This is a genomic window from Cobetia sp. cqz5-12, assembly GCF_016495405.1.
Taxonomy (GTDB): Bacteria; Pseudomonadota; Gammaproteobacteria; order Pseudomonadales; family Halomonadaceae; genus Cobetia.
In genome coordinates this window covers 57,672-113,906 of record NZ_CP044522.1, presented here as the reverse complement: position 1 = coordinate 113,906, position 56,235 = coordinate 57,672, and the positions used below count along the sequence as shown (strand labels likewise).

54 protein-coding genes (2 of these 54 running past the window's edge) are annotated in these 56,235 nt (G+C 63.5%); 25 read left to right on the top strand and 29 right to left on the bottom strand.

What is annotated here, in order from left to right:
* On the bottom strand, window positions 1-349 hold the 5' portion of the coding sequence (gene yihA, locus F8A90_RS00520) for a ribosome biogenesis GTP-binding protein YihA/YsxC (protein ID WP_200018404.1). Its footprint begins 341 nt before the window's first position; only the first 349 of its 690 coding nucleotides appear in the window; the start codon lies at window positions 347-349; its stop codon lies beyond the left edge, outside the window.
* A 430-nt stretch (window positions 350-779) separates the two neighbouring features.
* Between yihA and F8A90_RS00515 the strand changes: the two genes are divergently transcribed.
* The 6 genes from F8A90_RS00515 (at window position 780) to F8A90_RS00490 (ending at window position 6,989) form a co-directional block, all read left to right on the top strand.
* Window positions 780-1,406, top strand: a complete 627-nt coding sequence (locus F8A90_RS00515) for a c-type cytochrome (protein ID WP_325096932.1) — start codon at window positions 780-782, stop codon at window positions 1,404-1,406.
* A 250-nt stretch (window positions 1,407-1,656) separates the two neighbouring features.
* Window positions 1,657-2,301, top strand: a complete 645-nt coding sequence (locus F8A90_RS00510) for a thiol:disulfide interchange protein DsbA/DsbL (protein ID WP_200018402.1) — start codon at window positions 1,657-1,659, stop codon at window positions 2,299-2,301.
* On the top strand, window positions 2,301-3,131 hold the full coding sequence (locus F8A90_RS00505) for an endonuclease/exonuclease/phosphatase family protein (protein WP_166019045.1): 831 nt from the start codon (window positions 2,301-2,303) through the stop codon (window positions 3,129-3,131). Before F8A90_RS00510 ends, F8A90_RS00505 begins: the two co-directional genes overlap by 1 nt.
* 573 nt (window positions 3,132-3,704) lie before the next feature.
* Window positions 3,705-4,274, top strand: coding sequence for a TRAP transporter small permease subunit (locus F8A90_RS00500; protein ID WP_200018400.1), 570 nt, complete (start codon window positions 3,705-3,707; stop codon window positions 4,272-4,274).
* A complete protein-coding gene (locus tag F8A90_RS00495; protein ID WP_200018398.1) occupies window positions 4,274-5,680 on the top strand; it encodes a TRAP transporter large permease in 1,407 nt (468 codons plus the stop codon). The genes F8A90_RS00500 and F8A90_RS00495 overlap by 1 nt, the downstream gene beginning before the upstream one ends.
* Window positions 5,681-5,942: 262 nt before the next feature.
* The gene (locus tag F8A90_RS00490) at window positions 5,943-6,989 is read left to right on the top strand and encodes a TRAP transporter substrate-binding protein (RefSeq protein WP_233593617.1); all 1,047 of its coding nucleotides are present in this window, start codon (window positions 5,943-5,945) and stop codon (window positions 6,987-6,989) included.
* A gap of 99 nt (window positions 6,990-7,088) precedes the next feature.
* Here the strand turns inward: F8A90_RS00490 and dtd are convergent, their stop codons facing one another.
* From dtd to F8A90_RS00475, 3 genes are all read right to left on the bottom strand, one after another.
* Window positions 7,089-7,538, bottom strand: coding sequence for a D-aminoacyl-tRNA deacylase (gene dtd, locus F8A90_RS00485; RefSeq protein ID WP_200018396.1), 450 nt, complete (start codon window positions 7,536-7,538; stop codon window positions 7,089-7,091).
* A 126-nt stretch (window positions 7,539-7,664) separates the two neighbouring features.
* A complete protein-coding gene (locus F8A90_RS00480; RefSeq protein ID WP_166019050.1) occupies window positions 7,665-8,939 on the bottom strand; it encodes a TRAP transporter large permease in 1,275 nt (424 codons plus the stop codon).
* Between the two features lie 78 nt (window positions 8,940-9,017).
* On the bottom strand, window positions 9,018-9,680 hold the full coding sequence (locus F8A90_RS00475; RefSeq protein WP_200018394.1) for a TRAP transporter small permease: 663 nt from the start codon (window positions 9,678-9,680) through the stop codon (window positions 9,018-9,020).
* Between the two features lie 526 nt (window positions 9,681-10,206).
* On the opposite strand from F8A90_RS00475, the gene F8A90_RS00470 reads away from it, so the two are divergent.
* A complete protein-coding gene (locus tag F8A90_RS00470) occupies window positions 10,207-11,298 on the top strand; it encodes a TRAP transporter substrate-binding protein (protein WP_233593379.1) in 1,092 nt (363 codons plus the stop codon).
* Between the two features lie 251 nt (window positions 11,299-11,549).
* Here the strand turns inward: F8A90_RS00470 and F8A90_RS00465 are convergent, their stop codons facing one another.
* Both F8A90_RS00465 and thiD read right to left on the bottom strand, forming a co-directional pair.
* On the bottom strand, window positions 11,550-12,224 hold the full coding sequence (locus F8A90_RS00465) for a chalcone isomerase family protein (protein WP_200018393.1): 675 nt from the start codon (window positions 12,222-12,224) through the stop codon (window positions 11,550-11,552).
* A 138-nt stretch (window positions 12,225-12,362) separates the two neighbouring features.
* Entirely contained in the window at window positions 12,363-13,163 is an 801-nt protein-coding gene (gene thiD, locus F8A90_RS00460) for a bifunctional hydroxymethylpyrimidine kinase/phosphomethylpyrimidine kinase (protein ID WP_166019053.1), read from the bottom strand.
* Between the two features lie 110 nt (window positions 13,164-13,273).
* On the opposite strand from thiD, the gene F8A90_RS00455 reads away from it, so the two are divergent.
* On the top strand, window positions 13,274-13,738 hold the full coding sequence (locus F8A90_RS00455) for a YqaA family protein (RefSeq protein ID WP_442778879.1): 465 nt from the start codon (window positions 13,274-13,276) through the stop codon (window positions 13,736-13,738).
* Between the two features lie 323 nt (window positions 13,739-14,061).
* On the top strand, window positions 14,062-15,294 hold the full coding sequence (locus F8A90_RS00450; protein ID WP_166019054.1) for a patatin-like phospholipase family protein: 1,233 nt from the start codon (window positions 14,062-14,064) through the stop codon (window positions 15,292-15,294).
* Between the two features lie 121 nt (window positions 15,295-15,415).
* On the opposite strand, the gene F8A90_RS00445 is transcribed toward F8A90_RS00450, so the two are convergent.
* Together F8A90_RS00445 and F8A90_RS00440 are read right to left on the bottom strand one after the other, a co-directional pair.
* Entirely contained in the window at window positions 15,416-16,180 is a 765-nt protein-coding gene (locus F8A90_RS00445) for a pseudouridine synthase (protein ID WP_200018392.1), read from the bottom strand.
* Window positions 16,181-16,183: 3 nt separating this feature from the next.
* Window positions 16,184-18,118, bottom strand: coding sequence for an ATP-binding cassette domain-containing protein (locus F8A90_RS00440; RefSeq protein WP_200018391.1), 1,935 nt, complete (start codon window positions 18,116-18,118; stop codon window positions 16,184-16,186).
* A 159-nt stretch (window positions 18,119-18,277) separates the two neighbouring features.
* Between F8A90_RS00440 and F8A90_RS00435 the strand changes: the two genes are divergently transcribed.
* Window positions 18,278-18,883, top strand: coding sequence for a TIGR02444 family protein (locus tag F8A90_RS00435; RefSeq protein ID WP_166019057.1), 606 nt, complete (start codon window positions 18,278-18,280; stop codon window positions 18,881-18,883).
* A 139-nt stretch (window positions 18,884-19,022) separates the two neighbouring features.
* Window positions 19,023-19,730: an FKBP-type peptidyl-prolyl cis-trans isomerase gene (locus tag F8A90_RS00430; RefSeq protein WP_166019058.1), complete on the top strand. Its 708-nt coding sequence runs from the start codon at window positions 19,023-19,025 to the stop codon at window positions 19,728-19,730.
* 538 nt (window positions 19,731-20,268) lie between these two features.
* Here the strand turns inward: F8A90_RS00430 and F8A90_RS00425 are convergent.
* Complete coding sequence (locus tag F8A90_RS00425) at window positions 20,269-20,985, bottom strand: SCO family protein (protein WP_200018389.1); 717 nt, start codon at window positions 20,983-20,985, stop codon at window positions 20,269-20,271.
* 64 nt (window positions 20,986-21,049) lie between these two features.
* Window positions 21,050-21,643, bottom strand: a complete 594-nt coding sequence (locus tag F8A90_RS00420) for a hypothetical protein (RefSeq protein ID WP_200018388.1) — start codon at window positions 21,641-21,643, stop codon at window positions 21,050-21,052.
* 267 nt (window positions 21,644-21,910) lie between these two features.
* Between F8A90_RS00420 and F8A90_RS00415 the strand changes: the two genes are divergently transcribed.
* Window positions 21,911-22,840 (top strand): AEC family transporter, encoded by a 930-nt coding sequence (locus tag F8A90_RS00415; RefSeq protein ID WP_200018387.1) that lies wholly within the window; start codon window positions 21,911-21,913, stop codon window positions 22,838-22,840.
* Window positions 22,841-23,155: 315 nt separating this feature from the next.
* On the opposite strand, the gene F8A90_RS00410 is transcribed toward F8A90_RS00415, so the two are convergent.
* The 4 genes from F8A90_RS00410 to thiS all read right to left on the bottom strand — a co-directional run bounded on the left by F8A90_RS00410 (window position 23,156) and on the right by thiS (window position 26,206).
* The gene (locus F8A90_RS00410) at window positions 23,156-24,064 is read right to left on the bottom strand and encodes a putative RNA methyltransferase (protein WP_233593378.1); all 909 of its coding nucleotides are present in this window, start codon (window positions 24,062-24,064) and stop codon (window positions 23,156-23,158) included.
* 128 nt (window positions 24,065-24,192) lie between these two features.
* Window positions 24,193-25,032, bottom strand: a complete 840-nt coding sequence (trmB, locus tag F8A90_RS00405) for a tRNA (guanosine(46)-N7)-methyltransferase TrmB (protein WP_166019061.1) — start codon at window positions 25,030-25,032, stop codon at window positions 24,193-24,195.
* A gap of 60 nt (window positions 25,033-25,092) precedes the next feature.
* Window positions 25,093-25,926: a thiazole synthase gene (locus tag F8A90_RS00400; RefSeq protein ID WP_200018386.1), complete on the bottom strand. Its 834-nt coding sequence runs from the start codon at window positions 25,924-25,926 to the stop codon at window positions 25,093-25,095.
* Between the two features lie 79 nt (window positions 25,927-26,005).
* The gene (gene thiS, locus F8A90_RS00395) at window positions 26,006-26,206 is read right to left on the bottom strand and encodes a sulfur carrier protein ThiS (RefSeq protein WP_043336981.1); all 201 of its coding nucleotides are present in this window, start codon (window positions 26,204-26,206) and stop codon (window positions 26,006-26,008) included.
* Window positions 26,207-26,305: 99 nt separating this feature from the next.
* Between thiS and F8A90_RS00390 the strand changes: the two genes are divergently transcribed.
* Window positions 26,306-26,725: a DUF423 domain-containing protein gene (locus F8A90_RS00390; protein ID WP_043336980.1), complete on the top strand. Its 420-nt coding sequence runs from the start codon at window positions 26,306-26,308 to the stop codon at window positions 26,723-26,725.
* 26 nt (window positions 26,726-26,751) lie between these two features.
* On the opposite strand, the gene F8A90_RS00385 is transcribed toward F8A90_RS00390, so the two are convergent.
* Both F8A90_RS00385 and F8A90_RS00380 read right to left on the bottom strand, forming a co-directional pair.
* The gene (locus tag F8A90_RS00385; RefSeq protein ID WP_166019064.1) at window positions 26,752-27,168 is read right to left on the bottom strand and encodes a PaaI family thioesterase; all 417 of its coding nucleotides are present in this window, start codon (window positions 27,166-27,168) and stop codon (window positions 26,752-26,754) included.
* Between the two features lie 197 nt (window positions 27,169-27,365).
* Window positions 27,366-29,546 (bottom strand): malate synthase G, encoded by a 2,181-nt coding sequence (locus tag F8A90_RS00380; RefSeq protein ID WP_200018384.1) that lies wholly within the window; start codon window positions 29,544-29,546, stop codon window positions 27,366-27,368.
* Window positions 29,547-29,954: 408 nt separating this feature from the next.
* On the opposite strand from F8A90_RS00380, the gene F8A90_RS00375 reads away from it, so the two are divergent.
* The 4 genes from F8A90_RS00375 to F8A90_RS00360 all read left to right on the top strand — a co-directional run bounded on the left by F8A90_RS00375 (window position 29,955) and on the right by F8A90_RS00360 (window position 33,791).
* A complete protein-coding gene (locus tag F8A90_RS00375) occupies window positions 29,955-30,947 on the top strand; it encodes an alpha/beta hydrolase (RefSeq protein ID WP_200018382.1) in 993 nt (330 codons plus the stop codon).
* Window positions 30,944-31,471 (top strand): hypothetical protein, encoded by a 528-nt coding sequence (locus tag F8A90_RS00370; RefSeq protein WP_200018380.1) that lies wholly within the window; start codon window positions 30,944-30,946, stop codon window positions 31,469-31,471. The genes F8A90_RS00375 and F8A90_RS00370 overlap by 4 nt, the downstream gene beginning before the upstream one ends.
* Before the next feature lie 85 nt (window positions 31,472-31,556).
* Complete coding sequence (locus F8A90_RS00365; RefSeq protein ID WP_200018379.1) at window positions 31,557-32,708, top strand: pyridoxal phosphate-dependent aminotransferase; 1,152 nt, start codon at window positions 31,557-31,559, stop codon at window positions 32,706-32,708.
* Between the two features lie 24 nt (window positions 32,709-32,732).
* On the top strand, window positions 32,733-33,791 hold the full coding sequence (locus tag F8A90_RS00360; protein ID WP_200018371.1) for an Lnb N-terminal periplasmic domain-containing protein: 1,059 nt from the start codon (window positions 32,733-32,735) through the stop codon (window positions 33,789-33,791).
* A 36-nt stretch (window positions 33,792-33,827) separates the two neighbouring features.
* On the opposite strand, the gene F8A90_RS00355 is transcribed toward F8A90_RS00360, so the two are convergent.
* The gene (locus tag F8A90_RS00355) at window positions 33,828-35,372 is read right to left on the bottom strand and encodes a YifB family Mg chelatase-like AAA ATPase (RefSeq protein ID WP_166019070.1); all 1,545 of its coding nucleotides are present in this window, start codon (window positions 35,370-35,372) and stop codon (window positions 33,828-33,830) included.
* A 1,152-nt stretch (window positions 35,373-36,524) separates the two neighbouring features.
* Here F8A90_RS00355 and F8A90_RS00350 point away from each other — a divergent pair.
* Complete coding sequence (locus tag F8A90_RS00350) at window positions 36,525-36,803, top strand: CBU_0592 family membrane protein (RefSeq protein WP_200018369.1); 279 nt, start codon at window positions 36,525-36,527, stop codon at window positions 36,801-36,803.
* A 93-nt stretch (window positions 36,804-36,896) separates the two neighbouring features.
* On the opposite strand, the gene F8A90_RS00345 is transcribed toward F8A90_RS00350, so the two are convergent.
* Window positions 36,897-37,271, bottom strand: coding sequence for an accessory factor UbiK family protein (locus tag F8A90_RS00345; RefSeq protein WP_166019071.1), 375 nt, complete (start codon window positions 37,269-37,271; stop codon window positions 36,897-36,899).
* A gap of 437 nt (window positions 37,272-37,708) precedes the next feature.
* On the opposite strand from F8A90_RS00345, the gene F8A90_RS00340 reads away from it, so the two are divergent.
* The 3 genes from F8A90_RS00340 to glnK all read left to right on the top strand — a co-directional run bounded on the left by F8A90_RS00340 (window position 37,709) and on the right by glnK (window position 39,814).
* On the top strand, window positions 37,709-38,047 hold the full coding sequence (locus tag F8A90_RS00340; RefSeq protein ID WP_043331582.1) for a P-II family nitrogen regulator: 339 nt from the start codon (window positions 37,709-37,711) through the stop codon (window positions 38,045-38,047).
* A gap of 31 nt (window positions 38,048-38,078) precedes the next feature.
* On the top strand, window positions 38,079-39,326 hold the full coding sequence (locus F8A90_RS00335; protein WP_166019072.1) for an ammonium transporter: 1,248 nt from the start codon (window positions 38,079-38,081) through the stop codon (window positions 39,324-39,326).
* A gap of 149 nt (window positions 39,327-39,475) precedes the next feature.
* Window positions 39,476-39,814: a P-II family nitrogen regulator gene (glnK, locus tag F8A90_RS00330; RefSeq protein WP_024951507.1), complete on the top strand. Its 339-nt coding sequence runs from the start codon at window positions 39,476-39,478 to the stop codon at window positions 39,812-39,814.
* Window positions 39,815-39,959: 145 nt separating this feature from the next.
* On the opposite strand, the gene F8A90_RS00325 is transcribed toward glnK, so the two are convergent.
* Window positions 39,960-40,736 (bottom strand): ferredoxin--NADP reductase, encoded by a 777-nt coding sequence (locus F8A90_RS00325; protein ID WP_166019073.1) that lies wholly within the window; start codon window positions 40,734-40,736, stop codon window positions 39,960-39,962.
* Window positions 40,737-41,022: 286 nt separating this feature from the next.
* On the opposite strand from F8A90_RS00325, the gene F8A90_RS00320 reads away from it, so the two are divergent.
* Entirely contained in the window at window positions 41,023-41,970 is a 948-nt protein-coding gene (locus F8A90_RS00320) for a LysR family transcriptional regulator (RefSeq protein ID WP_107335730.1), read from the top strand.
* A 145-nt stretch (window positions 41,971-42,115) separates the two neighbouring features.
* Here the strand turns inward: F8A90_RS00320 and F8A90_RS00315 are convergent, their stop codons facing one another.
* Both F8A90_RS00315 and F8A90_RS00310 read right to left on the bottom strand, forming a co-directional pair.
* A complete protein-coding gene (locus tag F8A90_RS00315; protein ID WP_043331587.1) occupies window positions 42,116-42,544 on the bottom strand; it encodes a host attachment protein in 429 nt (142 codons plus the stop codon).
* Window positions 42,545-42,801: 257 nt separating this feature from the next.
* Window positions 42,802-44,745, bottom strand: a complete 1,944-nt coding sequence (locus F8A90_RS00310) for a methyl-accepting chemotaxis protein (RefSeq protein ID WP_200018367.1) — start codon at window positions 44,743-44,745, stop codon at window positions 42,802-42,804.
* Window positions 44,746-45,079: 334 nt separating this feature from the next.
* Here F8A90_RS00310 and F8A90_RS00305 point away from each other — a divergent pair, with 334 nt between their 5' ends.
* Window positions 45,080-45,628, top strand: a complete 549-nt coding sequence (locus F8A90_RS00305; RefSeq protein WP_200018365.1) for a hypothetical protein — start codon at window positions 45,080-45,082, stop codon at window positions 45,626-45,628.
* A gap of 140 nt (window positions 45,629-45,768) precedes the next feature.
* On the opposite strand, the gene F8A90_RS00300 is transcribed toward F8A90_RS00305, so the two are convergent.
* The 7 genes from F8A90_RS00300 to hemE form a co-directional block, all read right to left on the bottom strand.
* Window positions 45,769-46,497, bottom strand: coding sequence for an amino acid ABC transporter ATP-binding protein (locus tag F8A90_RS00300; protein WP_043331784.1), 729 nt, complete (start codon window positions 46,495-46,497; stop codon window positions 45,769-45,771).
* A gap of 78 nt (window positions 46,498-46,575) precedes the next feature.
* Complete coding sequence (locus F8A90_RS00295) at window positions 46,576-47,700, bottom strand: amino acid ABC transporter permease (RefSeq protein ID WP_200018358.1); 1,125 nt, start codon at window positions 47,698-47,700, stop codon at window positions 46,576-46,578.
* Between the two features lie 10 nt (window positions 47,701-47,710).
* Entirely contained in the window at window positions 47,711-48,901 is a 1,191-nt protein-coding gene (locus F8A90_RS00290; RefSeq protein WP_166019077.1) for an amino acid ABC transporter permease, read from the bottom strand.
* Between the two features lie 229 nt (window positions 48,902-49,130).
* Window positions 49,131-50,156, bottom strand: coding sequence for an amino acid ABC transporter substrate-binding protein (locus tag F8A90_RS00285; RefSeq protein ID WP_166019078.1), 1,026 nt, complete (start codon window positions 50,154-50,156; stop codon window positions 49,131-49,133).
* Between the two features lie 430 nt (window positions 50,157-50,586).
* Complete coding sequence (speE, locus tag F8A90_RS00280) at window positions 50,587-51,450, bottom strand: polyamine aminopropyltransferase (RefSeq protein WP_043331591.1); 864 nt, start codon at window positions 51,448-51,450, stop codon at window positions 50,587-50,589.
* 287 nt (window positions 51,451-51,737) lie between these two features.
* Window positions 51,738-52,124, bottom strand: coding sequence for a VanZ family protein (locus F8A90_RS00275; RefSeq protein WP_200018356.1), 387 nt, complete (start codon window positions 52,122-52,124; stop codon window positions 51,738-51,740).
* A gap of 139 nt (window positions 52,125-52,263) precedes the next feature.
* Entirely contained in the window at window positions 52,264-53,361 is a 1,098-nt protein-coding gene (gene hemE / locus F8A90_RS00270) for a uroporphyrinogen decarboxylase (RefSeq protein WP_043331592.1), read from the bottom strand.
* A gap of 325 nt (window positions 53,362-53,686) precedes the next feature.
* Between hemE and ribA the strand changes: the two genes are divergently transcribed.
* Both ribA and trhA read left to right on the top strand, forming a co-directional pair.
* Complete coding sequence (gene ribA / locus F8A90_RS00265) at window positions 53,687-54,322, top strand: GTP cyclohydrolase II (protein WP_200018354.1); 636 nt, start codon at window positions 53,687-53,689, stop codon at window positions 54,320-54,322.
* A 133-nt stretch (window positions 54,323-54,455) separates the two neighbouring features.
* Window positions 54,456-55,277: a PAQR family membrane homeostasis protein TrhA gene (trhA, locus tag F8A90_RS00260; RefSeq protein ID WP_200018353.1), complete on the top strand. Its 822-nt coding sequence runs from the start codon at window positions 54,456-54,458 to the stop codon at window positions 55,275-55,277.
* Between the two features lie 198 nt (window positions 55,278-55,475).
* Here trhA and F8A90_RS00255 read toward each other — a convergent pair whose 3' ends face one another.
* On the bottom strand, window positions 55,476-56,235 hold the 3' portion of the coding sequence (locus F8A90_RS00255) for a DUF4172 domain-containing protein (protein ID WP_267906750.1). Its footprint extends 536 nt past the window's final position; only the last 760 of its 1,296 coding nucleotides appear in the window; its start codon lies off the right edge, out of view; its stop codon occupies window positions 55,476-55,478.

Here is a 56,235-nt window from a genome sequence, read left to right as displayed (position 1 = left end):
GCGACTGGCGGTTGCGCAGGTAGTTGGACAGATGTGACTGCCACTCGCGCTTCACCTTGTCCGGCACCTTGGCATAGCCATAGCCGGGCAGATCGACCAGATGGCGGCCCGTTTCACCGATGGTGAAATAGTTGATCAGCTGGGTGCGGCCGGGAGTCTTGGAGGTCCGGGCCAACGCCTTCTGCGAGGTCAGCGCATTGATGGCGCTGGACTTGCCGGCATTGGAGCGACCCGCGAAGGCCACTTCGGCACCCACGTCCGTCGGGCACTGGGCCAGAGTCGCGGCACTGATCAGGAAGCGCGCCTGACGATAATGGAGCTTGGGGGTCGAAGGAGCTGATTCGGCCATGGGAGTTCTGAATACCTGTTGAAGGCGGACGTCTCGCCCGCGCGACATCACGAGAGAGCAGAAGAAACGACCGGTGTAACGAAAAGAGTGCCGCATGCCCTGCCATCGGCGCTGCAACTTGCCGACGACAGCGGGAAGATGCACTGGATTGCTGCGATGACGCGACTGGCGACAGGCACGCTCACGCGCCCTGAGGGGATTCGCTATACTGCCTGCAAGGTCAGCATGGCGATCATGAGGCCTAGTGTACCACCCTGCTCTCACGGGCTGCGAGAGTGGGGTGCACTTCTCACCGCGCGCAGCACGGCGCGGGCACCGGGGAAAAGACAGAGGCCACCATCCACGCCGGATGATACAAGCCCCGAACGGGCCTCTTCGTGAAACAGGGACCAGTGAAATGGATGAGCTGATGAGACCAAGGCAGACCCCCGTGCGCCCCGTGCGTCTGCTGCTGGCACTTGCGGCCACGACGTTGGCCGCCACCTTGCCGACGGGGGCCGCCGCCGAGTCACTGGTCGGCGATGCCGCGGCAGGCAAGGCCAAGGCTGCCGTCTGTGCTGCCTGTCATGGCGCCCAGGGCATCTCGCCGACGCCGGCCTTTCCCCATCTTGCTGGCCAGCAGGCCCACTACCTGCGCAAGCAGACGGCCGACATCCGGGATGGCCGCCGCTCGGTGCCGCAGATGGCCGGTATCGCCGACAACCTGAGCGATCAGGACATCGCCGATATCGCGGCCCATTATGCCGCGCAGCCTGCCAATCGCGGACAGGCCGAGCCAGAGGCCGCCCGTGCAGGCGAGGTACTGTATCGCGCCGGCTCGCTGGAGCGCGGCATCGCGGCCTGCACGGCCTGTCATGGCCCGCGCGGTGAAGGCATCGACTCGGCAGGCTATCCGGCGCTGGCCGGGCAGTTCCCCGCCTATACCGTGACGGCGCTCAAGGCCTTCCGCGATGGCACCCGCGACAACGACCCGAACGCCATCATGAGCAGCATTGCCGCGCGCATGAGTGACAGCGACATGCAGCAAGTGGCCGAATATCTCCACGGCCTGCGCTGAGGCATCTGATCAGCCGGGTGTCGCGTATGACTGACTTGATGACGACCGGCACCAGCACGCCGCCCAGGGGGCGTGATCGAACGGCGTTCATCCAGCGGTCAACCTTGTCACGCTAGGCTGGCCCGACAGTGATCCGCCGTGTCCCGCCCGGCAGTCTCGACAGCAGTGGTGGCTGACACGCATACTCGATGCATCACTAATGTTGCCGGGGATCATGCCCGGGCATGCCTCAATCCGATGGAGATGTTCCATGAAGTGGAAACCCCTACTGACTCTGGTGGCGGGCCTTGGCCTGTCAGCAAGCGTTTTCGCCGCTGAAGCTGGCAAGGACTATCAGGTACTCGACGAGCCGGTGAAGACCGACGCGCCGGCGGGCAATGTCGAAGTGGTCGAAGCGTTCTGGTACGGCTGCCCGCACTGCTACAAGCTGGAATCCAGCCTCGAGCCGTGGGTCGACGAACTGCCGAGTGACGTGACCTTCAACCGTCTGCCGGCCACCATGGGGCAGGACTGGGTCAAGCACGCCTATGCCTTCTATGCCGCCAAGGACCTGGGCATCCTCGACGAGACCCACAAGGCCTTCTTCGATGCCATCCATCAGGACCACCAGCGCCTGACCGATCCGGATGATATCGCCAAGTTCTACAGCGACTACGGCGTCAGCGAAGAAGACGCCAAGAAGTCGCTGACCTCCTTCGGCGTGAAGAGCCAGGTCAATCAGGCTCACGCCCAGATGCGCGCCTACAAGATCATGGGTGTCCCGGCACTGATCGTCGATGGCCGCTATGTCATCTCGCCGAGCACGGCAGGCTCACTGCAGAACATGCTCAAGATCACCGATGAGCTGATCGAGCAGGTGCGTGAAGAGAAAGCCGGCAGCAAGGATGCCGCTTGATGGTAGCGGCTGCTGACCCAGTGGCCGCCAGCGCCGCGGAAGGTGCCGGGCTCGACGAGACGGCACCTCCCCTGCGCCTGCTGACCTTCAACATGCAGGTCGGTATCCATACCGCGGCGTGGCATCACTATGTCACCCGCGGTTGGCAGCATGTGCTGCCACACCCGATGCGCCGCAAGCGTCTGGAGCTGATCGCCGCCGCCATCACGCCCTACGATATCGTCGGGCTGCAGGAGGTGGATGGTGGCAGTTTCCGCTCCGGCAACGTCAATCAGGTCGATTCACTGGCCGAGACGGCCGAATTCCCGCATCGCTATCAGCAGCTCAATCGCAACCTGGGCCGCCTGGCTCAGCACAGCAACGGCCTGCTGTCACGCCTGCCGATCAGCCATCTCGAAGAGCACAGCCTGCCCGGCACCCTGCCGGGACGCGGGGCCATCCATGCCCGCTTCGGCGAGGGCGAACACGCTCTGCATGTCTTCGTGACTCACCTGGCACTCGGTGCCCGCATCCAGCATCGTCAACTGCAGTACCTCGGCGAGCTGATCGCGCCCCTCAAGCATGTCATCGTGATGGGCGACCTCAATTGCACGCTGGCCCAGCTTCGTCAGCACAAGGCGTTCAGCGAGGCACTCGACTCCCGCCCCAGCAAGGCCATCAACAGCTACCCGGCCTGGCAACCACGCCGTGGACTCGACCATATCCTGGTCTCCTCGACGCTGCGTCTGAGCCATCCGACCACGCTGTCGCACCTGTTCTCCGACCATCTGCCGCTTGCGGTAGAAGTCCATCTGCCAGCCGCATGCCGCAAGGCGATCGGGCTCGCCTGACTTTCCGGCGCCTCTCTCAGTCATGCATCTCTGATGCCTGACACTTTGACATCGCTCCCCCGAATGTCGCCCCCTCTACCGCCTGGCTCTCCCGTCTGGCTCTCCCGACCCAAGCTTCCGCCAGCTTCGGCTTGATGCGCATAAAGCGACCCTTCCGCGTCCTTCCTTGAGCGTTCTCATGCATCACTTCCGGCATTTCTTCGCCTATCTCACTGTAAGCAAAGGCAAAAATATCCTGTCAGACCAATGATCCATTTGTTGTTGCGGCGCCGCTCGCTACTCTTTGTCTGCCAATGACGTGGATTAATCGTTGACTTAGCGATGACTGATGGCATGCCGCATCCGAGCGATGTCACTTACAGGGATGAAGCGTGGAATAGCGTTGTTCAAAGCGATGCCATCACGGCTTGCCGCACACCGCGACTGACCACAACATGAGCAACATCTGAATTGGCGAACTTGCCAGCAATCGCTTGCAACACAAGCGCTTGGCAAAGACACAGCAGACGCTGTCGGCAAAGCAACAACAACACCAACAATCATCACCTGCTACCCGCAGGCCAAGGGGACTCCATGTCTGCCAATGCCTCTACCCCCGGCTGGCTCACAGGGCTCGACCGCATGACCGAGGGGCTGGGACGCTGCGTGTCCTGGCTGGTCGTCATCATGATGCTGGTCGAATTCACCATCGTGATGCTGCGCTACGCTTTCAACATCAACAGCATCCCCATGCAGGAATCCGTGATGTACATGCACGCGGCCGTCTTCCTGCTCGCCGCCAGCTACACGCTCAAGCACGACGGCCATGTGCGAGTGGATATCTTCTATCAGCGCATGTCGCACCGCGGGAAGTCGTGGGTCGATCTCGGCGGCACCCTGTTCCTGCTGTTTCCGGTAATGATCTTCATCCTGCTCTCCAGCCTCGGTTACGTGGGCGATTCCTGGGGCATCAAGGAAGCCTCCCCCGAATCCGGCGGCCTGCCGGGCGTCTACCTGCTCAAGACCCTGATTCCGGCCATCGCCATCCTGATGATGCTGCAAGGCGTCGCGGAAGCCGGCCGCCACCTGCTGTTCCTGATGGGCCGCCTGCCCTCTCCGCATGCGAGCGATGACACCCCTGACCACGATGAGGAGCTGGTGTAATGCTCGAGATCATGCCACTGCTGCTGTTCGTGTGTATCTGTATCGTCCTGATGCTGGGCTATCCGGTGGCGCTGTCACTGGCCGGTACCGCGCTTGCCTTTGCCGGACTCGGCATGGGGCTGGATGCGCTGGGCATTACCCAGGGCGTATTCGATGCCAGCTTCCTGTCCGCGATGCCCAACCGCCTCTACGGCACCATGACCAACCAGACTCTGCTGGCCGTGCCATTGTTCGTGTTGATGGGCGTGCTGCTGGAGAAGTCCAAGGTCGCCGAGACGCTGCTCGACGCCATGGCGCTGATGTTCGGCTCGCTGCGTGGCGGGCTGGGGATTTCCGTGACCATCGTCGGCATGCTGCTGGCCGCCTCCACCGGCATCGTCGGCGCGACCGTCGTCACCATGGGCCTGCTGTCACTGCCGACCATGCTCAAGCGTGGCTATGACCCGTCACTCGCCACTGGCGCCATCTGTGCCACCGGCACCCTGGGGCAGATCATTCCGCCATCCATCGCGCTGGTGCTGCTGGGCGACGTGCTGTCTTCCGCCTATCAGCAGGCCCAGCTGTCGATGGGCATCTGGAGCCCGAAGACCGTCTCGGTGGGTGACCTGTTCATCGGCGCGCTGATTCCAGGCCTGATTCTGGTGCTCGCCTATATCGTCTACATCGCCATGGTCGCCTGGCTGAAGCCGGAGAAGGCGCCAGCCGTCGATCGTGATGCGCTGATGGAAGAGCTGGGCCATACCGGCAGCGTCTTCTGGCTGCTGCTGAAGGGCCTGGTGCCACCGATCGTGCTGATCGTCTGTGTACTCGGCTCGATTCTCGGCGGTCTCGCCACCCCCACCGAAGCCTCGGCCGTAGGTGCCTTCGGCGCGCTGATGCTGGCCCTCGCCAACCGCAAGCTGAGCCTGAAGACCCTCACCGAGGTGGTGCGCTCCACGACCAACGTCACCTCGATGGTGTTCCTGATCCTGATCGGTGCCGCGCTGTTCTCGCTGGTGTTCCGCGGTTTCGGCGGTGAAGAGGTCGTCACCGAGATCTTCGAGAACATGCCTGGCGGTGTCATCGGCGCCACCCTGGTGGTGATGCTGGTGATCTTCCTGCTCGGCTTCATCCTCGACTTCATCGAGATCACCTTCGTGGTGGTGCCGATCGTCGGCCCGGTGCTGCTGGCCATGGGCCTCGACCCGATCTGGCTGGGCATCATGATCGCCATCAACCTGCAGACCTCCTTCCTGACACCGCCGTTCGGTTTCGCGCTGTTCTACCTGCGCGGCGTGGCACCCAAGGAAGTCAGCACCAAGCAGATCTACAAGGGTGTCGTGCCGTTCATCCTGATCCAGCTGTGCATGCTGGGGGCCCTGGCTGCATTCCCGGGCCTGGCCACCTGGCTGCCGGCACAGTTCTAGGCCACGGCTGACGAGACAGTACGAGAACAGAACACGGACAGAGCACGGAAAGAACAAATACAGAGCAGCAACTGAATTGGCGGGGGTAGCTCCGCCAGCTGATGGGAGAGCCGCCAGTCGGCTCATGCAGATGCACGGGAGCCGTTCGCGGCCCACCTCTTGCCCAGCGCCGGTCTCTGACCGGTGCACAACAACAATCGGGCACTTCAAGGAGCATGCCATGCAACTCAACAAACTCGCCTTCGGCATCGCCGTCGGCACCATGACCGCCATGGGCACCCTGCCGGCCGTCGCCAATGCCGCCGATACCTACACCTGGAAGATGGTCACCTCGTGGCCGAAGAACTTCCCGGGGGTGGGCCAGGGGCCGGAACGCCTCGCGCGCCTGGTCGATGAGATGTCCGATGGACGCCTCAAGATCAAGGTGTACGGGGCGGGCCAGCTGGTGCCGGGCTTCGAGGTGCTCGATACCGTCTCTTCCGGTACCGCGCAGATCGGCCACTCGGCCTCCTACTACTGGAAAGGCAAGGCGCCGGAAGCCCAGTTCTTCGCCGCCGTGCCCTTCGGCATGACCGCACAGGAAATGAACGCCTGGCTGCATTACGGTGGCGGCCTGGAGCTGTGGAACGAGGTCTATGACAAGTTCGGCGTCGAAGTCATGGCGGGCGGCGCCTCAGGCGTGCAGATGGGCGGCTGGTTCAACAAGGAGATCAACTCGGTCGCCGACCTCGATGGTCTGAAGATGCGTATCCCGGGTCTGGGTGGCGATGTCATGCAGCAGATGGGCGTGGCGACGGTCAGCATGCCGGGCGGCGAGATCTTCACCTCGCTGCAGTCCGGGGCCATCGATGCCACCGAGTGGATCGGTCCGTACAACGACCTGGCCTTCGGTCTCTATCAGGCCGCCAAGTACTACTACTATCCGGGCTGGCACGAGCCGACCGTCACCTTCGAAGCCATCGTCAATGACGACGCCATGGCCGAGCTGCCCAAGGACCTGCAGGCCATCCTGCGTTCCGCGGTACGTGACGTGAACCAGGACATGCTCGACGAGTACACCGCGCGCAACAACGATGCCCTCGAGACACTCCTCAACGAGCACAAGGTCGAGCTGCGCCGCTACCCGCAGGACGTACTCGACAAGGCACGTGAGCTGTCCGGCGAAGTGGTCAAGAAGCTTGGCGACTCCAATGAGCTGGCCGGCCGCATCTACGAGTCCTACACCACCTTCGAAGGCAAGGTCGAGAAGTGGCACGAAGTCTCCGAACAGGCCTTCCTGAACGCACGCAATCCGGAAGGCGTGGAGTAAGACTGCATTACCTGTGCCGCGCTCCCGCGAGGCGGCGCAGTCCTGTCATCCAATGCTTGCAGCCGCCCCCCCGGGGGCGGCTTTTTTGGGTCTGCGCGATCAGCTCTCGAGCAGGAAGGTCACCGGCCCGTCATTGAGCAGCGAGACCTGCATGTTGGCGCCGAAGCGCCCGGTCTCAATTCCCACCCCGAGTTCCCGCCCGCGCTCACGCGCCTTGTCGACCAGATAGGAGAACAGTCGTTCGCCCTCCGCCGGTGGCGCCGCCGAGGAGAAACTGGGGCGCATGCCGCTGCCGGTATCCGCCGCCAGCGTGAACTGCGAGACCAGCAGCAGACTGCCGCCCGCCTGCTGGACGTTGAGGTTCATCTTGTCGTTCTCGTCACCGAAGACGCGGTAATGCAGCAGCTTGTGCAGCAGCTTGTCGGCACGCGCCTCATCATCGCCCTTCTCGACGCCCACCAGTACCAGCAGACCGCCCTCGATGGCGCCGACGCTCTCGTCCTCGACCACGACTTCCGCCCGTGTGACGCGCTGGATCAATGCTCGCATGCCGCTTGCTCCTTCAAGAGATGAATGATGATTCATGACATTTCGTGTTCGGGAGCATACCAGACGCGAACGCCCCGCAGACTGAGCCTGCGGGGCGCGACAGGTGCTACTTGAGTGAGCGAGCTGCTAGTTGGCGAGGCTGGGCAGGAACAGCGCGATCTGCGGGAACAGCATCAGCAGCACCGTCGCCAGCAACAGCAGGGCAATGAAGGGCGGCGTCCCCCGGATGACCTCCATGTACGGTTTTCTAAATACCGCCACCGCCGTGAAGATGTCGCAGCCGAAGGGCGGAGTCGCCGAGCCTATCGCCGCCTGCAGGGTGACCAGGGTGCCGACCAGCACCGGGTCCAGCCCGGCGGCATCGACTGCCGGCGCGAACACCGGCGCCAGAATCAGGATCACCACGATGGGGTCCACGAACATGCAGCCGACGAAGTAGGCCGCCGCGATCACTGCCAAGAGCGCCAGCGCATGCTCCGACAGGTAGGGGATATAGCCGCCGAGAATGGCATCCGGAATCTTGGCGAAGGAGATCATCCACGAGAAGCCCGCGCCCGCCGCCACCAGGATGAACACCACCGCGGTGATCAGCCCCGTGGAGAAGGCCACACTGGGCAGGTCCTTCAGGGTCACGCCACGATAGATCAGCATCTCGAGAATCAGCGCGTAGATCACCGAGACCGTGGCAGCCTCCGTCGGCGAGAACATGCCCGAGTAGATGCCGCCGATGATGATCACCGGGAAGCCCGCCGGCAGGCTGGCGCGCTTCAAGGCCTTGAGGCGTGCGGGCCAGTCCGCCTTGGGCTGCGGCGCGATGCCCAGCTTCCACGACTTCCACATGCAGTAAAGCGAGAACAGCACCAGGATCATCAGCCCCGGGCCGATACCGGCGATGAACAGGTCACCCACCGAGGTACCGGTCGCGACACCGTAGATGATCATGCCGATCGAGGGCGGAATCAGCAGCGCGATATCGGAGGCATTGATGATCAACGCGATGGTGAACTTGTCACTGTAACCGGCTTCCAGCAGCCGTGGGCGCAGCGGGCGCCCCATCGCCACCACCGTGGCCTGAGTGGAGCCGGACACCGCGCCGAACAGGGTGCAGCCCAATGCGGTGGTCACCGGCAGGCCGCCGCGCCAGTGGCCGACGAAGCGCTCGACCACATCCAGTAGGCGCTGGGCAGTGGAGCCCTTGAGCATGATATCGGCCGCCAGAATGAACATCGGCACCGCCGTCAGCACCACCGGCTGCAGGCCACCGATCATCTGCTGGATCACCAGCTCCGGCTTGAGGAAAGGAAAATCGCTGAACAACAAGAAAAAGGTGCCGACGCTCAATGGCACCATCATGGGTACCCCAAGCAACAGCAGCCCCACCATCACGAGCAGAATCCACATCGCAGCTTCCGTCCCTGGGTCAATGAAGTGTGATCAATCGTCTATCGCGGCATCGAGAAGACATGCCAGACGCAGTGGCTAGAGCGCGCCGCTGCCATCGACTTCCTCGTTCTCGTCCATCTCCGCCGTACGCCATGACAACCAGGCGCCCTGCGCCAGCAGATTGCGCAGAATCGCCATCAGGTACTGGAGAGCCCCGAGCGCCAGCCCCAGCGGGACCACGGCATAGAGCACCGCCAGCGACCAACGCAGCGACGGCGTGACACGGCCGGACCTGGCCAGGCTCTGCAGATAATCCACCGCCAGCCAGGCGAGGTAGGCCAGCAAGGCACAGGTGATGACCTGCCCGGCGATCAGCAGCACCTTGCGCAACCACGGCGGCATGAAGTCCAGCAGCGCCGTCACGCGGATGTGGCGCCCGGCGCGCGCGCCGTAACTGATACCGAGGAAGGTCAGCCACAGCTGCAGGATCTGCATCAGCTCTTCGGTGAACGGCAGGCTGTAATTGAAGACGTTGCGCCCGATGACGTTGGCGATGCTGGCCGTCGCCATGCCCAGCACGCACAGGGCGATCAACCAGCGCTCGAGATGCGCCAGGCCCTGGTCACCACGTTCGAACCAGGTGGCCAGACGGCGCAGCGGCGCAGGCAGATGTGCGAGGGGGGCCTGAGCGCCATTCGTCTCGGCCGGGGCGGGGCGGGTCTCGTCAGCGGAGGGAGACTTGGAGGGGGGCGAGTTCATGAAGCGGCTTCCTGTTGATGTGGCATCCTGCCAGATAGGCTTTCTACCAGATGTCATGAGCGCAGTGGTTTGCGCCAGATATCCTGCATTTGCCGGTACGATCCATTGAAATTTTCCGCGGCGCCGCCGTGATTTTCACTTTGGCTACTCTTGTTCTAGCTTTATTAGCGGTGCTTGAAATCAGTATCCAGCCGCTGTGCGGCATGTCGGTCTGGTGCATGGAGGCCGATTGTGAAGACCGAGCGCGAAGTTCTGGCGAGCGAAGGACAGTTCTTCGAATACCAGAGCTCGAGTACCAGAGCTCGAGTACCAGAGCTCTAGTACCAGAGCTCGAGTACCAGAGCTCGAGTACCAGAGCCTCATGCGCACAGGCTCAGCTTATTCATAATAAATTCTAATCACACTATCCATTTTGGTGATTTTTTTATTATATTAAGAATGGCAATATTATCTAAATGATGCAAGTTGCACGCCGGGTATGCCCAGAGCCGCCCGACGCTGATGGAAATCACACAAGGAGAACAAGATGACGATGCAATGGAACCCGTCACCCGAGCAGAATCGCGAGACGTCCAGGACTCCTGTTCCCCTTTCTCGTCTTGCCGCGCTCATCAAGGGAGGCGCCCTGACGGCCGGCCTGGGCATGGCGGCACTGGCCTCCGCGGGTGTGCAGGCTGACACCTGGCGCTTCGCGCTGGAGGAAGTCTCCGGCAGCGTGCAGGATGCCTACGCCCAGGAATTCAAGAAGCGTATCGAAGAGGCTTCCGGCGGTGACATCGATGTCGAGATCTATCCCTACGGCGCACTGGGTACCTCCTCGCAGCTCACCGAACTGGTGCAGAGCGATGCCATCCAGCTGACCTTTGCCTCACCGGGTCACCTGGCCTCGGTGATCCCGGAGTCGGGCGTCTTCACGCTGCACTTCCTGTTCTCCGACGACAACGCCGTCAATGAAGAGGTGCTCGGCAGCTCCAAGGCCATCGACATGCTGTCCGAGGCCTATACCGAGCAGAACCTCCAGCTGCTGGGCGTGATTCCGGAAGGCTGGATGGTGTGGACCGGCAACCGTGCCATCAAGACGCCCGAGGACATGGAAGGCTTCAAGATCCGCACCATGACCTCGCCGATTCTGGTCGAGAGCTATCGCGGCTACGGTGCCAACCCGACGCCGATGCCCTATTCCGAGGTCTACTCCGGCCTGCAGCTGGGCCAGATCGACGGCCAGGTGAACCCGGTGTTCGCCATCCAGGAGATGAGCTTCTACGAAGTTCAGGACTACATGATCCAGGCCAAGCAGGCGCAGTTCATCACCACGCTGGTGGCCTCCAGTGACTTCTATTCCGGTCTGGATGATGAGCAGCAGCAGATGCTCGACAAGGTCACCAACGAGATGCGCCCGTACATCTTCGAGAAGCAGGAGGAGTACAACGCCGACCGCCTGGAGAAGATCAAGCAAGACAGCGACATCGAGATCATCACGCTGACCGATGAGCAGCGCGAAGCCTTCCGCCCGGTCGGCGAGAAAGGCTGGGAAGTCTATCGTGAACAATCCGGTGAGCGCGGCAGCAAGATCCTCGACACGCTGCAGGCCGACATCAAGGCTGCCGAGGGCAAGTAAGCCCGAGCAAGTGCATCAGACCCGCTAGACAGATTGCGGAGATAGGTGGAGAGGCTGATAGAAAGATAGAAAGATAGAAAGATAAAAGATAGAAAGACGAGCATGAAAAACGCCCCTGCCGGGTCTCCCGGCAGGGGCGTTTTTCGTGGTGTCTCGCTTGAGGCGCGATAGAGGCGCAAGACGATAGCGATACCGCTACAGATACGCCAGATAGACTAGAGAGGGGCTAGAGGGGCCAGATGGAAAGCGCGCTACTGCCCCAGCAGCTGGGTACGGAAATCCTGCTGGGCCGGTTCATCGCCAAGCCAGATCGCGAACAGAGCATTGGCCAGTGCCAGTGAATCGCTTTCAAAGATGACCTGTCCGTTCAACACCAGCGACAGCGTACCTCTGCCCCCGCCGGCGGGCAGCCATTGCAACGCATAGCGATCCCCCGGCACGACGTCCCGATAGGCACGATTGAAGCGCGTCAGTTCAGGCTCTATCGTCGCAAGATCCGCTGCGGACAGGTTCTTGCGTACGCCCTTGGTGGTCGCCTTGGCGAAGTCCTCGGCATCGATGGCATGGAAGTACTCCAACACCAGGCGACGCGAGACATCCTTGAGCGGTGCCGGGCGCGGACGACGCGCATCCTGGTAATAGGCACCGACATAGGCGTCCCACAGCAAGTAGGTGAAGAGCCCACTGCCGATCAGCGTCAGCGGCTGGCCGGACTGCGTGGTCACCTGATCCGCGAATGTCACCCCCTTGATCTCGACGGCGAACGCCGCCGGGCTGGTGGTGGCCAGCAGCGCCCCCATCACGCCCGCGGCCAGCCAGCGCGGCGCACTCGCCACCGGCAGGCTGATGGCACGACAGGCGGCGCTCAGGCAGCAAACGGCGCCACGAATAGCTGATACGGGCAAGCGGTACAGCGATATAGGCATGGCATCTACTCGTTGGCTGGCAGGGATCGAGGGGAACTCACGGGGCCTTTCTCCTGCAGGTCATCGCTCCTGCAGGGTCATCACCCTTGTGGAATCGGCTATCAGTGGCTTGCCCTCACGGGCCTGGCTCTCGCTGACTTACCACAGGGCGTGGAAATGGTGCACCGGCCCACGGCCCTTGCCGACGTTGAGCTGGTCGGAGGCGCGCAGCGCGCCCAGCAGCCATTCGCGCGCTTCGACCACCGCCTGCGGCAACGGCAGACCGTTCGCCAGCCGCGCCGTGATGGCGGAAGACATCGAGCAGCCAGTGCCGTGCAGGTTGTCGGTCTCGATGCGCGGTGCGCACAGCCATTGCTCGCCGGCATCGCTGACCAGCAGATCATCGCAGGCCTGCCCCTCAAGCGCCCCGCCCTTGATCAACACCGCCTTCGCGCCTCTGGCACGCAGCTCGCGGGCGACCGCAGGCATGTCGGAGCGCCCGATCAGGCGCCGCTCGCCCAGCAGCACCGCGGCTTCATGCAGGTTGGGCGTGATGATGTCAGCCAACGGCACCAGGTGCTCGGCCACCGACTGGATGGCAGCATCGTTGACCAGCGCATCACCACTCTTGGCGACCAGCACCGGGTCGAGCACGACCCAGCGCGGGCGGCGCTGCTGAAGGCGGTCGGCGAGCATTTCCACCACCAGCGGATCGGCCACCATGCCGATCTTGGCGGCACGGATATCGAGATCATCCAGCACGGCGTCCAGCTGTGCGGCGATGAATTCCCGCGAGACCGCCTCCACGCTGCGCACACCGCAGGTATTCTGCGCCGTCAGCGCCGTGATCACGCTGGCCCCGTAGGCGCCCAGCGCAGAGAATGTCTTGAGGTCCGCCTGAATGCCGGCTCCCCCGGAGGGGTCTGAGCCCGCTATCGTCAGGACGCACGGAATATGCATGCAGGAAGCTCCCGAAATATGGCTTTGACGTGCCAACAGCATACCCGAGCTGAGGAGGGAAGAAAGCCACCCCCAGCGCCCTGCCACCGTGAAAAACAGAAGAAAGTGATATGGATGAAGTGGCCGTACTGTCATTGCCGGGATTGACCTCGCTCGCCGTGATCTCGCTGGCCAGCGCCACCCTGCTGCCCGGCGGATCGGAAGCGGCCTTCGCGGGGCTGTGGTGCCAGGGGCACGCGCCCTGGGCGCTGTGGCTTGCCGCGACGCTGGGCAACTCGCTCGGCAGCCTGATCAACGTCGCTCTGGGGCGTGGCGCCCGTCGCCTGCGCACACGGCGCTGGTTTCCGGTCTCGCGGCGCGCATTGGCACGCGGCACCCTGTGGTATCGCCGTTTCGGCGCCTGGAGCCTACTGCTGAGCTGGACCCCGCTGATCGGCGACCCGCTGACGGTACTGGCGGGCATCTTCCGGCTGGCGTGGTGGAAAAGCATCGTCCTGATCATGATCGCCAAGGGCGGACGCTATGCCCTGTTGCTGCTGGCAGCCGACCTGTGGCTGACGCCCTGGTGCCAATGACCGCTGCAAGACTCCTGCTCCTGTCCTAGCCCCTGCCGCCTCAGTCAGTCGCTTGAATGAGATCGCAGCCACGCAAGGCAAGGATGCGTGCTATGCTGACAGGCGCCATGCTGCACTGCACAATAACAGCACTTCCAGTGCCTTGAACCAGTGCCGCATTGCCTTGATCAGGTGCTTCATTCCCCTGATATGCACCTCGTCACCCTTTCGCCGCCTCCACGAGCCCACGCCTCCCCCATCACTTGGCGTCACGCTCGCGACGGTCCCCCTGACCTCGGGCATTCCCCGGCGGAGTGCTGCACTGCTAGAGAGGAGAAGGTTTCATGCGTGATACATCCTGCGACTTCTGCGCCGATGCGCTCAATATTCTGGTGCTGCAAGGCGGTGGCGCGCTCGGCGCCTACCAGATCGGCATCTTCGAGGCGCTGGCCGAAGCCGGCATCCAGCCCGACTGGGTGGTCGGCACCTCGGTCGGCGCCATCAATGGTGCCCTGATCGCCGGCAATCCGGAGGGCGAGCGCCTCAAGGCCCTCGAGTCATTCTGGTATGGCATCGCCCAACCCGCTGCCAGCATGGGCCCCGCCTTTCATCCGTGGGAGCGCAGCGTCGCGCGTACCTCCGCCATGCTGTGGGGCATCCCGGGCTTCTTCCGCCCGCGCCCACTGTGGACGGTGCCGATCTGGCAGAGCTTCTTCGGCGAGCCGCCCAGCCTCTACGACACCGAGCCACTGGGCGACACGCTCAATCGGCTGGTGGACTTCGAGCGTCTCGATGCCCGCCACCCGGAGAACGTTCGCCTGTCGGTCGGAGCGGTGAATATAGGCAGCGGCGCGCTGCGCTACTTCGACTCCTCGCACGAAGCGCTGGACCATCGCCATATTCTGGCCAGCGGCGCCCTGCCACCGGCCTTCCCGCCGGTATGGGTCGATGGCGAAGCCTATTGGGATGGCGGCCTGTACTCCAATACGCCCGTCAGCTGGGTGCTGTCGGAGCGTCCGCATGGCGAGACGGTGGTCAACTGCTACGTGATCGACCTGTGGAGTGCCGATGGCAAGGTGCCGGAGACACTGCAGGAAGCGCAGCTGCGCGAGAAGGATATCCAGTATTCCAGTCGTGCCGGCGAGCACCTCAACCTGCTGGAAGAGAATCAGGCGCTGCGCATGGGAATCGAGAATCTCGCCGACTATCTGCCGGAGGAGCTGCGTCAGTCGCCGAAGATCCAGCGCATCCTTGCCATGACCCAGCAGCCCTCGATCAACGTGGTGCGTCTGCTGGCCTCGGCGCGCCCGGGCGAGACCTCACTGAAGGATATCGACTTCTCGCGCGCGACCATCGACTCGCGTCGCGACAGTGGTTATCAGGACATGCAGGAAGTGCTGAGCCGTTGCAGCCAGTTTGCGCCGCTGCCGGAAGATATCGGGGTCATCGTGCGCAACTTCACGCGCAACGCCGAGGGCGAGCTGGTCAGCCTGTCGACGCCTGAGGCAAGCTCAAGCGACGATGACGAGGCGAGCATCACGGCAGAGGACCTGCCCAGTCAGGCGACCGGCAGCTGAGCAGCGCTGACGACGATCCAAAACGATCCATCCACATCCCATCGCAGCCGTCACGCACTGGCGGCGCGCCAGGCGGGTGTGGATAACCCGGTGTCGGCAAGACGCCATCCGCCGGATGGCCTCACCCGCGAGGCTGCGCGGCCCCCAGCCGTGAACACTCCTCGCGGGTAAGCTCGCGCCACTCCCCCGGCGCCAGCCCCTCGAGACTCAAGCCTGCCACCGACTCACGGTGCAGCCACACCACGCGATTGCCCAGGCTACGCCACAGTCGCTTGACGTGATGATGGCGGCCCTCGTGCAGCGTCAGGCGTGCCTGGTCCGCGGTGAGAAACGCAAGCTGTGCCGGCAGTGTCGGGCGCGGGTCATGTTCGAGCAGCACCCCTTGGCGAACCTGTGCGATGGCGCTTTCCTGTTCGGCCTCCGTCAGGGGCCGCTCCAGCCCCATGCGATAGCGCTTGGCGGGCCCCTCGAGCCCGGCATCGCTGATGCGCGCCGAGACTTCGCCATCGTTGGTCAGCAGCAGGGCGCCGGTCGTCGCACGGTCGAGACGCCCGACGTGGTGAATCTCGGCCAGCCAGCCGCTGTCCTCGCCGCGCGCCTCAAGAGAGTCACGCAGCACATCGATCACGGTGAGGTGTTCGGGGTCATGACAGGCCGTCACGACCCCGGCGGGCTTGTTGAGCAGGATATGACGCGGACGCCGCGCGACCTGCAGGCAGACGGTCGCGTCAGGCGCTGACAGGTGAATGTCATCGAAGGGACCGACCTCATGCAACGGGTCGTTCACCTCCTCGCCGTTGACCCAGACCCGCCCCGCCGCCAGCGCCGATAGCGCATGACGGCGGTTGAGCTGGGGCTGGCGTGTCAGCCAGCGGTCAAGCCGCATGGGCTAGTCAGCCGCCTTGAGCTGGGCTTCCATCTCTTCCAGCGCTTCCTGAGCCTCGAACCATTCGGCTTCGGCCTCATCGAGGCGGCTCTTGATCTCGCCCTGGCTGGCCAGCAGCCTGGTCAGCTCCGCCTTGCGGTCCGCTTCGTAGAGCGTGGCGTCGCCCAGCGCTTCCTCGATCTTGTCCAGCTCGCCCTGCGCCATGCTCATCTTCTGCTCGGCCTTGTCGCTGACCTTCTTGAGCGGACGCAGCTTCTCGCGCAGTTCAGCCGCCTGACGGCGCGCCTCCTTGCGGTCCGGCGTACGCGTACTGTCAGTGCCGGCATCGGCATCCTTCTGGGCGCGCGCTTCACGCCGCTCACCCTCGACCCGCGCCTTGAGCCAAGCACGATAGTCATCCAGATCGCCATCGAAGGGCGTCACGCGGCCATCGGCGATGCACCAGAATTCATCGACGCAGGCACGCAGCAGGTGGCGGTCGTGGGAGACCAGAATCACGGTGCCCTCGAAGGTCGCCAGCGCATCGGTAAGCGCCTCGCGCATGTCGAGATCCAGGTGGTTGGTCGGCTCATCCAGCAGCAGCAGATTGGGCTTCTGCCACGCGATCAGCGACAGCGCCAGACGTGCCTTCTCGCCACCGGAGAACGACTCCACCGTGGCGTAGACCTCATCGCCGTGGAAGCCGAAGCTGCCGAGGAAGGTGCGGATCTCCAGCTCGCCCGCCGACGGTGACAGGCGCAGCACATGATTGAAGGGCGTCGAGGACAGGTCGAGCCCGTCCACCTGATGCTGGGCGAAGTAGCCGATGGCCAGATGCTCACCGGCGGTCCGCTGGCCCTCGACCAGCGCAAGCTCGCCGGTGAGTGCCTTGATCAACGTCGACTTGCCCGCGCCGTTGGGGCCGAGCAGACCGATACGCTGACCGGGCAACAGCGAGAAACGCACGCCCGAGAGCTGCGGCGGCTGACCGGGATAGCCGATCACCGCGCGGTCCAGCCCCAGCAGCGGATGCGAGATCTTGTCGGAGCACGGGATGGTGAAGTGGAACGGGGAGTCGGCTTTCACTGCCGCCGTCTCCTCCATGCGCTCCAGCATCTTCATGCGACTCTGGGCCTGACGTGCCTTGGTAGCCTTGGCCTTGAAGCGACGCACGAAATCCTCGATCTCGGCGCGCCGCGCCATGGTCTTCTCGTGCTCGACCTGCTCGCGCACCAGCCGCTCGGAACGCGTGCGCTCGAAGCGGCTGTAGTTGCCCTTGTAGACCACCAGCTTGCGGCGATCGAAGTGGATGATGTGATCACACACCGCATCGAGGAAGTCGCGGTCGTGGGAGATCAGCAGCAGTGCGCCGGGATAACGCGCCAGCCATTGCTCCAGCCACAGCAGCGCATCGAGATCCAGGTGGTTGGTCGGCTCATCCAGCAGCAGCAGGTCGGACGGCGTGAACAGGGTGCGCGCCAGATTGGCCCGCATGCGCCAGCCACCCGAGAAGGCCGCCAGCGGCTGACCGAGCTGCGCCTGGCTGAAGCCGAGGCCGACCAGCAGCTGCTCGGCACGTGCCCGTGCGGTATAGCCATCGAGAGTGTCGAAGTGGGCGTGCAACTCGGCCTGACGCTGGTGCTCGCCGCTTTCTTCGGCGGCCGCCAGGGCGCGCTCGGTCTCGCGCAGCGCGTGGTCCCCGTCCATGACGTAGTCGACGATCGGGCGCTCCAGCGCATCGATTTCCTGCGCCATGTGCGCGACACGCACGCCACCGGCCAGCGATACCGTGCCGCTGTCGGGCGTCAGCTCGCCGAGAATCAGGCCGAACAGGCTCGACTTGCCGGCGCCATTGGGGCCGACGATACCGGCCTTGTGACCGGCATGCAGCGTCAGGTCCGCTTCGTCGATCAGCGGTGCTCCGCCGCGTTGCAGGGCGAGCTGGCGCAGTGCAATCATGACAACCTCGATCAGAAAATACGGGGGGCGTCGGACTCCCGTTCACCGCCACCGACACGAACGCTACGACGCAGCAAGCTGCTGAGCGCGACACGTGAAGAGACATCATCGGTGATATACGAAGAGACATCATCCGTGACACACGAAGAGGCCGACTTGATGGGCGCATATTCTATCGGATTGTGGGACTACGCGCTGTCTCTGTATGCCCTGCCCGGCGAGGTCGGCTCTGCGGGCAACTCTCAGCCAGTTCCGGACATGATGAGCACCTGCCTGCTGCTGCAGGACGAGGCGGGCCTAGATGTCTGCGAGCTGCTGTGGATTCACTGGCTGTCCGCCCACGGCATCGCCCTCGCCGCCTCACCCACTCGCCTGCTGGAAGACGTGCGCGACTGGCAGGGCTGGATGACCGGCATGCTGCGCGAGCGCCGCCGCCAGTTGAGGCAGGAGCTGATGACGCTGCCCGCGACCCAGGACCCGGCAGCGGTGCAACGCCTGGAACGCCTCTATCAGCAGCTCAAGGCCTGCGAGCTATCCGCCGAGCAGGAGACCCTCGCCCAGCTGGAAGAGCTGAGCCCTGCGCTGTCGGCAGCCGAAGGCGCGACCGGCCTGCGGGCGCCCTTCGCGCATGTCGCGGACCCGCTGCAGGCCTTTCAGCAATCCCTGGTTCTGTTGAGCGGCACGATGACGCTCACCGTGGGGGATCACCCGTCGGCTCGCGCCCTGCGTCGGCTGGCACTGGCCCGCGTGCCCGCCGACGCCTGACAACGCCAGCGAGATGCGGAACTTGTACGCGGCTGGTAGAGTCGGAGTAACACTAGTGCCCGAGGCAGGCCATGCCGCCTCGGTGCCAATTGCGTGTTTCGGGCCCGTCTCAGGCCCATTCCATCCTGAAGGAGTTTTCATGAAACAGCTGGTCAGTGCCGTCGCGCTCGGCGCCCTCCTGGTCACCCCGTTCAGCTTTGCCGCCGATGACAGCCTCGCCGACGAGCAGGCACAGCTCAGCTATGGCATCGGTGCAACTCTGGGCAAGAGCCTCTCCCAGGACATCACCGATCTGGATCTCGACGCCTTCACTCAAGCCGTGCGTGATGTCTACGCCAAGGGCGACATGAAGATGAGCGACCAGGAAATCGCGGATTCGCTTTCCCGCTTCCAGCAGAAGAAGATGGAAGAGCAGAAGAAGATGGTCGAGCAGGAAGCGACCGACAACAAGGCAGAAGGTGATAAGTTCCTCGCCGACAACGCCAAGAAGGACGGTGTGAAGACACTGGATTCCGGCCTGCAATACAAGGTGCTGGAATCCGGTGACGGTGCGACTCCGTCCGCTGAAGATACCGTCAAGGTGAACTACGAAGGCAAGCTGCTGGACGGCACCGTCTTCGACAGCTCCTATCAGCGTGGCGAGCCGGTCAGCTTCAAGGTCAACCAGGTCATCAAGGGCTGGCAGGAAGCGCTGCAGGAAATGAGCGTCGGCGACACCTGGATGCTCTACGTCCCGGCTGATCTTGCGTATGGCAAGGCTGGCACCGGCGGCCCGATCGGCCCGAACGAGACGCTGACCTTCAAGGTCGAGCTGCTCGACGTGACCAAGGCCGACGCCAAGCAGTAATGGCGGCGTGAGCCTCCCCTGCTGGTAACCGGCGAGCACTGCTGCCGGTAGCAACGAAAGAGCCGCCCATCGGGCGGCTCTTTGCGTTTCTGGCAAGGCTGGATGAGGGCCAGTGACAAACTCATCCAGACGTCAGCTGCGTACAGGACAACGATGCATGCCATCACTACAGCAATGGCTGATGTCCGCTGATTCTCCCCTCCAGAAGGCCCGGTGCGGACGCCGCCAGCCTGTGGATAAATCTGTGGGGAAGCTATTGACCACAGGTTGACAACCGGTCTTTCTGGTGCCTGTCGCGGCAGTGATGCTGGTTGAACGCAAAGCAACCACTGACTTGATATTTTTAGTCGATATCACGTAACAGATTGTTTTTGCTAGACTTTATAAAACGTCTCTTGACGGCGCTGCGTTGCATGTTCGAGACGTCAGGATTATCCACAAAATTTTCCTTGAGCGCTTGCCAACTTGTGGACAATGTGTATTTCACTCCCGAAAAAGGCCTCAAGACCCGGCGCGTTAAGCGAGTGCCACGCAGGGCTCAATCTGCGGTCGCGCTCAGGACACGCGTCACGCCAGCGCGAACACCGGCCGGCCCCGGCGTGAACGGAATGCGATCGTAGATGCGCCCCTGAGCAGAGACGAGATAGAGCGCGGCGCCATGATCGATGGTGTAACCCAGCGCGGAGTCCTGTGCCTCGACACGTCGATAGCTGACGCCATAGTGCCGCGCCACATCGGCGAGTGCCGCCTGACTGCCGGTGATGCCCTGAAAGCGCGGCCCGAAGTGCCCGGTGTATTCGGCCAGCCGGGCAGGGGTGTCGCGCTCGGGGTCCAGCGAGACCATGACCGGCACCACGCGCGCCGCCGCCTGCGGTGGCAGTTCAGACATCACCTGACGCAGCGCCGCCAGCGTCATCGGGCAGACATCCGGGCATTGGGTATAGCCGAAATAGAGCGCGATGACCGGCGTGGCCTGTGCGTCTGCGGCCTCGCCCATCGACACCTCCGCGAGCGTGAAGTCACCCTGCTGCGATTCGAGCTGGATGGGGCCGCCCAGACTGGCCCAGGCCTGCATGCCAGCGACCGGCGCCAGATCCTGCTGCGCCTGCTGCCAGGCGACACCGGCACCGATCACGGCCGCCAGGCCGACGGCACCCAGCAACCACCAACGTCTGGCGACGCCCTTGTCGAGCTGATGGCTTTCTTGTTGGCGGGTTCCTGCCTGCCCATCCTGTGACTTTCGCTCTGCGCCCATCCCTGCCTCCCGGTGTCCTCATGCCTGAAACGACGTCCCTGCCGGCCGGGCTCAGCGCCAGCGGCTAGCTGCCCTGATGCGTCGGGCGGGTATCACTGCGAAACAATTGATCGACCGAGCTTTCGAGCTGCTCCGCCGTGGTGGCCTGGGGATGGCTATCGAAATCGAACCAGCTGCCCAGTCGGCCACGCTCGGTGGTCACGATCACCTGCGCACGCCACGCCATGGTCGCGCTGCTGCAGAACCCCAGCTGGCCTTCCCCCTGCCAATGCTGACGCTCGAGGCTCTGAGCATCGGTGGTACTCAGCACGCTGCGCTTCACGCCCATGTCCATGTGGCGGCCGATGAAGTCCACCTCGACCCCCTCCGGCGCGACGCCTTCCGTCATCACGCGAATGCCCAGCGGTGTCAGCGGACTGATATCACCGTCCAGCGCCAGGGTAATACGCCCGAAGCGGCCCAGCTCGGCAGTACAGGGGGCATGATTGAGCTCGCAGGACTGATTGGGCGCAAACCAGGTCACCTTGCCGTTGCTGCCGTCGCGTACCAGGTAATAGTCGATCAGGTAATACAGCGAGACCACGATGGTGATCAGCGTGACGATGATCAGCAGATTGAGCAGCCGCGGGCGGGCATTGTCTTCTTCTACGCGATACATGGCAGTTCCGGCAACGGTCCGGCAGCGCATCGACAGGCAAGGCGCCCCGAATGGGAAAGAAAGTGACGTGATGGGAATGGTCTGCGCTCAGCCACGGCATGATGACAGCGCGCGACCGGCGAACAAGACCTGAGTCCAAGTGCAGCGCTGAGCGAGTCATGACAAGCTTACCAGCCCACCTCGCCGCGGCAGCAGGCGAGACATCATGTCACGCGCACACCACATCGCTCTCAAGGCATTCGCACTCAGCCCCGACAAGGAGTCAGCATGGCAAGTGTACAGCAGGCGCTCGGCCCCCTCTTCCTGTTGATCCTCGCCGGGGCGCTGCTCGGGTGGAAGCGCTTCCCCGGCGAAGGCTTCTGGAGCGAACTGGAACGCCTGATCTATTACGTGCTGTTCCCTGCCATGCTGGTGTCCACACTGGCGCGCGCCGACATGGCCAGCGTGCCGGTCGTGGCGCTGGCCAGCGTGATGCTGGGCGCGATGCTGCTGTTCGCCGCCGCGCTATGGCTGAGCTGGCGCCACGCGCCGGACTGGCTGAGCCGTCATATGGGCGACGCCGCCTCCTTTACCTCGCTCTTCCAGGGCAGCATCCGCTTCAACAGCTACGTCGGCGTGGCCGGAGCAGCAGCGCTGCATGGCAGTGCCGGGGCGACCGTCGCGGCCGTGGCGCTGGCGCTGATGGTGCCTGCCGCCAACCTGCTGTGCGTGATGGCCTTTATCGGCGCTGGCACCCTGGGCGAAGGCGGCCTGCTGCGCTCGCTCAAGGCGCTGACCCGCAATCCGCTGGTACTGGCGTGTCTGGCCGGCACGGCCCTCAACCTGAGCGGCATCGGCTTGCCGGGCTGGAGCGGTGACGCCATCAGCCTGCTGGGACGCGCCGCCTTGCCGCTCGGCCTGGTCGCGGTGGGCGTGGCGCTGCGCCCGCGTGTGCTGGTGAGCAGTGGCAGCGTGGCGTGGCTGGCAAGCCTGCTGAAGCTGCTGGCGATGCCGGCACTGGTCGTCGTGCTCTGCCAGTGGTTCGGCCTTGAGGGAGTGGCGCGCGATGTGGCGATCCTGTTCGCGGCACTGCCCGCCGCGACCTCCGCCTATATCCTGGCTCGCCAGCTGGGTGGCAATGCCGAGCTGATGGCGGCGTTGATCACCGCCCAGACGCTGCTGGCGATGCTGACCCTGCCCCTGTGGCTGGCGAACTGACCTCTTGCCGACCTGACCTCTTGCCGACCTGACCTCTTGCCGACCTGACCTCTTGCCGACCTGACCTCTAGTCGACTTGTCGATCTGACGGCCACGCGACGTGAGCCCCACAGTGTGCGCAGCGCACAAGAAAAAGGGCATCCCCAGATGAGGATGCCCAAGACCGTGACTAGCTTGATGAGGAGAAACACCGTAGCGGGGGCCTGACTCCGCCGCTACGGCTGGGCTTGCGCCCTGCGATGTCTGCCCGGACACCGCACAGACAAGATAATCATTCTCATTTGCTTTTGCAAGCCAAATGCGAAAAATTTCTATTTAAGATTTATCTTGTACACCCTCGAGCGAGAACACCCTCAACTCCGCATGCAATTCGACCTCCAACGCTGTCATGGCTTCCGCACGTGCCAGGCCATCACGCTCGGCACGATACAGGTGCGGCGTCATGGTCAGCAGGTCCCGAATCTGCTCATTGCTGGTCAACGAGAGCCCCGCATGCAGATGTCCGACCTCGCCGCTGATGGTGAAGCCAGCGGCCTCGGCAGCGCTCAGTCCGGCATCGCCACGGGCGGGCTTCAGCTCGCGGTAGAGAATCCTGCGCAACGCCAGCAGGTGATCGGCGCCCGCTTCCAGCAGCACGACGTGGCCACCGGGCTTGAGGACACGCGCGAACTCCTGCCAGACAGGGAAGCCGAAGGCGCAGATGACGATATCCACACAGGCATCTTCCAGCGGCAGAGCGGCGTTGGTGCCCACCAGCCAGGCGGCATCACGTGACTGCTTCGCCGCGGCCAGCACCGCGTGCTTGGAGATATCCAGCCCCGCCGCCGTCAGCGAGAGATTCTGCTCACCGGCAGCGCACGCCAGCTGACGCAGATAGAAACCTTCGCCGCAGCCGGCATCCAGCACGGCCAGCGGCGCCTCCTGATCCATCAGCGCCAGCACACAATCGGCCAAGGCTGATGCAAGAGGCTGATAGCCGCCCAGCGCGAACAATCGCTGGCGGGCGCTCACCATCGCCTTGCTGTCGCCGGGGTCCAGGCTGCGCTTGCGCTGCACCGGCAGCAGATTGACATGCCCCTGGCGTGCGATATCGAAGCGATGCCCATCGGCACAGCACCAGCTCTGGCCATCACGTACCAGCGGCTGGGCATCCAGCGGACAGGTCAGGGCCGTCAGCGGGGTCATGGTCGGGCGATCAGCCGAGTCAGCGGTAGGCGTGGTCATGGTCAGCAACTCTCGGGATGAGGTGGGAAGAGAAAGGCAAAAGCGGCGGGCCTCACACGCAAGCGGCCACCCGAAGGCGGCCGCGATGCAACGTCATGAAGACGCCGCCACTGCGCACGAGGCGCTGATCAGTCCTGCTTGACGAAGATCAGGTCCCACACACCGTGGCCGAGACGCTCGCCGCGCTGCTCGAACTTGGTCAGCGGACGGAAGTCCGGACGCGGCACGTAGGGCGCACTTTCCGCCGGAGCGGTGTTGGCAAAGCCCGGCGCTTCAGCCATTTCTTCCGCCATCGCTTCGGCGTAGTTGGCCCAGTCGGTGGCCATGTGGAAGTGGCCGCCCGGCTTGAGCACACGACGCACCAGCTCGACGAAGGCCGGCTGAACGATACGACGCTTGTGGTGCTTCTTCTTCGGCCACGGGTCCGGGAAGAACAGCTGGAAGGTGTCGGCACAACCGGCCGGCACGCAATCCGCCAGCACTTCCAGCGCGTCGTGGCGATAGACGCGCAGGTTGGTCAGGCCCAGCTTGTCGGCATCATCCAGCAGCTTGCCGACGCCCGGCGCGTGCACTTCGATGCCGATGAAGTCGGTGTCCGGGTTGGCCTGTGCCTGTTCACACAGTGACTTGCCCATGCCGAAGCCGACTTCGATCACCAGCGGCGCACGACGCCCGAACAGCGCCTCGAGATCCAGCTCGCCCTGCTCGTGACGCAGGCCAAGGCGCGGGAAGACCTCTTCCAGCCCACGGGTCTGGGCCTGGGTCATGCGGCCACCACGAATCACGTAGCTCTTGATGCCACGCTTGCGGGCGACGGCTTCATCGGCAACGGAAGGGGTCGCTGGCGCGCTTTCGGTCTGCACGCTCTCGGGCTGCGCGCGCTCGTTCTGCACACTCTCTTGCTGCGCGTCGTCAGCGGGAGCAGAAGTGGACGTGTCGTCCTGCGGCTTGGAAGTCTCGTCAGTCATGGGGTCGTCTTGGTCTTTGCATGAACGATGCGCGAGCATCGGATTCGAATGTTTCAGGGCTCAGCCGGTGATCAGGCCAGCGCCCGGTGAGGAAGCACGTGCCGTCAGGCGAGTCGGCATGCGGCCGGCCAGGAAGGCACCACGGCCGGAAATCACGGCCTGACGCATGGCATCTGCCATCAACAGCGGCTGGCGCGCGTGGGCGATGGCGCTGTTCATCAGCACGCCATCACAGCCCAGTTCCATGGCGAAGGCGGCTTCTGACGCCGTACCCAGACCGGCATCGACCAGCACCGGCACATTGGCGCGCTCGATGATCAGCGATAGGGTGTGCGGGTTGAGAATGCCGAGGCCGGAGCCGATCAGCGAGCCCAGCGGCATGATGGCGCAGCAGCCGATTTCCTCGAGCTGGCGCGCGACGATGGGGTCGTCGGAGGTATACACCATCACGTCGAAGCCATCGGCGACCAGCGCTTCAGCGGCCTTGAGCGTCTCGACGATATTGGGATACAGGGTGTCCTGATCGCCCAGCACTTCCAGCTTGACCAGGTTGTGGCCATCCAGCAGTTCACGGGCCAGCTTGCAGGTACGCACCGCGTCACGCGCGTTGTAGCAGCCGGCGGTGTTGGGCAGGAAGGTATAGCGATCCGGTGACAGCACGTCGAGCAGGTTCGGCTCGTCAGCGTTCTGGCCCAGGTTGGTACGGCGAACCGCAAAGGTGACCACTTCCGCACCGGACGTCTCGATGGCGGAACGTGTCTCGTCCATGTCCTTGTACTTGCCGGTACCGACCAGCAGGCGCGAGGAGAACTCGTGACCGGCGACGATCAACGGGCTGTCGCCGGCGACCTGGGTGACGGGGTTGTTCAATGTCGGGGCAGAACTGTCTGTCATGATGACCTCATCGAGCTGGACGTGAACGCGCTGAGCGCGAGCGAGTAGTGAAAAGTGTCACTCCTGGAAACAGGACGGATCAGCCACCACCGATGGCATGGACGATCTCGATGCGGTCACCGGCATGCAGACGGGTGTCGGCGTGCGCGCTACGTGGCACGATGTCTTCATTGCGTTCCACTGCCAGTCGGCGGCCCTGGAGACCGAGACTCTCGACCAGAGCGGCAATCGTCGTGTCGTCCGTCACCACGTGGTCTTCACCGTTGAGCTGTATCTGCATGCTGTCCTCCCGCGAAAAGAGGCCGCTATTGTAGCGGCTTTACGTGTGCAGGCGTAGGCACATCGTGCCGCGCCATCTGCCCTCAAGGAATTAATGTCTATGCGTCACAACGACTCCCACTCCCGCCACTGGTGGCTGGCCATGGGACTGGCCGGCATGTCCACCGTCGCGCTGGGTGCCTTCGCCAGCCATGGCCTGCGCGGCACCCTGAGCGCGGACATGCTGCGCGTGTTCGAGACCGGCGTCCGCTATCAGATGTGGCACGTGCTGGCGGCGGTCGGGGTACTCGCCTGGCGCTCGGTGCAGCCGCTGCGCGGCCAGATGCTGACGCTGGGGCTGTGGGCCGCCGGCATCCTGATGTTCTCGGGGTCGCTGTATGCCCTGGCGACCACGGCGCGCACCCAGCTGGGCATCATCACACCCATCGGCGGCCTGCTGCTGATCGCCGGCTGGCTGAGCCTGGCCGTCACCGGCTGGCGTCAGCGCGGCAGCGAGGAGAAGGACATCAACAAGCTGTAGCGCGCCTTCCCGTGACGCTGCCGAGGTCAGTCATCGCTGTCCGGCAAGGTATAGGTCGCGGTCACGATGGCGACCGGGTCGGTGTCACCGTGGCTGTAAAGCTCGATCTCGCCGACAGCCAGCCGCCGGCCCAGCTTGCGAATACGCGCGGTGGCCATCAGGTCGCGGTCGCCGCGCGCGCGACGCAGAAAGTGGATGCTGAGATCACTGGTGACGGCCATCGGCTCCGGGCCGATCTCGCCGAGAATCGCGACATACAGGCAGACATCCGCCAGCGCCATCATCGTCGGTCCGGACACGCAGCTGCCAGGACGCAGGTGCTCATCCTCGATGGCCAACCCCATGGTCGCCCAGCGATCGCCGACGGCCTCGATGGTGCCCAGACGCTGGGGGAAGACTTCATCGAGGAAATCCTCGATGGCGGCGGCGCTCATCACGGGCATGACATTCTCCTCGACACACTGGGTCCGATCGCGCGGTTACGCGGTTTCTGGGGCAAGGCTAGCGGCAAATGCGGTCTCGGGAAACATGCGTCTGGCAAAATAATGGCTGGGCAATTCCTGCTCGGCGACAGACAACAACGGCGACCCAGGGTCGCCGTTGTTGTCTTCAGTGTTTCCTGCCGTCAGCCGCCCTGTGATCAGCGCGCCTGCTGCTTTTTCTCGAGACGACGGCGATGCAGGACCGGCTCGGTGTAGCCACTCGGCTGCACGCGCCCCTGGAAGACCAGCTCGCAGGCGGCCTGGAAGGCGATGGAGCCCTCGAGGTCATCCGTCATCGCCTGATAGCTGGAGTCCGCGGCATTCTGGCGGTCCACCACGCCGGCCATGCGCTCCAGCGTGTCCTGCACCTGGGCACTGTCGACGATGCCGTGATGCAGCCAGTTGGCGATGTGCTGGCTGGAGATACGCAGCGTGGCGCGGTCTTCCATCAGACCGACATCGTGGATGTCCGGTACCTTGGAGCAGCCGGTGCCGTGATCGATCCAGCGCACCACATAGCCGAGAATCCCCTGGGCATTGTTGTCCAGCTCGGCCTGGATCTCCTCGGCACTCCACTGGGGATCGAGCTCCAGCGGGATGGTCAGCAGGTCATCGAGGCTGGCACGCGGACGGCTGAGCAGATCATGCTGCACATCCTTCACCGAGACCTGGTGATAGTGCAGCGCATGCAGCACGGCGGCGGTCGGTGACGGCACCCAGGCAGTATTGGCGCCGGCGCGCGGATGGCCGATCTTCTGTTCCAGCATCGCGGCCATCAGGTCGGGCATGGCCCACATGCCCTTGCCGATCTGGGCGCGTCCACGCAGGCCGCATTCCAGGCCGACATCCACGTTCCATTTCTCATAGGCCTGAATCCAGGCGGCGCCCTTCATGTCGCCCTTGCGCAGCATCGGGCCAGCTTCCATCGAGGTGTGCATCTCGTCACCGGTGCGGTCCAGGAAGCCGGTGTTGATGAAGGCCACGCGGGAACTGGCGGCCGCGATGCAGGCCTTGAGGTTGACAGTGGTGCGGCGCTCCTCATCCATGATACCCATCTTGAGCGTGGAGCCCGGCAGCCCCAGCAGCTGCTCGACCCGCGCGAACAGCTCATCGGCGAAGGCGACTTCCTCGGGGCCATGCATCTTGGGCTTGACGATGTAGACGGAGCCGGTACGCGAGTTGCAGATGCCGCCGCGGTCCTGCTTGTCGCCCTTTAGGTCGTGCAGCGCGATCAGGCTGGTGAAGATGGCATCCATGATGCCTTCCGGTGCTTCGCTGCCGTCTTCGAGCAGGATGGCCGGATTGGTCATCAGATGGCCGACGTTGCGAATCAGCATCAGCGAGCGACCATGCAGCACGCGCGTGGTGCCATCGGCGCCGGTGTATTCGCGGTCCGCATTCAGCTTGCGCGTCATGCTGCGGCCATTCTTCTCCAGCGTCTCGGTCAGGTCGCCCTTCATCAGGCCCAGCCAGTTGCGATAGACCGTCACCTTGTCTTCGGCATCGACGGCGGCCACCGAGTCCTCGCAGTCCATGATGGTGGAGAGCGCGGCCTCCATGATCAGGTCACTGACGTTGGCGGGATCAGTCTTGCCGATGGGGTGCTCGGCATCGATCACCAGCTCGGCGTGCAGGCCGTTGTGGGCGAAGATGATCGCGCTCGGCGCGCTTTCGTCGCCGCGATAGCCGAGGAAGCGTTCCGGCGACTTGAGGCTGAGATCACGTCCTCCGGCACGCACCAGCAGATGGCCATCGCGAATCGTGTAGCCTTCGCTGTCGTGGTGACTGCCGCCAGCCAGCGGCGCGACGGTATCCAGCACCTGGCGCGCATAGGCGACGACCTTGGCGCCGCGCGCCGGGTTGTAGTCCTTGCCACGCTCGGCGCCATCTTCCTCGCTGATCGCGTCGGTGCCGTAGAGCGCATCATAGAGGGAGCCCCAGCGCGCATTGGCGGCATTCAGGGCGTAGCGGGCATTCATCACCGGCACCACCAGCTGCGGGCCGGCCTGCTGACAGATCTCGCTATCCACGAAGGCGGTGCTGGCTTCGACCGTGTTCGGCTCCGGCAGCAGATAGCCGATCTTGTGCAGAAACGCCTTGTAGGCCTCGAGGTCTACCTTGCCCGGATGCTCGCGGTGCCAGGCATCGATCTCGCTCTGCAGCTGATCGCGGGTCGCCAGCAGTTCGCGGTTGCGCGGTGCCAGTTCGTGCAGCAGTGAATCGACACCCGCCCAGAAGGTCTCCGGCGCGATCCCTGTGCCCGGCAGCGCTTCCTGCTCGATGAAACGGTGCAGGCTGGCGTCGATGGCCAGGCGCTGAAGTTGAATACGGTCGGTCATGCGTTTGCTCTCCCTGAAAACGAATCGCTGGAAACCCTCAACGGCTGACAACACTGCAAGCAGTGGTGTTCAAAAGGATTTTCGCCAGACGGCACTCACTGGCGCGGCGTTTGACGCGACTGCTGACGCGCAACTGCCCGACCAGCGTGAGCCATCGAGGCGCCGGGCAGGAAGACGCTGATACCTGCCGGGCGGGGACGAATCCCATCACCATACCCGATGGCGAGGCCGGCGAAAGGACTGCTATGACCAATGAACAAGCTCATGGAGCCCGATTACCCGCCCAGCGTTGATTCCGCGTCGCTGTTGTTGCTCGGCGACAGGCGGGGAAAACAGTGAAGAAACACTGTTCTTTGTGTAGCTCGCAGCCGCGCCAGCCGCTAGCATGGCAGCATTATGGAGATGACCATGCCCGATTTCAGTGAACTGCTCGACCACGGCCCCTTTATCCGCCTGCCTGACATGCTGCCGGGCCAGACGTCCAGTCCACTGGAGCGTTACCTGGGCCATTACGGTCTCGATGCGCTGCGCAGCGAGGACATCGCCGTGCATGCCGGCCACCTGGAGGCCGGGGGCTTTCGCCTGTGGGCCCAGCTGTGGACACCGCGCAAGCCGCGCGGCACCGTCTTCGTGGTCCACGGCTACTTCGATCACCTCGCCCTCTATCGTCATCTGCTGGCGCACCTGCTGCGCAACGGCTGGCAGGTCGCCTTGTGGGACCTGCCGGGGCACGGCCTGTCATCCGGCGAGCCCGCCTCCATCGATGACTTCGGCGACTATGTCGGCTGCCTGCAGGCCTTCCAGGATTACCTGGAAGACCACAGCCTGGCGCCGCACCCGTGGTTCGGCATCGGCCAGAGCACCGGCGGTTCGGTGCTGGCCACCGACGCCCTGATGCGCGGCGATGAATCGCGTTGGCAGGGAATCGCCCTGCTCGCACCGCTGGTACGGCCGTGGGGCTGGTCGCAGTCACGCTGGTTGCACAGCATGGCGCGCCCCTTCATCGATTCCATTCCGCGCAAGTACCGCGCGAACACCAACGATGTGGACTTCTACGAGTTTCTCAGCACCAATGATCCGCTGCAGGCTGATCGCCTCGCGGTGAAGTGGGTGACGGCGATGCGGGAATGGATTCCCCGTCTGCGCGCCCTGCCACCCTGTTCTCTGCCGACCCTGATCCTGCAGGGCGAACAGGACACCACCGTCGATTGGCAATGGAATCTCGGCGTGTTGGCCAGCAAGTTCCCCAATGCGCGCATCTACCGCCACCCCGAGGCCCAGCACCATCTGGTCAATGAAGCCGAGCCGATTCGCCAGGAGCTGTTCGCCGAGCTGGACGCCTTCCTCGATGCTCTGTCGCAGCGCCCGTCAGACCTGCCGCAGCAGGGGCGCACGGCATGATGGCCATGCATCGCCTGCCCATGCTGGCCGCGGCCCTGCTACTCTCCACGCTGGCGGGCTGCATGAGCCTGGACCAGGTGCCACGTGCCGAACGCGATCCCATCTATGGTCTCGGCCAGAGCGCGGCGCGCCTGATCGCCGAGCAGCGTTGGACTCCCCCGCTCGAGCAACAGGTATTGCTGCTCGCGCCGCCCGAGGTGGATGCCACGCTGCAGGCCAACCCGGGAGCGCTGAACGAGGCGCTGACCCGCGCACTGCTGGCGCTCAAGAACGGGCCTCAGGTGCTCAACTGGAGCACTGACCGCCCCGCCGTCGATAGCCGCCAGTGGCGTCTCGAAACCACCCTCGAGGCCAGCGGCGTCGCACTGACCTTGTCAGACCGCATCCTGCAGCCGTATCAGCTGCAGCTGACGCTGGTCCGCAGCGCCAGCGCCGAGCGCAATGAGACGCGCACCTTCACCCTGAGCGGCGCCTTCGACCAGGCAGCCCTCGAGTCACTGGCGCGCAATCCTCCTGAGCCCTGAGCTTCAAGCCCTGAGCCCTGCTGCGCCGGAGCCACTCGCCACCCTTGATGCGCCCTTTATCGTTTTCTGCTTTTCCGGAGCCAACATGACCACCGCCAGTCCCCGTCGCTTTCTTGCCCACCTCTATCAGGATGGGCCGCATAACCCGTTCCCCGGCATCAAGGCGCTGGAACGCAGACTGGGACACGCGCTGCCGTATCAGTATGGCTCCAACGAAGGGCTCGACATGCCGCACCATACGCTGGGTGGCGCGCTGGGCACTGCGCTGGCCGACCTGAGTCGCAGCTATGCCGACGCCGATGCCTGGCAACTGCGCCAGCAACTGGCTGAGCGTCTGGGAGTCGCGTACGAGAACCTGCTGGTCGACGCCGGTGCCGACAGCCTGCTGGCACTGGTGATGCGCGCCACCGTCTGTGCGGGCGAGTGCGTGATCACCAGCGCCGGCACCTATCCGACCCTGGCGTACTTTGCCCGCGGGCTGGGTGCCGAGGTCATCGAGGTGCCCTACGACGAGAGCTTCGCCACGGCTGATGACACCTCATCGTCGCGACTGGCACCGGACCTCGCGGCGCTGCTCGCTGCGGCAAGGCAACACGATGCCCGCGTCGTCTATCTCGCCAACCCTGACAACCCCAGCGGCCATCTGCATTCTGACGCCGATGTACGCGCCCTGTGCGACGCCCTGCCGGAGAACTGCAGCCTGCTGCTGGACGAGGCCTATCACGACTTCCGCCCGGATGCCGCCCACGCCGACCATGCGCCGATGGCGCGCACCTTCCGTCTGCGCACCTTCTCCAAGGCCTATGGCCTGGCGGGCCTGCGTCTCGGCTTCATGATCGCCGAGCCCGAGGACATCGCTCTGCTGAACAAGGTGCGTATCCACTACGCCGTGAGTGCACCGGCGCTGGCGGCAGGTGAGCTACTGCTGGCGCACCCTGAAGAGGCGGCAGCGCATGTCGCCGGCGTCATCGATTGTCGCGATCGTCTCGCCGAGCATCTGCGCTCGCTGGGCGCGGAAGTCCTGCCCAGCGCGACCAACTTCCTCTGCGTGCGCCTCAAGAGCGCCGAGCTGGCAGCGCAAGTGCAACAGCAACTGATGGCTCAGGGCGTGCTGATCACTCGCTCCCCGCATCCTTCGCTTGGCCACATCCTGCGTATCTCGACACTCGAAGACAGTCTGGTGCCGGGCCGTCTCGCGCGTCTCGAGCAGGCCATCGCCGAAGAGCGCCGTTCATGAACCATTTAGCGTGAGGGCCTCGCGATGACGTTGGCAAGCCTCGCGGCCCGCGCCATGGGCAGCCTCGCCGTGGTGGGCGCGAGCCTCTGGCTGGTGCCCGCACTGTGGTTCCGGCTGCCGGGGCCGGAAGGCCTGCGCACCATCGTGGCTGCTCTCGCAGCGGTGCTGAGTCTCGTGTGCGTGATTGCCCTGTGGTGGCCGCAGGCCAGCGCGATTCGCTGGCGGCTGATGGGCTGCTACCTGATGCTGCTGGTCGCAAGCCTTGCCTGGTGGGCCAGCATCACGCCTCGGGCGGACCGCGACTGGGCGCCGGAGGTAGCGCATCTGGTCGAGGGGCAGGTGGTCACGCCAGCACGGGACGAGGCTGCCACCCAGGGTGAAGTGCTGCATCTCGAGCAGGTACGCAATTTCGTGTGGCACAGCATTGAGAATTACACGCCGCGCTGGGAAAGCCGCGACTATCCGCTGGAGGAGCTGACCTCGGTGGACCTGCTGACCAGTCACTGGATGGGCCCGCAGATCGCCCATACGCTGGTCAGCTTCGGCTTTGCCGATGGCCGCTATCTGGCCTTCTCGGTGGAGATCCGCAAGGAGCGCACCGAGCAGTTCTCGACCCTCGGCGGCATGTTCAAGCAGTACGAACTGGCGGTGATCGCCGCCGACGAACGCGACATCATCCGCGTGCGCAGCAACGTGCGCGGCGAGCAGGTACACCTCTATCGGGTGCAGATGCCGCGCGAGATGATCCGCGAGCTGCTGCTGGCCTACGTCGACGAAGCCGAGGCATTGCGCACTCAGCCACGCTTCTACAACACCGCCACCAGCAACTGCACCACCCTCGTCTACGCGATGATGACGCGCCTGACCGACGGCCTGCCGCTGGACTACCGCCTGCTGCTCTCAGGCTATCTGCCGGAATATGTCGCGGACCAGGACGCCCTGAGTGACGCTGCCCCCTTCGCGGAACTCAAGGCCAGCAGCCTGATCAGCCCCGCCGCCATCGCCGCCGACAATCATCCGGACGGCGACTTCTCACGCCTGATTCGTGAAGGCATTCCCGGCGCGGACAGGCCCTCCTACTGAACCCTCGCAGAGTGCCGAGAACATGATCCGGTGGCATCAGGCGCTGCGCTGCTGGGCGCTAGCACCCGGGCGAGCCGGGTCCCTGCCCATCATGCGGTCCAGCTGGCGATAACCGATGGCCTCCATCAGCTGGGGCCGCTGCACACCGTCCTGGTCGATCAGATCACTCAGTGTCAGCGCGACACGCAGCACCCGGTGATAGGCGCGCGCCGAGAGATTGAGCCGTGACAGTACGCCGGCCAGCCACTGGCGCTCGCCGTCTTCCAGCTGACAGGCGGCTTCCAGCGCGTGGGTATCCAGATGGGCATTCAGGCCGCCGCGTGCCAATTGGCGCGCGCGGGCTGCCAGCACCCGTTCGCGCACGCCGGCCGAGGCCTCGCCAGGAGTGGCGGACGTCAACTCCTCGGCGGGCAGGCCCGGCACCTCGACCTGCAGGTCGATACGGTCCAGCAACGGGCCGGACAGACGCGCCTGATAGCGCTGGATCTGCGCCGGCGTGCAGCTGCAATTGCGGCGACTGTCACCGAGGTAGCCGCAGGGGCAGGGATTCATCGCCGCGACCAGCTGGAAGCGCGCCGGGAAACGGCGTTGATGGCTGGCGCGCGAGATCAGAATACGACCGCTCTCCAGCGGCTCGCGCATCACTTCGAGCACGCCGCGGTCGAACTCCGCCAGCTCATCCAGAAACAGCACGCCATGATGCGCCAGCGACACCTCGCCCGGGCGCGGCTTGGAGCCACCGCCCACCAGCGCGACCCCACTGGCCGTATGGTGCGGAGCACGGAATGGCCGCTGGCCCCAGCGCTCCATGATCGGCAGACCACATACCGAGCGCACCGCAGCGACTTCCAACGCTTCTCCCTCGCCCAGTGGCGGCAGGATGCCGGACAGGCGACTGGCCAGCATCGTCTTGCCGGTGCCCGGCGGGCCAGCAAATAGCAGGTTGTGACCGCCGGCCGCGGCGATCTCCAATGCCCTGCGCGCCTGATGCTGGCCACGCACTTCGCTCAGGTCGGGCTCCGGCAGACGCGCCTGGGGGATGATCGAGCACACATGCGGCGTGAGGCGCTCGCGCCCCAGCAGGTGGGCCACCAACTCCAGCAGATGGCCCACCGCCAATACCTCCAACTCCTCGGCGAGCGCCGCCTCGTCGGCATTGCCGCGCGGTACCACCAGCGTCCGCCCCGCCTTGCGACAACAGAGTGCGGCTGGCAGCACGCCGGTGACGGCACGGATGCTGCCATCGAGCGCCAGCTCGCCGAGGCACTCCATCGCTGCCACGGCCTCTTCCGGTATCTGCCCGGAGGCGACCAGAATCCCCAGCGCAATCGGCAGATCGAAGCGACCGCCTTCCTTGGGGAGGTCCGCTGGCGCCAGATTGAGCGTGATACGGCGCGCCGGAAATTCGAAGCCGGCATTGAGCAGCGCACTGCGCACCCGCTCGCGACTCTCCTTCACCGCCGCTTCCGGCAAGCCGACGATGGACAGACCCGGCAAGCCGTTGGAGAGGTGTACCTCCACCTGAACTTCCGGTGCCTCGAGACCAAGTGACGCGCGCGTGCGCAACATTGCCAATGACATGAGTCTTCCCTGCGTGATGCCGCCTCTCAGTTGCACGGCGCAATCGGAGCAGGCACTGGCCTGCCATGAGCGCGAAGGCACACACCGCTGCCAACCCTCCCAGCATGGCAAACCTCATACTCCCCAGAAGGCGAGCGCCTCAACGCTTGGACACTCGACAATTGCCGCAAGGCTTCGCATACCACCACGACACGGCCATGCGCCGCCTGTAAATACGTATTCCGGCGACAATATTCGCCGCTATTTCGTAACTTCCATTACGCCCCATACTCACGCAATTACTGAATACGTAACACACAAACAGACTGTGGATAACATTACATAATCATCGATTGTGGACATTTTTTGAGCGCTCAAAACTTCAGCATTCAAGGCACCGACACCAACGATGAACAAGCGAGCCAACGCCAGACCAGGCAACCCACAGCCCGACCTCAACTCACAAGCACCAGCCAACAGAAATTAAACCCAATAAGCGCAGGCAGGGTACTTGGACACTCGACTCAGTCGAGCGATGAAAGCCATATCAGAGACAAGATTGAGCCAGAAGAGCTCATGAGGCGCCTGACGGGGAGGGATCAGATAAGGCGCAAGCACTGCACTCGAAGAATTTGCACGAGCATCGAGTCGTTGATGCTCAGGGTCTGGAGTCTCAGGCCCTGGCGCTTGGTGACGGCCTACTGCTGCCTGGTGATTGAGAGCGTCTGGCGCCCTGCAGCTGTGACTACGTCTGCCATTTCAGCTTCACGCGCCGCGACGCGCCCGGGGATGGCGAGGCGGATCGCTCGCTGACATGGCCAACAAACGCTCATGGCGAATTAAAAGTAGCGGTTGTGACAGTACTTTCCACGCAAAAGCGCCTGTTTTGGCGCATTTCAGCGCCAGCAGACGCCACACGGGCATGGTGTGGGGCCGACTCGCTACCTGCCTGCACCAAGAAAGTGCTCATACAGGGGCGATAGCGTCCTCGAGAGAGCCACAAGAGTGCCGCCAGACCGGGACTGCGGTATATTTGATCGGTTGTCCCGGCCTGGCCGCGACGACCGCCAAGCTGTCTCACGGAACGCCGCCGATGCGCGGCAGAGAATCGTCCAACCCACGGAAAGGGCCAGCCATTCAGGACGACTTCGGCTTGTTTCAGGAGCACTACCCATGCAAGACATGCTTGCCCCGCTGGCACCCCTGGCGGATGTGATCGGCATGCTAGGCACCACTCTGGTCGTCGGCGCCTTCTTCCTGCTGCAGATAGGCAGACTCGATGCCCGCAGCCTGACCTACAACCTGATGAATCTGAGCGGGGCGATCCTGCTGTTGATCAGCCTGTGCATCAATTTCAACCTCGCCAGCTTCGTGATCGAGGTCTTCTGGATCATCGCGTCTGTGGTAGGTCTGGTACGCTGGATGCTGGGCACTCGACCCCAGACTGCCTGAGGCCGCTCCCGGAATCAGCGGCGCCCATGACGCAAAAAACCGCCACGCCCCGAAAGGGCGTGGCGGTTTTGATTCAGCCGTCACCTGAGGGGGTCAGGCGTCGCGCTGGCGCTCGATCTCCGCGGCGTGACTGGCGGCTTCACGCTTCGCTACCGCGGCTTCCCCCTCATCATCCACTGGCGTGGCGGGCTCGGCTGCCGGCACGTTGCCCGCCACCAGCCCCTGCTTCTCCAGCAGTGCCTCAAGGGCGATGACCTGCTTTTCCAGCGACTCGACGCGGCTGCGCGTGCGCGTCAGCACATCCATCATGATGTCGAAGTCTTCACGCGAAACCAGTTCCATGCGGTCGAAGGCACCGCGCATCACCCCTTGCACGGACTTCTGCAACTCTTCCGGGCCATGCGAGGCATCCTGCAGGCGCTCACCGATCTGCTGGGCCATACGCCCGATGACGTCATTCTTGAACATGCTGCACCTCAGCCGTTGCGGGCCGGCAGCCGCGTCGTGCGGACTGCCGGTCAGAAAATGATGACACCCCTGTACATGGGGCCGTCGTGTCCTGCTGCAAGGATACGCAACCCTGGAGACGGGTGCATGCCCCGCATCGTCCTGCACCAGACAATCCTCATCGGCAGGCACACATCTGCACCACATTAGCACTTGCCCCCACACCCAAAGGCGCAGAAACAGCACCATTACGGTGCATGCCAGGTGACCTTCGGATTCAGCCATCTTTGCACAGGCCGAAAGACTGTCAGCCATCCTGCGATAACCAGATGAGTTACAAGGATTTTCAGCCGCATGGCACATCTCGTGCGATGCACTTGTCAGGAACAGGCCGCCAGCTCATCTGACTGGCCATGCTTAACAAGAATGATCATTCCGGTAGCGAACGGGGGCAGCACATGAAACTGATCACCGCCATCATCAAACCCTTCAAGTTGGACGACGTGCGAGAAGCACTGGCCGACAACGGCGTGCAGGGGATTACCGTCACCGAAGTGAAGGGCTTCGGACGTCAGAAGGGGCACACCGAGCTGTATCGCGGTGCCGAGTACGTCGTCGACTTCCTTCCCAAGGTCAAGATTGAAGTGGCTGTCGATGACAGCAGTGTGGAATCGGTACTGGACGCCATCACCCAGGCGGCCAACAGCGGCAAGATCGGCGACGGCAAGCTGTTCGTCACTCCGCTGGACGATGTCATCCGTATCCGCACCGGTGAACGCGGCGCCGACGCTGTCTGAGCCCCGCGCACAATAACAAGGAGAACCCCGCATGAACGAGATCATCGAGGTCAAGTACGCACTTGATACCTTCTACTTCCTGGTCTGTGGCGCCCTGGTGCTATGGATGGCAGCCGGCTTTGCCATGCTCGAGGCCGGTCTGGTCCGCGCCAAGAACACCACCGAGATCCTGACCAAGAACGTGGCGCTGTTCGCCATCGCCTGCACCATGTACATGGTCGTCGGTTACCACATCATGTACTCGAGCGCCGAAGGCGGCTTCCTGCCGAGCCTGGGCTTCCTGATCGGTGCCGAGAATACCGCTGAGGAAGCGATCGCTTCCGGTGGCGACATCTACTACAGCGCACGTTCCGACTTCTTCTTCCAGGTCGTGTTCGTGGCTACCGCCATGTCCATCGTCTCCGGTGCGGTCGCCGAGCGCATGAAGCTGTGGGCCTTCCTGGCCTTCGCCGTGGTCATGACCGGCGTCATCTATCCTGTGCAGGGTTACTGGACCTGGGGCGGCGGCTTCCTGAGCGCAGCGGGCTTCAGCGACTTCGCCGGCTCCGGCATCGTGCACATGGCCGGCGCATCCGCCGCTCTGGCAGGCGTGCTGCTGCTGGGCGCTCGCAAGGGCAAGTACGGCAAGAACGGCGAGATCAATGCCATCCCGGGCGCCAACCTGCCGCTGGCCACGCTGGGTACCTTCATCCTGTGGCTGGGATGGTTGGGCTTCAACGGCGGCTCCGAGCTGGTGCTGTCCAACATCGATGAGGCCAACGCGGTCGCTCAGGTCTTCGTCAACACCAATGCCGCTGCCTGTGGTGGTGTCATCGCCGCGCTGATCCTCGCCCGTCTGTGGTTCCGCAAGGCTGACCTGACCATGGCCCTCAACGGCGCGCTGGCTGGCCTGGTTGCCATCACCGCTGGCCCGCTGGCACCGAGCGTCGGTGCTGCCACCCTGATCGGCGCCGTCGGCGGTCTGCTGGTCGTGTTCTCCATCGTCGGTCTCGACAAGCTGAAGATCGATGATCCGGTCGGCGCCATCTCCGTGCACGGTGTGGTCGGCCTCTGGGGTCTGCTGGCCGTGCCGCTGACCAATGACGATGCCACCTTCTCCGCACAGCTGCTGGGCGCCGCCTCCATCTTCGCCTGGGTGTTCATCGCAAGCTTCGTGGTGTGGCTGATCATCAAGGCCATCATGGGGATTCGCGTCAGCGAGGAAGAAGAATACGAAGGTGTGGATCTGGCCGAATGTGGTATGGAGGCCTATCCGGAATTCACCTCCAGCCGCAAGTAAGCCTGATCGCGACAGCACCTGCACCATCAAGACTCCCGCCACCTGGCGGGAGTCTTTTTTCCTGACTGGATAAGCGGTGTATGCTTGAGTCAGAGACCGGCGTGACGAGCAGGCCTCGTTACCCGCACCATCACCCAAGGAGAGAGACGATGAAACTGGTCACTGCCATCATCAAGCCATTCAAGCTCGACGACGTGCGCGAATCCCTGTCGGAGATTGGCGTGCAGGGTATCACCGTGACCGAGGTCAAGGGATTCGGCCGCCAGAAGGGCCACACCGAGCTGTATCGGGGTGCCGAGTACGTGGTCGACTTCCTTCCCAAGGTGAAGCTGGAAGTCGCGGTGGATGACGCCATGATCGATTCCGTGATCGAGGCGATCACCAATGTCGCCAACACCGGCAAGATCGGCGACGGCAAGATCTTCGTCTCACCGCTGGAGCAGGTCATTCGCATCCGTACCGGCGAGACCGGCAAGGACGCCGTCTGAGCCTCTGGCGCAAGCCCCTGGCACTGACGTGCTGCCCCCACGGGTGACATGAGCACACAAAAAACCGCAGGCCATCGGCCTGCGGTTTTTTCGTTTCAGCACTTGTCGCTCATAAGTGATCTTCGCGAATCACTTCTCGACCTGATCATTTCTCGACAAAGGCACGCTCGATCACGTAGTCACCCGGCACGCCCATCTTCGGCGAGATGGCGAAGCCGCGCGCATCCAGCATGGCGCTGATGTCGTCGAGCATCGCCGGGCTGCCACAGATCATGGCGCGATCGCGCTTCGGGTCCAGCGGCGGCAGGCCGATGTCCTCGAACAGCTTGCCGTTCTCGACCAGGTCCGTGATGCGACCCTGGTTGCGGAACTCCTCGCGCGTCACGGTCGGGTAGTAGATCAGCTTCTCGGCGATCTCTTCGCCAAGATACTCGTGCTTGGGCAGCTCTTCCGCGATCATGTCGGCATAGGCCAGCTCTGAGACATGGCGCACGCCGTGCATCAGGATGATCTTGTCATAGCGCTCATAGGTTTCCGGGTCCTGGATGACGCTCAGGAAGGGCGCCAGGCCCGTACCGGTGGAGAACAGGTAAAGGTTCTCGCCCGGCAGCAGGTCGTCCAGTACCAGCGTGCCTGTCGGCTTGCGGGATACCATGATCTGATCGCCCGGCTGCAGGTGCTGCAGGCGTGAGGTCAGCGGGCCGTCCTGCACCTTGATGGAGAAGAACTCGAGGTGCTCCTCGTAGTTCGGGCTGGCGATCGAGTAGGCGCGCATCAGCGGCTTGCCGTCGACTTCCAGGCCGATCATCACGAACTGGCCGTTCTTGAAGCGCAGGCTGTCTTCACGCTGAGTGCGGAAGCTGAACAGCGAATCGTTCCAGTGATGGACGTCGATGACTTCGGTTGTGGTCAGACTGCTCACCTGATGGCCTCCCGGGGCATGGCCCCTCGAATTCTATATTTTCTATTGGAATAAGCAAATAACAGCTTATACCCCAATGAACTATGCAGCGATTGTAGTCACTGCAGGGTTATGCGTTAAATGGTTTATCTGGATATAGGTTATCTAGTTTACCAATATTGGTTGCGAATGAATCGCATTTCAACCTCGGTCTTGCAGAGTTCGCCCGCTCTGACGGCGAATCCTGCGTTGCGTTCACTTTCGCCTCCTCATCTCTGTCCCTTCACTGCATGCCCCGGGAGGTCGAATGCGCTACAGCCTTCGCCAGCTGGCCGTCTTCGTGGCGGTCGCGCGGCATGACAATGTCTCGCTGGCCGCCGACAGCCTGGCCATGTCGCAATCAGCGGCCAGCACCGCACTGGCCGAGCTGGAGCGCCAGTTCGATTGTCGGCTGTTCGATCGGCACGGCAAGCGCCTGCGGCTCAATGGCCTGGGGCGTGAGCTTTTGCCCAAGGCGATCGCGCTGCTGGACCAGGCCGAGGAGCTGGAGCAACTGCTCGGTCAGCAGGATGCCACCGGCTCGCTGGAGATCGGCGCGACGCTGACCATCGGCAACTATCTGGCACCTCAGATCATCGGTGACTTTCTGCACCATCACCCTGCCAGCCGCGTCGAACTGCACGTGCACAACACCCATCAGCTGATCGACAAGCTGGTGCACTTCGAACTGGACATCGGACTGGTGGAAGGCGAGGTGGAGCATCCGCTGCTGGAGGCGACCCACTGGGTCAGTGATCGGCTGAGCATCTTCTGCGCGCCGTCACACCCGCTGGCACAGGGTGAGGTCACGCTTGAGCGCCTGCTGGCGGCACGCTGGATCATGCGCGAGCGTGGCTCCGGCACACGCGGCACCTTCGAGCAGGCATTGCGTCCACATCTGGACGGGCCTTCGACCAGCGTCTCCCAGCGCCTCGACATCATGCTGGAGCTGGAACACACCGAAGCCATCAAGCGCGCCGTGGAAGCGGGGCTTGGCATCGGCTGCATCTCGCGCCTCGCGCTGCGAGATGCCTTTCGACGCGGCAGCCTCGTCGAGCTGCCCACTCCATGGCTGGAGCTGACCCGCGCCTATCGCTTCGTCCACCATCGTGATCGCTTCATCACTCAGGCAATGCGCGAATTCGTCGCCGGCTGCCGCAACCTGAGCGGCAGCGCCTCACGCAGTGACGAGATCATCCTGCCGCAGGTGCCGTGATTCGCACACGTCTTGCCATTGGCAACCGAACCCGATGTCACGAGCCTTTATGAAATGAGGGTCACAACAATAGTGACCGCTCACATACAGACGCCGCCAGCGTTTCCGCTGGCGGCGTCCAGATCTCTAGGCGAAGGGGGTGTGATCAGTGAGTCAGGCCGGTGAAACGTGCCTTGATCTCATCAGCGCTCTCGTGGGAGAGGTCCTTGTCGACGGTTTCCGTCACCAGCTTGGCGACCGGCTTGTCGAGCTTGTCGCGCAGCGCACCCAGGAACTTGGGAGCAGCGGCGATGATCAACTGATCGAACTTGCCGTCATTGGCCGTCTGCTTGAGGTATTGCGCGACTTCCTTGGCGAAGAAGTCCTGATGCTTGTCAGAGGTCGCGCCGTCATCGCCAGTCTGATGCAGGCTGCCATGACCGCCGCTGGATTCCCCCTTGCCACCGGTTCTCAGGTCACCGGTATGCTGGCGGCTTTCAGGATGTACGAGGCTTTCCACTTCGGTGACCTTGCCAGCGGCACGGGCAAAGATACGTGCACGTGCGGCGTCGGCAGCAACGATGTAAGTAACCATTTACACACTCCCTGTCTCTCGTGAGGCGTCGTTGATGAAGAATGACGATCATCGCTTCGCTTTCAATTGACTACATGCTGGCACCCTTGCGCACATTCAACCCTTGCCGCTCATTTCCCGCACACCGCCCCGCCAGCCCGCTCCCCCTGTAGATCGACAAGGCCGCCGATAACCAGAAACGCCAGGACCGCCCCGAAGGGCGGCCCTGGCGTCTGGTGCCTGTCACTTGCGACTGACAGGCCCGCGTGCTGACGGCCTTACCAGGCTTGCCAATCCAGCTCCTCCGTTGCGACGGGTCTGGCAGCGCGGGGGCTGGAGTCCTGTGCGGAGAGAGTGCCTGCGCTGCGCGGCGCCATTGCCGGCGGCTGCGCAGGGCCATCCAGACGGAAGCGGCCCACCATCTCGGCCAGACGCGCCGACTGCTCGGAAAGCGCATCCGCGGCCGCGGCGGATTCCTCGACCAGCGCCGCATTCTGCTGCGTCACCTGGTCCAGCTCGGCCACGGCACTGGAGACCTGTCCGACACCGTGATTCTGCTCCTGGGTGGCATGGCTGATCTCGCCGATCACCTCACTGACACGCATGACGCTGGCGACGATCTCGTTCATGGTGCTGCCGGCCACCCTGACCTGTTCGGCACCATTACGCGTGCGCTCATTGGCGGAGCTGATCAGCGTGGCGATTTCCCGCGATGCCTCGGAAGAGCGCTGGGCGAGGGTACGCACCTCACCGGCCACCACCGCGAAGCCACGCCCCTGCTCGCCGGCGCGGGCTGCCTCGACGGAGGCATTCAATGCCAGCAGGTTGGTCTGGAAGGCGATGGAATCCATGACACTGACGATCTCGGTGATCTTGCGCGAGTCGTCATCGATGCCCTGCATGGTGGTAACGACCTCTCCGATCACCTCGCCACCGCGACGCGCGACCTCACTGGCCGACTTGGCCAGCCCGTCAGCTTCATGTGCGGAGTCCGCGGACTGGGCGACGGTACCGGAGATCTGCTCCATCGAGGCCGAGGTTTCCTGCAGATTGGCCGCCGCCTGCTCGGTACGTGATGACAGATCCTGGCTGCCCTGGCTGATCTCGGCGGCGGCGGTCTGCACCGCACCACTGGCGAGACGAATCTCGCTGAGCACGCCATTGAGAGTCGAGACGAAGCGATTGAAAGCATTGCCGATCTCGGCGACTTCATCACGCCCGCTGACCTGAATGCGTCGCGTGAGATCGCCCTCGCCCGCGGCGATATCCACCAGCGCATCACGCACCAGCGCCAGGCCGCGCAGACTGCGGTTGGCGATCCACGACATCACGGCAGCGGCTCCCAGCAACACCAGCAGCGTCATGGCCAGCGTGGTCCACAGCTGGGCATAAAGCGGTGCATCCGAGTCCGCCACATCCAGGGCCAGCGCCAGACGCCAACCGGTGTCTCCCAGCCCTGCCGAATCCAGCTCGGCACTGAACATGCGGTAATCACGCTGCTGGATATCGACCACCAGTGCCGACTGGCCAGCGGCCACCAGGCGATTGCTGCTGGCCAGGGTCTCGGGCGTCAGGGCCGCTGCGAGTACACTCATCGGCTTGAGCACCAAGGCATCATCCGGGTGGGCGATCAGCGTGCCGGTATCGTCGATCAGAAAGGCGAAGCTGTTGGGCGTCGGCGAGAGCTCGGCGACCGTCCGGGTGATGAACGCCAGCGGCAGATCACCACTGACCACGGCGACCAGCCGTGAGCCGCGATAGATCGGCGCCGCCACGCTGATCTCCAGCTCGCCACTGGTGGCTCCGACATAGGGCGCCGTGATGACGGGCTTGCCGGCCGCCACCGCCGCCTGATACCAGCCACGTTGGCGCGGGTCATACCCTGCCCGCCCCGGGCGACCATCGAAGTAACGGAAACGACCATCCGGGAAGCCGACATAGGTCTTGCTGAAGTCGCCCTGCTTCATCGCCTGGGTCAAGGCGGCATCGGGGAAGCTCTCGAGGCTACTGGCCGCGATGCCGCTCACCGCATTGATATGCACGCTGAACCACTGGCTCAGCTGGGCGGCGTTCGATCTCAGCACCTGTTGCTGGTAGTCGCTCTCATCGGCATGCGTATTGCGGAACGTGGTCCAGGCATTCAGGCTGCTGACGACCACCAGCGCCACCAGCACTATCGCCACACAGGCTAACGTGATGCGCGCACGTAACGAGGCAAACATCGCCACTCCTTGGTTCGAATCCATCGGGAAGGGGACCGGGGGCACCAGCGCAGAGCGCGTTGGTCTGCCCTCGGTGGCAAGGCATGCAGGCATGCGGTGTACCGGCGTCATCATCGGTACGTGCCGCCCTCTGTATCGGCATGCCCGGCCTTTCCTTTACCCCGCCAGCCGCACGCGACGCTCCTTCAGAACCGCCAGTACCGACACGGCCGTCGCGACTCCCGGACATGACGTCGATGGCGAAGTGCGTGCTAACATCCGCCCAACGCGGGGTGCCGCCTGCCCTTCTGCCACCGCTCCCCTCATCCTGTGGTCTTTTCTCGGAGAAGTTTCGATGCGCAATCTGCTCCTGATGCGCCGCCCGCTGCCCCGGCGCGTGCTGGTCACCGCTCACCTGATGCTGCAGCTGGGATTGCTGGCGGCTGCCAGCGGCTGGACGCTGCAGCACCTGACGCCCATCGGGCCTGACAATTCGCTGGTCGCGCAGTGGCCGGTACTGGCGCAGGGTGTCGGCGGTTTCCTGCTGGCCTTCGTGATGACGCGCCTGCTGTTCGAGTTGCTGATGGCGCCGCATCACCTGCTGAGCATCCGCGGGGCCAATCACGCGCTGGATGCCGCGGCGCTGGTGACGCGCTCCATCTCGCGCCGCCCGGCGGTGCATGACAATGACGACAGCTGGGTCGGCAAGCCGCGCAGCGTCACCTGGCCGCGCGAAGGCGAAGATGCTCCCGCTGCCACAGCGGCGACGGCGACATCTGCCGATACACCTGCCGCTGCATCGCCCAAGGCCGTTGCCAAGCCGCAGGAGCCAAGTCTGGGCAGCGATGAAGAGCTGCCAGACACCCGCAGCAGCGAAGTACGCCGCACCGAGCCCAGCCTCTGATTGATCTCCCTATTCACAGAGATCCAGCAAGAGTGAGTACCCACTGACTGCCTTGCGACTCACACGAAAACGCCCCGCGTGATGGAAACCACGCGGGGCGTTGTCTTTTTCGGCTTACATCATCCGATCAGTTCGTGGCCTCAATGTCCCAGAATCTGGCTGAGGAACAGCTGAGTCCGCTCGGATTGCGGGTTGTTGAAGAACGGCTCCGGCGCGTTCTCTTCGATGATCTGGCCCTGATCCATGAAGATGACGCGGTCGGCGACGGTCTTGGCGAAGCCCATTTCATGGGTCACGCACAGCATGGTCATGCCTTCATTGGCCAGTTCGACCATGACATCCAGCACTTCCTTGATCATCTCCGGGTCCAGCGCCGAGGTCGGCTCATCGAACAGCATCACCTCGGGGCTCAGACACAGCGAGCGCGCGATCGCCACACGCTGCTGCTGGCCGCCGGACAGCTGACCGGGGAACTTGTGGGCCTGATCGGCGATACGCACGCGCTCCAGGTACTTCATGGCTTCCGCTTCCGCCTCGCGGCGCGGCCGCTTCTGCACCCAGATCGGCGCCAGACAGCAGTTCTCGAGCACCGTCAGATGCGGGAACAGGTTGAAGTGCTGGAACACCATGCCGACGTTGCGACGGATCGCCTCGATCTGCTTGATGTCCTGGGTCAGCGGCATGCCGTTGACCACGATATCGCCTTCCTGATGCTCCTCGAGATGATTGATGCAGCGGATCATCGTTGACTTGCCGGAACCAGACGGGCCACAGATGACGATACGTTCGCCCTTGCGCACGCTCAGGTTGATGTCACGCAGCACGTGGAAGTCGCCGTACCACTTGTTGAGGCCCTTGAGCTCGATCATCGGGCGCTCATCGGCGCCGGTGTTGCCCTGCGAGGCGGATGTTGTCGTTGTCATGATGAAGATTCCTTGGCGCCGTGATCAGCGCTTCTTGTGACCGGTATGCAGCAGGCGCTCGAGATACTGGCTGTAGCGCGACATGCTGAAGCAGAAGACCCAGAAGACCAGCGCCACGAAGGCATAGCCCTCGATGGAGTAGCCCAGCCATTTGGGGTCGGCGAGACCGGCCTGCACGATGGCGAGCAGATCGAAGAGCCCGATGATCAGTACCAGCGAGGTGTCCTTGAACAGGGCGATGAAGGTATTCACGATGCCGGGGATCATCAGCTTGAGCGCCTGGGGCAGCACGATCAGCCCCATGTTGCGCCAGTAGCCCAGCCCCAGCGCCATGCCGGCCTCGGTCTGTCCCTTCGGGATCGCCTGCAGGCCACCACGCACCACTTCCGCCATGTAGGCACTCTGGAACAGGGTGATGCCGATCAGCGCGCGCACCAGCTTGTCGAGATTGACCTCACCGGGCACGAACAGCGGCAGCATCACCGAGGCCATGAACAGCACCGTGATGAGCGGCACACCGCGCCAGAACTCGATGAACACCACGCAGATGCTCTTCACGATCGGCATCTCGGAGCGACGCCCAAGCGCCAGCAGGATCCCCAGCGGCAGTGCCGCCACGATACCCACCACCGCCAGTACCAGTGTCAGCATCAGACCGCCCCACTCATGGGTACCGACGATCTCGAGGCCGAAGCTGCCACCATGCAGCAGGAAGTAGGCGATGAAGGGGAAGACCGCCAGCGTGACGATGGCGACCCAGCCCTTGGCCGGCAGTTTCGGTATCGCCAGCCAGGCGATCAGCGCCGCAAAGACGGCGAAGACGATATCGACCCGCCAGGTTTCCTCGCTCGGGTAGAAGCCGTAGATGAACTGATCGAGACGCGCACTGATGAACACCCAGCAGGCGCCCTCCCCCGTGCAGTCCTCTCGTGAGGTGCCACTCCAGCTGGCATCGATCAGCGCCCACTGCAGGCTGGGCACCACCAGCAGGTAGACCAGATACAGCGCGAACAGCGTGAACAGCGTATTGATCGGTCCGGCGAACAGATTGGTTCGCAGCCAGGCCACCGCGCCGATGCTGTCGCTCGGCGCCGGACGGGAATCGATCATCTTCTCGGTGACCCGTGACAGGGTCTTTTCAATCGACATGGGCAGACCCTCAGCGCTCGACCAACGCCATGCGGGCGTTGAACCAGTTCATGAACATGGAGACCAGCAGACTGATGGTCAGATAGACCAGCATCGTCATGGCGATCACCTCGATGGCCTGACCTGTCTGGTTGAGCGTGGTACCCGCGAAGACCGAAACCAGGTCGGGATAGCCGATGGCCGTGGCCAGCGACGAGTTCTTGATCAGGTTCAGGTACTGGCTGGTCAGCGGCGGGATGATGACGCGCAGCGCCTGCGGCACCACCACCAGACGCAGTGTCATGCCACCGGACAGCGACAGCGCCCGTGACGCTTCGGTCTGGCCGTGCGGTACCGCTTCGATGCCGGAACGCACGATCTCGGCAATGAAGGCTGCGGTATAGACCGACAGCGCGACCCATAGGGCGAGGAACTCCGGGACGACCGTGATGCCGCCTCGGAAGTTGAAGCCCTTGAGCTCCGGCAGCTCCCAGCTCAGCGGCATGCCCATCGCGAAGTAGGCCAGCAGCGGCGCCACGATGATCAGACCGAGCGAGATCCAGCCCGCCGGCAGGCGCTGACCGGTACGGGCCTGCCGCTGGCGGTTCCAGTAGCTGAAGATGCCGCTGGCGACGACGGCCAGCACGAACACGGCAATCACCACCGAGAAACCGCTGGAGGTGATGGGGGCCGGCACGAACAGACCGCGCACGTTGAGGAAGAACGCCTCGCCCAGCGACAGCGAACCTCGTGGACTCGGCAGGGTTCTCAGGACGGCGAAATACCAGAAGAAGATCTGCAGCAGCAGCGGGATGTTGCGGAAGACTTCGATATAGACCGCCGCCAGCCGCGAGATCAGCCAGTTGGGGGACAGACGCGCGACCCCCATGATGAAACCGATCACGGTCGCGGCGATGACACCCAAGGCGGATACCAACAAGGTATTGAGCAGGCCGACGATGAAGGTATCGCCATAGGTGGATTGCTCGGAATAGTCGATCAGGCTCTGCAGGATGCCAAAGCCTGCGGTGTTGTCCAGAAAGGCAAAGCCGGTGGTGATGCCACGGCTTTCAAGGTTGGTCAGGGTATTGCTGACGATGATCGCCAACACACCGAACACGCCTGCCAGCATCAATAGCTGGAAGATCAGTGCCCGCTTGGCCGGGTCACGCCAGAAGGGCGGCTTGACCGTGGCCGGCGGGCGAGAAGCAGGTTGTGTCATACAGGCAATCTCCGCCGGAAAGCTATGCGACTTCCGCCTGCCGCCCTATCGAACGGCAGATCAGTTATCTCTCGGCACTCGAGGAAAGGATCACGGGGAACAGACCAAGCCCCTCACGACGCTGGCCAGGGAAAATGACCGCATGGCCACTTCTCCCTGGCCAGCGTCCTTGCTCAGCCTGCGTCACGTTTCACCCGGCTCGCACTGGACCTCCAGGCGAGCCGAGACATCAGCGAACGGGCGGTGCGTACTGGACGCCGCCATCAGTCCACAGTGCGTTCAAGCCGCGCTCGATACCCAGTGCGGAGCCGGTACCGACGTTGCGCTCGAACATCTGGCCGTAGTTGCCTACCTGCTTGATGACCTGGTAGGCCCAGTCAGCCGGCAGGCCCATGGCTTCCCCGTAGTTGCCATCGGCACCGACCAGACGCGCGACGTTGGGGTTGGTGTCCGCCTTCTTCTCTTCGATGTTGTCGGAGGTCAGTCCCATCTCTTCGGCGTTGATCTGGGCGAACAGGGTCCATTTGACGATGTTGAACCACTGGTCATCGCCCTGACGGACGACGGGGCCCAGCGGTTCCTTGGAGATGACTTCCGGCAGCACCATCGCGGACGCCGGATCGGAGAGCTTGATGCGCAGCGCGTAGAGCTGGGATTGGTCGGAGGTCAACACGTCACAACGACCGGCTTCAAAGCCCTTGACGGTCTGGTCGGAGGTATCGAAGACGACCGGCTCGAAGGACATGTCGTTCAGGCGGAAGTAGTCCGCCAGGTTGAGCTCAGTGGTGGTGCCGGACTGGATACAGACGGCTGCCCCGTCCAGCTCCTTGGCACTGGAGACGCCCAGGTCCTTGCTGACCATGAAGCCCTGGCCGTCGTAATAGTTCACGCCAGCGAAGTTGAGGCCCAGTGAGGTGTCGCGGGTGGCCGTCCAGGTGGTGTTGCGGGACAGGACATCAATCTCGCCGGACTGCAGCGCGGTGAAACGCTCCTTGGCCGTCAGCGGTACATAGCGCACCTTGCTGGCATCACCCAGCACGGCTGCCGCGACGCCGCGGCAGACGTCGACATCGAGGCCCTGCCAGTTACCGGCGTCATCCGGTGCCGAGAAGCCCGGCAAGCCGGTGCTGACGCCACACTGGACAAAGCCCTTTTCCTTGACGCTATCCAGGGTCGCGGCGCTGGCACCTGTCGCCATGGAGGCGGCCAGGACAGCGGCGCTAGCGATCAGCAGTGGCTTCTTGTTGTTATGCATCGTGATTCCCTCGCGAAAGTCTGGAGTCCGCTCGATCAGCCTCGAGTCAGAAGTGGTGCAATGCATTGCATGGCACCTACCGACAATAGCAAGCCGCGTTCCAATTTCCGCCTATCTCTTGATCCGCTGCGTTCAACGCTGAAAAAAGCGCTAAAACCCAGTGATATAGGCCAAAGCCGCGTGGCGGGATGGCGGATCATTCCGCGCGATTGCCGCGCAGTTAGGCGCCTGACAAGACCAGTTCGCCTCATATCGGTGCAAAATAAAAACGGCCGTTTCATTGCGAAACGGCCGTAGGCGGTGCAGCGATGTGGCGAGAGTGGCAGATTGCGACCAATGTCTCGGTCTGACTGACTCAACGCTTGTTCATCCCATCAGGCACGTTTTCGTGCCTGATGGATATTGCTTGCCACCGCAAGGTGCATGCGGATCACTTCTCCAGCAGGCGCTGCATGAAGGGCGGCAGCACCAGGGCGGCGCGATGGCCTTCGACGGTATAGAAGTCACGCGCGAAGGTGGCGGCAGCGGCATCTTCCTCGCGGAAGGACTTCACGTCACAGCCCTTGCCCGCCAGGGTGCAGCTCCACCAGCCGGACGGATACACCGGCTGCGGGAACGGCAGGGTCGCGACGCTATCAAAGCCTGCTTCGCCCATGTCGTTGCGCAGGTCCTTGATGATGGAATCGGTGTGATAGAGCGGCGACTCGCTCTGCTGCACCATCAGGCCGCCCTGCTTGAGGATACGGTGGCAGCGCTTGAGGAAGTCGGTCTTGAACAGACCTTCCGCCGGGCCGACCGGATCGGTGGAATCGACGATCAGCACGTCGATGCTCTCATCCGGGCAGTTGTCGACCCACTTGACGCCATCTTCGAACAGCAGCTCGGCGCGCGGGTCATCATTGGACTCGACCAGCGCCGGGAAGAATTGCTCGGAGGCACGCGTGACCGCCGGATCGATATCGATCTGGGTGACCTTCTCCACGCCCGGGTGCTTGAGCACCTCACGCAGGGTGCCGCAATCGCCACCGCCGATGATGACGACACGCTTGGGGTCTGCATGAGCGAACAGCGCCGGATGCGACATCATCTCGTGATAGAGGAAGTTGTCACGGTCAGTCAGCATCACGCAGCCGTCCAGCACCATCAGATTGCCGTAGGTCTCGGTGGCATAGACTTCGAGGTGCTGATAAGGAGTCTGCTCGTCATGCAGCTTGTGGCTGACCTTGAGCGAGAAGGCGCTGCCGTGGCGATCGAAGATTTCGGTAAACCAGGAGCCATCGAGACGTTCGGTCATGGGGGACCCTCGCATTGGATATCACAGACGGGATATCAAGGTATGGATAGAGACGGCACGATGGCCATCGGGAATTGCGCCAACCAGCACTGCGCCAGTGTCAGGCCGGCAGTGCACGACCTGCGTGACAGTCGCGCGGCGTGATGTCGTGATACGTGACATGCCGGGCAAGCGGCAGCATGGCGCAGGCGCTGCACCATAGCCAAAGACGGGCGGAGTGGAAAGTGTTGATGCATGACAATTTCAGACAGACCGCGTAGCGATGACACGCGGCCCGAGGGAGAGGCTCAGCGAGAGGTCGGCCCGAGGCGGACCAGACGGAGAATCAGCCTGACGCACTGAAACACTCCCAGCCCGATGAGGATGCCGGCGAGATCCGCCAGCGCATCCAGCACTTCAGCGCCGCGATAGGGAATCGCCAGCTGCAGACATTCGATGGCGACGCCCAGCAGCAGCAGGAGCGGCAGGATGATCAAGCTGGTCAAGCCCGCCAGCCGCGTGGTCAGCGCCAGCAACGCGAAAGCGGAGAAATGCTGCAGCTTGTCCCAGGGGAAGGTCTGCTCCGGATGCGGCACGCCCGGGGAGAGCGTGCCGAACAGGATCAGCAACAGGCACAACAGAGCCACGAACGCCCAACCGCGGCGCGGAATGAGGTGCTGCTCGACCGGCGTCATGCTGCCTCCCCCGCCTTGCGGCCATCGTAATGCCCGGCCTGCCACAGCGCCGAGCACGCTGCGCGGCGCCCTGCTGCTTGCCACCTTCCATAGGCAGCAACAGGAGTGACAGCAGAGATGGACATGAAGGGCTCTCCCATCAGCCGCGAGCGACCGGTGTCGCATTGGCGGCGTCATCCTGATGGTAGGCCGGGCTCAGCTCGTGCAGCGCGTCCATCAGGGCATTGACGTTACCCGGGTCGGTGAACTGACTGATGCCGTGCCCCAGGTTGAAGATGTGGCCCGGGCCCTGGCCGTAGCTGTCGAGGATACGCCCGACTTCGGCACGAATGGCGGCCGGCGTACCGAACAGCGCATTCGGGTCCAGGTTACCCTGCAGGGCCACACGATGACCGACGCGCTCACGCGCATTGGACATCTCGGTGGTCCAGTCGAGGCCGACGGCGTCACAGCCGGTGGCGGCGATGTGTTCGAGCCACTGGCCACCATTCTTGGTGAACAGGATCACCGGGACACGGTTGCCTTCGCTGTCCGGCTTGAGGCCAGCGACGATCTGCTCCATGTAGCGCAGCGAGAACTCGAGATAGGCCGGCGTGGACAGGGTGCCGCCCCAGGTATCGAAGATCTGTACCGCCTGTGCACCCGCGGCAATCTGGGCGTTCAGGTAGTCGGTGACGGCCTGCGCGAGTGTGTCGAGCAACTGATGCATGGCTTCCGGATTGGAATACATCAGGCCCTTCACGTGACGGAAGTCCTTGCTGGAACCGCCCTCGACCATATAGGTGGCCAGCGTCCACGGGCTGCCGGAGAAACCGATCAGCGGTACGCGACCGTTCAGCTCACGGCGGATGGTGGACACGGCACGCATGACGTAATCGAGATCACGCTCGACATTCGGCACGCTCAGCGCCGCGATTTCCTCGGCAGTCCGCACTGTCTTGCGGAATTTCGGGCCTTCGCCGGTCTCGAAGTAAAGGCCCAGTCCCATGGCATCCGGGATGGTCAGGATGTCGGAGAACAGGATGGCGGCATCCAGCGGGAAGCGTTCCAGCGGCTGCAGCGTCACCTCGCAGGCACGCGCGGTGTCCATGCACAGGTCCATGAAGCCACCGGCCTGACCGCGGACTTCGCGATATTCCGGCAGATAGCGGCCAGCCTGGCGCATCATCCAGACGGGAGTACGGTCGACCGGCTGACGGGCCAGCGCGCGCAGGAAGCGATCATTCTTCAAGGTCATCGGAATCACACATCAGCTCGGGGAATGTCTCGGCATTCTATCAGAGCCTGAGAAAAATCCCGCCCATCGTGGTGATGCAACAAATGCATTGGCAAATCGCCCCGCCTTTGTCCTTCCCTTTGCTGGCGTCATCCGGCCATTGTGGTGATGGCGGCAACAACGCTTTTCCATACAGAGCGATGAGTCATCGGCCACAGACTGGTAAACTCGCCACATGACTGCATGCTGGCCGCCGGTATCTCGAGCGACTCATCGAGACATTGCCGGACCACCGCATGCCCGCGCTTTTTCAGCCCGGCGATTGTCCGGGCGTTCGAGGTGAACAGTGACCATTCGATTCATCGCCGCCTCGCGGCTGCCAACGCCCTGGGCGACCTTCACCATGCACGGTTTCGAGGATGAGACCACCGGCAAGGACCACATCGCCCTGACCCTGGGCGACATCGATGACGGCGCGCCGGTGCTGGGCCGTGTGCATTCCGAGTGCCTGACCGGCGACGCCCTCTTCTCGATGCGCTGCGACTGCGGCTATCAGCTGCAGGAAGCGCTCAAGCGCATTGCCGCCGAAGGCCGCGGCGTGCTGCTCTATCTGCGTCAGGAAGGCCGCGGCATCGGTCTGCTCAACAAGATTCGCGCCTATGAGCTGCAGGATGGCGGCGCCGATACCGTCGAAGCCAATGAGCGCCTCGGCTTCGGGGCTGACATGCGCCGCTACGATATCTGTGTGCCGATGCTGGAGCATCTTGGTGTCAGCACTCTCAAGCTGATGACCAACAACCCGCGCAAGGTCGATGCCCTGACCCGTGATGGTGTCACCGTCAGTGAGCGCCAGCCGATCACTACCGGCCTGAACCCGCACAACGAGCACTATCTCTCGACCAAGGCGGGCAAGCTGGGCCACATGATGGCACTGGACGATTTCACCCAGGCCAGTGACGTGGATATCGAGCGCAGCGAGTAGCCGCGCACAGGGGAGCCTGATTGGCTCCCCCTTCCTTTATAGGCAAAGTGACTGGCTGGCACAGCGAGCGTGACATGACGACGTCACCCGCCAGGGAGTAGGCTGGAGTCGAACCCGCGCCGGAGACATCGCCATGCGCAAAGACTCAACGGATCCATCATCACAGCCTTCTTCATCACGACCTCAGTCATCACAGCCCTCTGCAACACGGCTCTCATCTTCAAGCCCTTCTTCACAACGCCAGGCATCACCCTCTTCCAGCGCATCGCCTGCCGATGACGCCGATTCACGCGACACCTCCGCGACGCCTGCCCTCTATACCCGGCTGGAGGAATGGCTGCACAGCGCCAGCCACGGCATCGGCGCCGTCATGGGCCTCGTCGGCATGATCGTGCTGATCGTGATGGCCAGCCTCGCCGCCGAAGTCGACCCCTGGAAGATCGTCAGCGTCAGCCTCTACGGCCTGACCCTGGTGGTGCTGTATGCGGCCTCGACGCTCTATCACGGTATCCGTCATCCACGCCTGAAATACGCCTTCCAGTTGCTGGATCACTGTGCCATCTATCTACTGATCGCCGGCACCTATACGCCCTTCCTGCTGGTCAATCTTCGCGGCCCGACCGGCTGGACGCTGTTCGCCATCATCTGGTCGCTCGCGCTGGGCGGCATCTTCCTCAAGCTGCGCTGGCCTGAACGCTTCAGCGCCCTGCGGGTGAGCGTCTACCTGCTGATGGGCTGGTTGATCGTGTTCGCCTCGCCGATGCTGGTCGAAAAGCTCTCCGAGACGGGGCTCATCCTGCTGGTCGCCGGCGGTATCACCTATACCCTGGGCGTGATCTTCTTTCTGATGACGCGCCTGCGCTATCACCACGCCATCTGGCACCTGTTCGTGCTTGGTGGCAGTACCTGCCACTTCTTCGCCATCTATACCGCAGTGCTGCCGTATTCCGTGTGATGTCATCGGGGGCCGCCACGTTGGCCGGCGCTCTTGGGCACTCCGGTTTGAGAACACGGCACTGAGAACACAGGCAAGCCACCTCAAAAAAGCGGGAAGGGTCGACATGACCCTTCCCGCTTTTTTTCGCGATTTTTTGACGCTTCAGGGCTCATCCCTTACAGCGCTATTTTATTGGGGAGCTATTTCCCTGTGGCGCTATCTTCCTGCGGGGCTGCCTTCCTGAGGAGCGAAGACCGGCAAGCGATACCGGGTACCGCGCCCGACACCGTAGCTTTCCAGTACCTGCTTGGCGGTCAGATCGGCGAGATCGCGGGCGGCGGTAGGGTCAGAGGTATCGACCAAGGCGCGGTATTCGGCGCGCCCCACGCCCTCTTCGTCGTCTCGCTCCAACAATGTCAGTACCAGCTCGCGCTGGCGGGCATTCAGCGGCGTACGCGCGTGCTCCAGCCACAGTCGCTCGGCACGCTGGACGCGCTGGTAATGGAAGGCCGTCCGACGACCAGCGTCGCGCAGACGCAAAAGCCACCACTCGGCCCAGACATTCATGTCACCGGGCGGTGCATCCTCCAGTTCACCATTGAGCGCGCGGTCCAGCTGCGGCGGCAGCTGATGCCCGCTGGCCGAGGTCTCAGGCTTGCCGAGATAACGCTGCTCCAGCTCACGCAACTCATCCTGATGCTCAAGCACCACCGAAAACAGCGCCTGGCGGCGCCAGCAGAGTTGCTCCAGTGCTTCCGGCTCCCAGCGCTCGGCAACCTTGCCGACAAACTCACCCTGCTGCTGCAACGCGGCCAGGGCATCGATTCGTGTCAGCCAGCGCATCAGCAGCAAGCGCCCGATCAAGCCGTTGCCCAAGGCAAGCGGTGCGAGCGCCTGCCAGTGCGCATGCAGCTGCAGGGCATTCAACACCCCTGAGTTATCCACATCCGGTTCTTCCGTCGCGAGACGCTGCCAG

Coding starts and splice junctions, on each gene's coding strand:
- F8A90_RS00480 (WP_166019050.1), bottom strand. CDS start 8,939: ATGTGGATTCTGCTCGTGATGGTGGGGCTGCTGTTGCTTGGGGTACCC.
- F8A90_RS00435 (WP_166019057.1), top strand. CDS start 18,278: ATGGGCGCATATTCTATCGGATTGTGGGACTACGCGCTGTCTCTGTAT.
- F8A90_RS00340 (WP_043331582.1), top strand. CDS start 37,709: ATGAAACTGATCACCGCCATCATCAAACCCTTCAAGTTGGACGACGTG.
- thiD (WP_166019053.1), bottom strand. CDS start 13,163: ATGCATATTCCGTGCGTCCTGACGATAGCGGGCTCAGACCCCTCCGGG.
- F8A90_RS00365 (WP_200018379.1), top strand. CDS start 31,557: ATGACCACCGCCAGTCCCCGTCGCTTTCTTGCCCACCTCTATCAGGAT.
- F8A90_RS00390 (WP_043336980.1), top strand. CDS start 26,306: ATGCGTCACAACGACTCCCACTCCCGCCACTGGTGGCTGGCCATGGGA.
- F8A90_RS00450 (WP_166019054.1), top strand. CDS start 14,062: ATGCGTGATACATCCTGCGACTTCTGCGCCGATGCGCTCAATATTCTG.
- F8A90_RS00490 (WP_233593617.1), top strand. CDS start 5,943: ATGACCGCCATGGGCACCCTGCCGGCCGTCGCCAATGCCGCCGATACC.
- F8A90_RS00430 (WP_166019058.1), top strand. CDS start 19,023: ATGAAACAGCTGGTCAGTGCCGTCGCGCTCGGCGCCCTCCTGGTCACC.
- F8A90_RS00285 (WP_166019078.1), bottom strand. CDS start 50,156: ATGCATAACAACAAGAAGCCACTGCTGATCGCTAGCGCCGCTGTCCTG.
- F8A90_RS00415 (WP_200018387.1), top strand. CDS start 21,911: ATGGCAAGTGTACAGCAGGCGCTCGGCCCCCTCTTCCTGTTGATCCTC.
- F8A90_RS00425 (WP_200018389.1), bottom strand. CDS start 20,985: ATGGGCGCAGAGCGAAAGTCACAGGATGGGCAGGCAGGAACCCGCCAA.
- F8A90_RS00385 (WP_166019064.1), bottom strand. CDS start 27,168: ATGCCCGTGATGAGCGCCGCCGCCATCGAGGATTTCCTCGATGAAGTC.
- F8A90_RS00410 (WP_233593378.1), bottom strand. CDS start 24,064: ATGACCACGCCTACCGCTGACTCGGCTGATCGCCCGACCATGACCCCG.
- F8A90_RS00310 (WP_200018367.1), bottom strand. CDS start 44,745: ATGTTTGCCTCGTTACGTGCGCGCATCACGTTAGCCTGTGTGGCGATA.
- F8A90_RS00470 (WP_233593379.1), top strand. CDS start 10,207: ATGACGATGCAATGGAACCCGTCACCCGAGCAGAATCGCGAGACGTCC.
- F8A90_RS00380 (WP_200018384.1), bottom strand. CDS start 29,546: ATGACCGACCGTATTCAACTTCAGCGCCTGGCCATCGACGCCAGCCTG.
- F8A90_RS00275 (WP_200018356.1), bottom strand. CDS start 52,124: ATGACGCCGGTCGAGCAGCACCTCATTCCGCGCCGCGGTTGGGCGTTC.
- F8A90_RS00455 (WP_442778879.1), top strand. CDS start 13,274: ATGGATGAAGTGGCCGTACTGTCATTGCCGGGATTGACCTCGCTCGCC.
- hemE (WP_043331592.1), bottom strand. CDS start 53,361: ATGACCTTGAAGAATGATCGCTTCCTGCGCGCGCTGGCCCGTCAGCCG.
- F8A90_RS00400 (WP_200018386.1), bottom strand. CDS start 25,926: ATGACAGACAGTTCTGCCCCGACATTGAACAACCCCGTCACCCAGGTC.
- trhA (WP_200018353.1), top strand. CDS start 54,456: ATGCGCAAAGACTCAACGGATCCATCATCACAGCCTTCTTCATCACGA.
- F8A90_RS00360 (WP_200018371.1), top strand. CDS start 32,733: ATGACGTTGGCAAGCCTCGCGGCCCGCGCCATGGGCAGCCTCGCCGTG.
- F8A90_RS00350 (WP_200018369.1), top strand. CDS start 36,525: ATGCAAGACATGCTTGCCCCGCTGGCACCCCTGGCGGATGTGATCGGC.
- F8A90_RS00320 (WP_107335730.1), top strand. CDS start 41,023: ATGCGCTACAGCCTTCGCCAGCTGGCCGTCTTCGTGGCGGTCGCGCGG.
- F8A90_RS00295 (WP_200018358.1), bottom strand. CDS start 47,700: ATGTCGATTGAAAAGACCCTGTCACGGGTCACCGAGAAGATGATCGAT.
- F8A90_RS00420 (WP_200018388.1), bottom strand. CDS start 21,643: ATGTATCGCGTAGAAGAAGACAATGCCCGCCCGCGGCTGCTCAATCTG.
- F8A90_RS00305 (WP_200018365.1), top strand. CDS start 45,080: ATGCGCAATCTGCTCCTGATGCGCCGCCCGCTGCCCCGGCGCGTGCTG.
- F8A90_RS00445 (WP_200018392.1), bottom strand. CDS start 16,180: ATGCGGCTTGACCGCTGGCTGACACGCCAGCCCCAGCTCAACCGCCGT.
- F8A90_RS00465 (WP_200018393.1), bottom strand. CDS start 12,224: ATGCCTATATCGCTGTACCGCTTGCCCGTATCAGCTATTCGTGGCGCC.
- glnK (WP_024951507.1), top strand. CDS start 39,476: ATGAAACTGGTCACTGCCATCATCAAGCCATTCAAGCTCGACGACGTG.
- F8A90_RS00500 (WP_200018400.1), top strand. CDS start 3,705: ATGTCTGCCAATGCCTCTACCCCCGGCTGGCTCACAGGGCTCGACCGC.
- F8A90_RS00475 (WP_200018394.1), bottom strand. CDS start 9,680: ATGAACTCGCCCCCCTCCAAGTCTCCCTCCGCTGACGAGACCCGCCCC.
- F8A90_RS00505 (WP_166019045.1), top strand. CDS start 2,301: ATGGTAGCGGCTGCTGACCCAGTGGCCGCCAGCGCCGCGGAAGGTGCC.
- F8A90_RS00370 (WP_200018380.1), top strand. CDS start 30,944: ATGATGGCCATGCATCGCCTGCCCATGCTGGCCGCGGCCCTGCTACTC.
- thiS (WP_043336981.1), bottom strand. CDS start 26,206: ATGCAGATACAGCTCAACGGTGAAGACCACGTGGTGACGGACGACACG.
- trmB (WP_166019061.1), bottom strand. CDS start 25,032: ATGACTGACGAGACTTCCAAGCCGCAGGACGACACGTCCACTTCTGCT.
- F8A90_RS00375 (WP_200018382.1), top strand. CDS start 29,955: ATGCCCGATTTCAGTGAACTGCTCGACCACGGCCCCTTTATCCGCCTG.
- F8A90_RS00300 (WP_043331784.1), bottom strand. CDS start 46,497: ATGATCGAGCTCAAGGGCCTCAACAAGTGGTACGGCGACTTCCACGTG.
- F8A90_RS00440 (WP_200018391.1), bottom strand. CDS start 18,118: ATGATTGCACTGCGCCAGCTCGCCCTGCAACGCGGCGGAGCACCGCTG.
- F8A90_RS00290 (WP_166019077.1), bottom strand. CDS start 48,901: ATGACACAACCTGCTTCTCGCCCGCCGGCCACGGTCAAGCCGCCCTTC.
- F8A90_RS00510 (WP_200018402.1), top strand. CDS start 1,657: ATGAAGTGGAAACCCCTACTGACTCTGGTGGCGGGCCTTGGCCTGTCA.
- F8A90_RS00345 (WP_166019071.1), bottom strand. CDS start 37,271: ATGTTCAAGAATGACGTCATCGGGCGTATGGCCCAGCAGATCGGTGAG.
- F8A90_RS00355 (WP_166019070.1), bottom strand. CDS start 35,372: ATGTCATTGGCAATGTTGCGCACGCGCGCGTCACTTGGTCTCGAGGCA.
- F8A90_RS00495 (WP_200018398.1), top strand. CDS start 4,274: ATGCTCGAGATCATGCCACTGCTGCTGTTCGTGTGTATCTGTATCGTC.
- F8A90_RS00335 (WP_166019072.1), top strand. CDS start 38,079: ATGAACGAGATCATCGAGGTCAAGTACGCACTTGATACCTTCTACTTC.
- dtd (WP_200018396.1), bottom strand. CDS start 7,538: ATGCGAGCATTGATCCAGCGCGTCACACGGGCGGAAGTCGTGGTCGAG.
- speE (WP_043331591.1), bottom strand. CDS start 51,450: ATGACCGAACGTCTCGATGGCTCCTGGTTTACCGAAATCTTCGATCGC.
- F8A90_RS00315 (WP_043331587.1), bottom strand. CDS start 42,544: ATGGTTACTTACATCGTTGCTGCCGACGCCGCACGTGCACGTATCTTT.